24 protein-coding genes and 1 tRNA gene (2 of these 25 only partly in view) are annotated in these 57671 nt (G+C 45.9%); 16 read left to right on the forward strand and 9 right to left on the reverse strand.

Going from position 1 to position 57671, the window contains the following annotated elements:
* The 3 genes from V144x_RS13725 to metH form a co-directional block, all read left to right on the forward strand.
* On the forward strand, positions 1-186 hold the 3' portion of the coding sequence (locus V144x_RS13725; RefSeq protein WP_144985721.1) for a DUF1501 domain-containing protein. 1197 nt of this gene lie to the left of the window's left edge; only the last 186 of its 1383 coding nucleotides appear in the window; the start codon falls outside the window, past its left edge; it ends in the stop codon at positions 184-186.
* Positions 187-442: 256 nt separating this feature from the next.
* Positions 443-3994, forward strand: a complete 3552-nt coding sequence (locus V144x_RS13730; RefSeq protein ID WP_144985722.1) for a hypothetical protein — start codon at positions 443-445, stop codon at positions 3992-3994.
* Between the two features lie 214 nt (positions 3995-4208).
* Complete coding sequence (metH, locus tag V144x_RS13735) at positions 4209-7922, forward strand: methionine synthase (protein WP_144985723.1); 3714 nt, start codon at positions 4209-4211, stop codon at positions 7920-7922.
* An 11-nt stretch (positions 7923-7933) separates the two neighbouring features.
* Here the strand turns inward: metH and V144x_RS13740 are convergent, their stop codons facing one another.
* The gene (locus V144x_RS13740) at positions 7934-8590 is read right to left on the reverse strand and encodes an ATP:cob(I)alamin adenosyltransferase (RefSeq protein ID WP_144985724.1); all 657 of its coding nucleotides are present in this window, start codon (positions 8588-8590) and stop codon (positions 7934-7936) included.
* A gap of 304 nt (positions 8591-8894) precedes the next feature.
* Here V144x_RS13740 and V144x_RS13745 point away from each other — a divergent pair.
* Positions 8895-8979: transfer RNA gene (locus V144x_RS13745), tRNA-Ser, on the forward strand.
* Between the two features lie 226 nt (positions 8980-9205).
* On the opposite strand, the gene V144x_RS13750 is transcribed toward V144x_RS13745, so the two are convergent.
* Positions 9206-9688: a tyrosine-type recombinase/integrase gene (locus tag V144x_RS13750; protein WP_144985725.1), complete on the reverse strand. Its 483-nt coding sequence runs from the start codon at positions 9686-9688 to the stop codon at positions 9206-9208.
* 1097 nt (positions 9689-10785) lie between these two features.
* On the opposite strand from V144x_RS13750, the gene V144x_RS13760 reads away from it, so the two are divergent.
* The 6 genes from V144x_RS13760 (at position 10786) to V144x_RS13785 (ending at position 20137) form a co-directional block, all read left to right on the forward strand.
* Positions 10786-11820: a DUF1559 domain-containing protein gene (locus V144x_RS13760; RefSeq protein ID WP_144990884.1), complete on the forward strand. Its 1035-nt coding sequence runs from the start codon at positions 10786-10788 to the stop codon at positions 11818-11820.
* 2 nt (positions 11821-11822) lie between these two features.
* Positions 11823-12317: a hypothetical protein gene (locus tag V144x_RS13765; protein WP_144985727.1), complete on the forward strand. Its 495-nt coding sequence runs from the start codon at positions 11823-11825 to the stop codon at positions 12315-12317.
* A gap of 226 nt (positions 12318-12543) precedes the next feature.
* The gene (locus tag V144x_RS13770) at positions 12544-15471 is read left to right on the forward strand and encodes an FG-GAP-like repeat-containing protein (protein ID WP_144985728.1); all 2928 of its coding nucleotides are present in this window, start codon (positions 12544-12546) and stop codon (positions 15469-15471) included.
* A gap of 523 nt (positions 15472-15994) precedes the next feature.
* On the forward strand, positions 15995-16732 hold the full coding sequence (locus tag V144x_RS13775; RefSeq protein ID WP_144985729.1) for a DUF4198 domain-containing protein: 738 nt from the start codon (positions 15995-15997) through the stop codon (positions 16730-16732).
* A 1602-nt stretch (positions 16733-18334) separates the two neighbouring features.
* Entirely contained in the window at positions 18335-18580 is a 246-nt protein-coding gene (locus V144x_RS13780) for a hypothetical protein (protein WP_144985730.1), read from the forward strand.
* Between the two features lie 771 nt (positions 18581-19351).
* The gene (locus V144x_RS13785; protein WP_197998923.1) at positions 19352-20137 is read left to right on the forward strand and encodes a class I SAM-dependent methyltransferase; all 786 of its coding nucleotides are present in this window, start codon (positions 19352-19354) and stop codon (positions 20135-20137) included.
* 142 nt (positions 20138-20279) lie between these two features.
* On the opposite strand, the gene V144x_RS13790 is transcribed toward V144x_RS13785, so the two are convergent.
* Positions 20280-21350 carry a type II and III secretion system protein gene (locus tag V144x_RS13790; protein WP_144985732.1) on the reverse strand — a complete coding sequence of 357 codons (1071 nt, stop codon included), beginning with the start codon at positions 21348-21350 and terminating at the stop codon, positions 20280-20282.
* A gap of 438 nt (positions 21351-21788) precedes the next feature.
* Positions 21789-22367 (reverse strand): antibiotic biosynthesis monooxygenase, encoded by a 579-nt coding sequence (locus V144x_RS13795; protein WP_144985733.1) that lies wholly within the window; start codon positions 22365-22367, stop codon positions 21789-21791.
* Positions 22368-22734: 367 nt separating this feature from the next.
* Here V144x_RS13795 and V144x_RS13800 point away from each other — a divergent pair, with 367 nt between their 5' ends.
* Positions 22735-23337, forward strand: coding sequence for a glycine zipper domain-containing protein (locus tag V144x_RS13800; RefSeq protein WP_197998924.1), 603 nt, complete (start codon positions 22735-22737; stop codon positions 23335-23337).
* Here V144x_RS13800 and V144x_RS13805 read toward each other — a convergent pair.
* Together V144x_RS13805 and V144x_RS13810 are read right to left on the reverse strand one after the other, a co-directional pair.
* Positions 23334-28475, reverse strand: coding sequence for a protein kinase domain-containing protein (locus tag V144x_RS13805; RefSeq protein WP_144985734.1), 5142 nt, complete (start codon positions 28473-28475; stop codon positions 23334-23336). The two genes, V144x_RS13800 and V144x_RS13805, sit on opposite strands and share 4 nt — an antisense overlap.
* A 136-nt stretch (positions 28476-28611) precedes the next feature.
* Entirely contained in the window at positions 28612-46983 is an 18372-nt protein-coding gene (locus tag V144x_RS13810) for a cadherin domain-containing protein (protein ID WP_144985735.1), read from the reverse strand.
* Between the two features lie 654 nt (positions 46984-47637).
* On the opposite strand from V144x_RS13810, the gene V144x_RS13815 reads away from it, so the two are divergent.
* Positions 47638-48618, forward strand: coding sequence for a hypothetical protein (locus V144x_RS13815; RefSeq protein WP_144985736.1), 981 nt, complete (start codon positions 47638-47640; stop codon positions 48616-48618).
* Between the two features lie 8 nt (positions 48619-48626).
* Here the strand turns inward: V144x_RS13815 and V144x_RS13820 are convergent, their stop codons facing one another.
* Positions 48627-49823 (reverse strand): mandelate racemase/muconate lactonizing enzyme family protein, encoded by a 1197-nt coding sequence (locus V144x_RS13820; protein WP_144985737.1) that lies wholly within the window; start codon positions 49821-49823, stop codon positions 48627-48629.
* 138 nt (positions 49824-49961) lie between these two features.
* Here V144x_RS13820 and hpnH point away from each other — a divergent pair, with 138 nt between their 5' ends.
* From hpnH to V144x_RS13840, 4 genes are all read left to right on the forward strand, one after another.
* Positions 49962-51122, forward strand: coding sequence for an adenosyl-hopene transferase HpnH (gene hpnH, locus V144x_RS13825; RefSeq protein ID WP_390620813.1), 1161 nt, complete (start codon positions 49962-49964; stop codon positions 51120-51122).
* A 328-nt stretch (positions 51123-51450) separates the two neighbouring features.
* Positions 51451-52185: a hypothetical protein gene (locus tag V144x_RS13830; RefSeq protein ID WP_144985738.1), complete on the forward strand. Its 735-nt coding sequence runs from the start codon at positions 51451-51453 to the stop codon at positions 52183-52185.
* Between the two features lie 364 nt (positions 52186-52549).
* Positions 52550-52948 carry a BlaI/MecI/CopY family transcriptional regulator gene (locus V144x_RS13835; protein WP_144985739.1) on the forward strand — a complete coding sequence of 133 codons (399 nt, stop codon included), beginning with the start codon at positions 52550-52552 and terminating at the stop codon, positions 52946-52948.
* Positions 52948-55875, forward strand: coding sequence for a M56 family metallopeptidase (locus tag V144x_RS13840; RefSeq protein ID WP_144985740.1), 2928 nt, complete (start codon positions 52948-52950; stop codon positions 55873-55875). Before V144x_RS13835 ends, V144x_RS13840 begins: the two co-directional genes overlap by 1 nt.
* A gap of 141 nt (positions 55876-56016) precedes the next feature.
* Here V144x_RS13840 and V144x_RS13845 read toward each other — a convergent pair whose 3' ends face one another.
* A complete protein-coding gene (locus tag V144x_RS13845; protein WP_144985741.1) occupies positions 56017-57177 on the reverse strand; it encodes a hypothetical protein in 1161 nt (386 codons plus the stop codon).
* A 30-nt stretch (positions 57178-57207) separates the two neighbouring features.
* On the reverse strand, positions 57208-57671 hold the 3' portion of the coding sequence (locus V144x_RS13850) for a hypothetical protein (RefSeq protein ID WP_144985742.1). The gene runs 25 nt beyond the window's last position; the window shows 464 of its 489 coding nt (coding positions 26-489); its start codon lies off the right edge, out of view — the gene reads right to left on this strand; its stop codon occupies positions 57208-57210.

Below are 57671 nucleotides of genomic sequence, written 5' to 3' on the forward strand. Positions count from 1 at the left end.
ATTGTTGGCCAAACAGATCAATCAGGTGGTGTTCCCATTAATCGTCCAGTTCATGTGCAGGAAATCTTTGCCACGCTATTCAATAATCTTGGCATTAATACACAAACAACTCAGATTACCGACTTGTCAGGCCGACCCCGCTATTTGCTTGACGATAATCGACAGCCTGTACGTGAGCTATATTAACAGGACGTCTCTTCTATAGACTTCTAATTCCTTAAAGTTGTTTATAAGTTAATTCTTGTCATGGCTTACTAACGGAACAGTGCGTGAAGCGTTGACGCCTCAGTATTTTCGAATATACTGCAGACATTACTGAAACAGTTTGTCCCGCGCCAGGGCATCAGTCAAAAAACCACTCTTTGTGCGCTCGAGACGCAATCATGTGTTTCCACATATCTTGCGCAGTGCCTCATTTCATTTTTTCAAAAGACAAGTAATTATGCTCAATCGAGAAGCACCTCGGCTTTCGCCTCCCAGGTCCCTGAAAGCAAATTCCGCACATTATAGTGAACAATTCCGACAGGCTTTGGGGCTTGATGAAAATGGGAATGCAACATGTAATGAAGATCGGGATGAAATTTTACGATATCTGAATCTTCAACTGATTGCCAACGGATACCCGGCCGCCTTAACAGACGCTGATCGAACATTTATCGATATCGCAAAGGGTTTTTTGGATAACCACCGTCAAAAAAATCGATTGTTAGCGAATCATCGCTGCCCCATTGATCAACGGATTGAAAACTTTTTGCAGTCACACTTTAGTGATGTTGCAGGTTCAGAAAATCTGAAGCTACCGAATCGGTCATTGGTATTAGATCGATTCGGACTGGCGCGCGAGCTTTCTCTTCCGATGGATTGTGATGAATTCACGAGTGATTTGGTGAAATCTTATCGCGTCAAAAATGGAGTGTTGCACAATCCGAAGCATGATCGGCGTACAACCAGTGGTACGTTTCATATTGCCGAAGGCGGATTGCCTGTTCCTGGCGATAAGCGCGCAGTTCCGCGTGAGACATTCGTAAAATTATTTCTCAACGCCATGAACCCTCCTGAGAAAATGATGTTATTTCCATTTACATCGAAGCTGCCAGAGCCAGCATTAGGCTGGGCTTCATTGATGCTAAGACCGATTGTCTGTCCTGAGGTGATGGGGGTGACACCGGAAAAGCGGATGGAGATACGGTTCTTCGCTCCGGGAACTTTGGTGAGCAATTTGGATTTTGTTGAGTCAATTTTTGGAAATGCAGGGGATCCTTTTGTTCCGGAAAATGATGCAGGTCTGGATGTCATGCATTGGACAGGGCATACCGGTGCTGTCATTTTAGCACCTCATCTGATTTCCCTTAAAAAACACGAAGTAGGGTTACCGCATTGGGACGATGCCACCGAACGTCAACGTCATGATGGCATGTGCTGGAAGGAAAAAGACGAACTCTACAACGATGGTCAGGCTTTCAAATTGGCTTGTCGTACGGAGGCGGGGGTGGTTGTGACTCTGATCGCCGATAACTATTTTGGTTATTGTAAAAAAGAAGTGAAGACTCAAATCAGTTATTCTGCCAACTTATTTGGAAATGCTGAAGAAGAGCATGCTGGTGGAACACTTGCGTATCCCAGTTACAACCTGGGAGAAGGATTTCAAGTCAATAGTGTTCGCTATAATGGTCGAACATTTGATGATGTGATGCGCGATTATGGAGAGCATATCGAAGGACAAGAGGCAGGCTATGGAGTAGACCGGCGCTACCCTGATTTAATTTATATTCCTGAGGACGCTTATGCTAGCCTTCCTGAGCAATGCATCCGCTGGGAACGAGAAGGGGAGAAACATTCGATCCCACTTCTACCGGGTCGTGTTTACATGGCACCTTCTGGTTATCATTTGCGCATGGAGAAGCATCCCGCCGCACCTTCCTGGAGGATTGTCGGGACTACGGGTGAAGGAATCTTCTGTCACAAACCTTGTACGGTTTCAGGTGGTGGTAAGAGTGAAATCAGCAAGTCGCTTTTAGATTACATGCTTTATGGACCCGTGTTTGTATCTGATTATGAAACAGACATGGAATATGTGCGACAAATTATTGAGAAGGATTATTCCGATCGTTGGTTGGAACCATTACCAGAAGGTCATCCTGACCTACGTCCCAGTCGCCGGGTGCTGGATCAGGATCGCTCACTTGGTAGTGTGATTAAGTTGCTAACTCCCTCTGCTGCCTACACATCAGAATTTAACGACTGGTTAAATGCAATTCCTGATCATATTCGGGCATTGGTCTTTATTATTAAACGAATCTATTGGTCCAATTGGGGTGACGACTGGGCCGGTCACTTTGGTGTTGATATCGTGAATGGAACGCATGGGCATGAATTAAAGTACCGCGAGAGAAAACTTGTGGGAACCTATTTACGAGTTGGTTTGTTTTCTCTACTGGGGTGGCGCACTTTCAAAGTACGACAAGATTTTATTGCTTCCATGAAGATTCAAACAGAAGACGATATCAGTGCCTCCGTTACCGTACCATCACGTGCACTCAATCATTTGGCAGAAGGCGAAAGTGGATTTAGTTGTAAATTTGTAATCAATAGTGAGTATCGTTTATTTCAACGGCCAGATGATGCCATCGTGAGGGGGCTTGATAAACAGACTGAAGCCGATCTCTCCCGGCCTGGAAATTTTATCTCCAATTTCGAGCCGCTGACTAATCAACAAGTACGTGAAATGAGTAAATATGTCGTTGACTTCGACGCATTCAGTCCTCCCATGCAGGAGATGTTACGGGCGGCTGAAGAGTCAAACAGCAGTTATGTCGTTTGTTCAGCTAATCCACGTCAAATTGATGGGAAACCTACCAAAAATCCGCGTTATCTTCAGACACGTTCTGACTTGGTCAAACCATTTCACACGTATGTGGCCAAGATGGCTACGCGCCTGTTCCGGGCTGTTCCTACAGACGAGCCAGTACACAATCCTGTGAATGCGATAATGGTGGGACGTCGTAACAACCCACCTGATCGAGAAAAAGGTATTCGCAGTCTTGCAGTGTACTCACCGATTCATTATCAGGAACTACCTGAGTTATTTATGGATTTTATCTGTTCGTTGACTGGGAAAAGTCCTTCGACAACCGGGGCAGGCAGTGAAGGTGCTTTGACAAAAGGACCATTCAATGCGCTACGTCCCGCTGCTGATCTGAATAGTGCCCTGGTTGGATTCATATTAACAGGGTATGCAGGTTTTTCGACAGCCGCCGGTCATATTGGTCCCAATGTGCGTGTAGATCATGATATCAGCCTTTTGATTCCTGAAATCTGGTGTCGAATGCAGCCAGAGGAACGTGATCCAAAGTATCTGATCAGTGAAGGCTTACTGGAACCAATTTTAGACTTTGAACATCATGGCGAATCCATTCCTGCGAGCCGATTAGGGTACCGAATTACTGAGAAATTCCTGACTCGATTCTTTGGTCGCGTATTTGATAATCCGGCTTCAGTTTTTGATGAGACAATTTTAAAGCCAGAAAAGCAAGATCTCGATTCCTTCGTGGATGGTATACAGTATATTGCCGAGGCTCATCAACGTGTTGCATTACAATACATTGAGGATCATGCTTATGAAGAGGCTTGTCCTCCACTACAGGCCATTCTCTCAATTATGGCCCACGGTGCATGGCAGGGTTATACGATCCATGACTCCGAAGTGCGTACGTTGTTCACACGCAAATCGTTGCTCAAGAGTGAATGGTATCAAGCACGGCTTGTGGCACGACAGAAATGTGAAGTTTCACTGTTAAAACGTCACATGGAATACCTCGATGAGTTTTCCAGGCATCCTGGCTATGAGAGAGAAGTGGAGCGTTTACACATTTCTGAAAGACGAAAGTGGGTCGAACAACGGCTTTTGCATACTTCAAATTCAGAATATTTGAACGAGCTGGTTGGCATGATTGGAGCCCAACCAGTGGAAGATTTGAATCGCTCTGCCGAATAAAAAGCATGTCGTATGCTGTTTCTCTATTCAGATGATTTGCTAGAATGCCCTTGATATTATTACAAGCATGTATAGTACATCGTTGTGATTGATATCGTGCCACTGTTAGCTTGTCTGATCATGTACGGGTCTCCTTATTCATAAAGACGACATGAGTCCCACGGCTTTAAATGTGACAAAACAGATACCATTTTTAAAAGAGTACAGGTTTTATATGTCTAATCGCTCTGCTCGAATTGAAGCTCTCTACAATGCGATCCAGGAACGGATTCTGATTCTGGATGGAGCGATGGGGACGATGATCCAGAATTATAAACTCAAAGAAGCAGATTATAGGGGAGAACGCTTTGCAGATTATCATATGGATATTGCAGGCAACAACGACTTGCTCTCGTTGACACAGCCACAGATTATCCAGGACATCCACCGTGAATACCTGGAAGCGGGAGCTGATATTCTGGAAACCAATACGTTTAACGGGACTCGATTATCGCAAAGCGATTATGAAATGGAGTCGCTGGTTCATGAACTAAATTTAGCATCAGCACAACTGGCGCGCACCGCTGCAGATGAAATGACCGCGAAAACACCAGACAAACCACGCTGGGTTGCTGGTGTTCTGGGTCCCACCAGTCGTACCTGTTCAATTTCACCTGATGTCAATGATCCGGGAGCTCGCAACGTTACCTATGACGAACTTGTCGAAAACTATTTAGAATCCATTGATGGACTTGTCAAAGGGGGAGCAGATTTACTTCTGATCGAGACGATATTCGATACTCTGAACGCTAAGGCTGCAGTCTATGCGGTGCGCACTTATTTTCAGCGCGAACAAGTCGAGTTACCAATAATGATCTCCGGTACGATTACGGATGCATCCGGTCGCACGTTGTCGGGACAGACCACGGAAGCTTTCTGGAATTCTCTGGCACATGCCAAGCCGTTTTCTATTGGACTCAACTGTGCTCTGGGGGCCCAAGAGCTAAGACAATATGTTAAAGAACTATCTCGTGTCGCTGATACCTATGTCTCCGCTCATCCTAATGCTGGCTTACCCAATGAATTTGGTGAATATGATCAAACGGCTTCCGAAATGGCAACCATCGTAGATGAATTCGCCAGCAGCGGGTTTGTTAATATTTTGGGAGGATGTTGTGGGACGACTCCGGCACACATCAAAGCGATTACAGAATCGATGGCAAATCATCCTCCTCGTAAAGTGCCAGAGATTGAACCTGCTTTACGTCTTTCGGGACTGGAACCGTTTAATGTGACAAAAGACAGTTTGTTTGTAAATGTGGGTGAGCGTTGTAATGTAACCGGTTCAGCCCGTTTCAAACGTTTGATAAAAGAAGAGGATTACGACACGGCATTGGAAGTGGCTTTACAGCAAGTACAAAACGGTGCAGATGTTATGGATGTCAACATGGATGAGGGCATGCTGGATGCAGTTGCTGCCATGACATCTTTTCTGAATCTGGTTGCAACGGAACCGGAAATTGCCCGTGTCCCTGTAATGGTAGACTCGTCTAAATGGGACGTCATTGAAGCTGGATTAAAATGCATTCAAGGCAAGCCAATTGTAAACTCCATTAGTCTTAAAGAAGGAGAAGCGGAATTCTTTGAGAGGGCACGGCAGTGTCAACTTTATGGAGCGGCTGTGGTGGTCATGGCATTTGACGAGGAAGGACAGGCTGATACCAGACAAAGAAAAATTGAAATTTGTGAACGATCTTATCGCTTGCTAGTTGAAGAAATTGGATTTGCTCCACAGGACATTATTTTTGATCCTAACATTTTTGCTGTTGCGACGGGTATTGAAGAACATAATAACTATGCCGTTGATTTTATTGAGGCTACAGACTGGATCCGAAAAAATTTACCTCATGCAAGTGTGTCAGGCGGAGTGTCGAATGTGTCGTTCTCATTCCGGGGTAATAACCCGGTCCGCGAAGCCATTCATTCAGTTTTCCTCTATCACGCAATTCGTGTTGGCATGAATATGGGTATTGTGAATGCCAGCCAATTGGCTGTTTATGATAACCTGCCTACAGAACTCAAAGACAAAGTGGAAGACGTTATTCTGAATCGCACACCCGAGGGGACAGAAGCGCTGCTGGATATTGCAGAACGTTTTCGTGGAGATGGTTCGACTGGTTCTGCTAAAACAGAAGATTTGTCATGGCGCGAGTTGCCTGTCCAAAAACGGATTGAACACGCACTAGTAAGGGGAATATCAACATATATTGTAGAAGATGCTGAGGAAGCGCGCCAGGAGTTGAATCGACCGCTCGATGTCATTGAAGGTCCATTGATGGATGGAATGAATGTGGTGGGCGATTTGTTTGGGGCTGGTAAAATGTTTCTGCCTCAAGTTGTGAAATCGGCACGTGTAATGAAACAGGCTGTTGCTTATTTACAACCTTTTATTGAGGAAGAAAAAGAAGAAGGAGACAGCCAATCAAACGGGCGGATTTTAATGGCAACGGTCAAAGGGGATGTTCACGATATTGGTAAAAATATCGTGGGTGTTGTTCTGCAATGTAATAACTTTGAAGTCATCGATCTGGGCGTTATGGTTCCTTGTGAGACGATTTTACAAACCGCACGTGAAAAGGAATGCGATATTATTGGACTTTCAGGGCTGATTACTCCCTCGCTGGATGAAATGGTGACGGTGGCCAGTGAGCTCGAGAGGCAAGAGATGAATTTGCCTTTATTAATTGGGGGAGCAACAACATCCAAGGCACATACAGCGGTTAAGATTGACCCTCAGTATAATAGGAATCAGGTTGTGTACGTCCCCGATGCGTCTCGTGCTGTTGGTGTTGCGGCTTCGTTGATGTCAGATGAATTATACGATAATTATGTGAAGCAGATTCAAGACGAGTACGTGACAGTTCGAGAACGGGTTGCCAACCGCAAGCCACAGGGAGCACCTGTTTCTTATGACGAAGCCATGAAACAAGGCTTTCAAATTGATTGGGAGAATTACACACCTCCGGCTCCCACGTTTACAGGGACGAAAGTGCTTTACAATTATCCGTTAGAAAAATTGGTGGATTATATTGACTGGACGCCATTTTTTATCAGTTGGGATCTTGTTGGGAAATATCCGAAGATTTTTGATGATGAAGTTGTAGGTGAAGCGGCACGCGAACTCTATGCAAACGCACAGACAATGTTGAAGAAAATCATTGATGAGAAACTACTGACGGCACGTGCGGTGATTGGTTTCTGGCCCGCTAACCAGGTCAATGGAGAAGATATTGAACTCTATGAGAATCAGAATCACAGTCAAGTGATTGCCCGATTGCATCATATTCGTCAGCAAGTTCGAAAAAGGGGGCAGGAAGAGAAACCCCTTATGTCACTGGCCGATTTTATTGCTCCTCAAGAGAGTAAAAAGACAGACTATATTGGTGGTTTTGTAGTTACTGCTGGCATCGGTGCTGAGGAGGTGGCAAAATCGTACGAACAGGAACATGATGATTATAGTAGTATTATGGTCAAAGCCTTGGCTGATCGGTTGGCAGAAGCGTTTGCCGAGCATTTGCACGAACGAGTTCGAAAAGAGTTCTGGGGTTATCATCCGGATGAGTCCCTGGAAAATCAGGATTTGATCAGAGAGGAGTATCGGGGAATCCGTCCTGCACCAGGTTATCCAGCCTGTCCGGACCATACTGAGAAGGATACGTTGTTTAAGTTGTTGAATGCAGAAGAGGAAATCGGAGTTAAACTAACAGAACACTTTGCTATGTACCCGGCAGCAGCAGTCTCTGGCTGGTATTTTTCTCATCCCGATTCGCGTTATTTCCATACGGGTAAAATTGACAAAGATCAATTGACGTCATTGGCAGAACGCAAAGGCATGAACATCGAAGAGATGACTCGCTGGTTACGTCCTGTGCTCATGGATGATAAATAATTATAAGTTTGTTATTTTGTTTCCTGTATTTGAATGCCTCTTTCATGTTCCTGATTGGGTTCCCATTTTTTTGTGATTTCATCAGTTGTTAGCTGGTCTTCAGACTGAAGTATTCTGCCCAGAACAAACCAGAAATCGGAAAGTCGATTCAGGTAGAGCGTCACCGCGGGATTGATCGCCTCTTCAATGTCCCATACCAAAGTCTCAGCTTGTCTGATCGTCGTTCGAATATCGTGAGCCAGTAAAACGCGCAAGCTGCCTTGAGGTAAAATGAACGAATCCAGCGGTTCCAGAGTCGGAGTGAGTTTTGAGATCAGTTTCGTGATTTCTTCTGCTTTTTCGACAGGGAAGCGTACGATGGTCTCTTCTGATTTGATAGGAGTGCTCAAGTCCGAACCGAGGTCATACATCTCCTGTTGAAATGAATTTGCAAGTTGTTCCAGATTGAGCACACAGACTCCTTCTTCTGGAAGAGAGAGTTTTAATTGGTCTTGTCTACATTCATGAATGAAAAAACCTAGCTTTACAGATATAGTCTCAATCAGTGCCAGAGCTTTGATTCGAGTAGAAGCCTTAGATACGCGAGAACTATCGTTTAAATAGGTTTCCCCCTGATCACCAGTTTTTGTTACGATCATATTCAAATGAACTTTGCCTCGTTCTGACATTGTCTACATCCTCATTTTTTCTGAGTTTATTGGCTAAGTGAATCGTAATAAGAATACTGCTTGAACTCGAATCAGCACCCCATATTTCAAATGATAGTAGAGATCATCTAAAAAAAGAGGGAATTATTTTTTCGATATTTGAGCAATTGTCAAAAAATTTCTTCTGGTTTGAATTTTCAACGAAACTATAGGTAAAGACAGCGTTTTTCAGTCAAAGTCTAGATCAATATGAGACTTTACAAGCTTGGAAAGAGTCTATATACTTTCGTCCGAAGCCCTGATTCTTATGGAGTTTCTGGCTTTTGGAGAGGTGGCAGAGTGGCCGAATGCACCGGTCTTGAAAACCGGCGTGCCGCAAGGTACCGGGGGTTCGAATCCCCCCCTCTCCGTTTACTTTTACACATTCTTTTTATTTTAAATGAGTGTTGTAAAATAAGTTGCGTCCGCGAACCTGATTGGCACCGTTGAACTATGCCAATCAAATTTTTAGCGAGAAGAACTTTAGTTACTTTTCTTAGCACTGCTGGGGTTGATGTCTCCAGTTTTAGTAAAAAATTCCCACACTCAACATGAGTTGAAACTGCTGCTTCCTGGTTGACTAATGCGGGCCATTTGTCATTGTGATTCTCCGTCAGCCAGATGGTAATAACGATGCACTAGCTTCTCTCCGGTATCCAAGCCACTTCTAAGGATACGTTCTGCGATCCCAGCGTTGGCACAGACAGAGCAAAAGTAATGTCGAAGTGAGTGCCGCCGACCATCGGTCGTGTGTGTTAATGTTTCAAGCACATTCCTCAGATCGGCATGACTCAGAAATAATCGGCTATAACCAGACTTGGTAGAACGCCACTCACGCGAACTTTGTGGACGACTTGTACTTTCATCACTCAAAGTGATCATGCCTCTGTTGAGATCAATGTCAGACCAGTGGAGGTCAGCCAACTCGCTGATGCCGAGCCCTGTTGTCGATAGCGCGAGTACCGCTGATCGTAACCAAATCAATGTAGTTGCTTCACTGTCTTTCAAGATTACCTCAACCTCTTTAGGACGCCAGCAGTGAGTGAAAACTGTTTTTCTCGATACTGAATTTCTCTGCACCTGCGAATCTGAGTACTATAAAACCCACTGGTTTCAGCAAGATTTCTATTGGAAGCGCAAAAACAACTTCCCGATCTTCACTACTTTTTGTACCCAAAATGACCCGATTAGCGACAAAATCAGACCACAATTGGCCACGAATTAACCAACTCTCAGACAAAACTGCGCAAATCATATGCTTGCCTACCTCGCCTCGTTTGTAAGGGTTGCCGAAACTCAACCAACAAACCCTCCACCAACGAGAACACAAATGCAACAAGATGAACACCAAACACCACATCCCCGAACTCCTTTCCCGGACAATCAAAAAAAATCAATGTTCGAACGGATCGAACCATCTTCATACAGACAAAATAAATCCCGAGCGAAAAAGATTCTACCCGATATCACCCAGCAACGCGGAGATGAAAATCGGTCAGTGGTGATGTAAGAGCAGTGAGCGGAATTTCATGGGAGGATGACGTGAAAAAAGAGGTCGAAGAGTTCTTTGGCTTTCAAAAGACCAGGCCAGAATGACATTCCCTCCATACCAGAATAAAAAAAGGAATTTTAGCGTAGTCTATAAAGCAACATTAAATGGACCTGACACTGACACTTTTTTCTTTCTAGTTTGTTGATGCAGATGAGCTGAAATAACGTCGACGGCAAAAAATAAACACAGTGTTTGGAGTAGGTAGCTGAATTCTTTAGTTATTTTCTGCCTTCGACGACTGTGTGTGATCACAATTCTATTTTCTTTCACATAAGCCAGGCCTCGATTCAAGTGATCTTTCCAACGCAGCTACTTCAAAGTGGAATAAAAGTTTGTTGGCTTTGTTCATATCAATCCCGCAGACCGAGTAAGGTACACTGTGTTCAAAAGAATAATAGGTAAACTGATTGGATTAGGATGTTTTGAAGAGCAAAACAGATAGCTTTCTTAATGAAATTAAGATTTGTTTAATCCTCAATTACTAGCGAGAAAATCAGTTTTAATAAAATTCTTCTATACGATTATAATTAAATTGTATTTTATTTTAATCAATTGTATATTAATAAACTCTTGTATTAAGTAATTTTAGAACACTTGGACTAATTTATTTTTAGAAGGGTGAATTATGAGAAACAAGCTATATTTGAGGGAAAAACCACATCTTTGTGGCTTCACTTTGATTGAATTGTTGGTCGTAATAGCGATCATTGCGATTTTGATTGCTTTGTTGTTGCCAGCAGTCCAGCAGGCCCGCGAGGCAGCAAGGCGGACTCAATGCAAAAACAACCTGAAACAAATTGGTTTGGCGCTGCACAACTACCACGATGCGCACAATGCGTTTCCCCAGGTTGCGACCTGGGGACGGTGGAACGGTTCGGCTTATGCAGCGTATCACCACACAGGGATCGCCGCGATTCTACCGTATCTCGACCAGGCTCCATTATACAATCAGATCGACTTTAATCTTCCTGCTTGGGGACAACCTCACCTGGAGAGACAACTTCCTGCCTTGCGCTGTCCTACTGATACACCGGGCTTTGATACACCAGGTTCGACGCATGGAGTGGCCGTGACCAATTATGCATTTGCACACGGCTACGATTGGTGGTCGCGGGGCCGGCTTCACCGACAGGGCGGTACGGAGATTTGGTCCGGAGGTATTTTTACACCGCAAGCCTCCAGCCGAATCAAGGATATCATTGACGGGACTTCCAATACAGTGGCGGTCGGTGAGACCAGCACGTTGGGCTTTAAGGCCAATATCGTCAACGGTGTCAATCAAACACCACAACACACATGCGGGACGGGCGTGATACGACAAGGGGCGGGAGAATCAGTCTTTCGTGCTGCTTTTGTGGCTGGTTCATTCACGGATGCGATGCATGCCGGAGGGCAGGACCTGAATGGTCAGGTCTACGTTAATCCGGATGGTAGTGCGATTAGCGGGTGGTTCCGTGCAGGCCCACACTTACTGGCGCCTCACTTTCAAAGTTCGTGGGGAATTAATACAGATTGGCCCGGCGCCAGTAGTCAGCATGTAGGGGGCATACAAGTAACAATGGCAGACGGTGCAGTGCGGTTCGTGAGTGAAAATATAGACTGGTTGGTTTGGAACGGTCTAAATACCTCCCATAACTCTGAAATTATTGGAGAATTTTAACAATGCGATTCACCTATATGTTAATGGCTATGTTTGTGGCAGGTTGTGGCGGCGGCGATGACAGACTTGAGGTTTACCCGACCACAGGACAGTTACTACTGGATGAGAAACCATTCGGTCCAACACAGGTTTTATTGGTTCCGTTAGGTACATCAGGAAAATCTGATGAGAAGACAGGGAAGTCTGTAGCTGGGACAGTTGACGAATCAGGCAAGATGTCCTTCACAACCTATGAGGGGGGAGATGGCATTCCAGCTGGAGAGTATCGTGTGGCCGTTGGACTTTCGATGACTAAGCCCCCACGCCCTTTCCCGGCCGTTTATCGAAATATGAAAGACAGTCCGCTCAAGGTAACAATTACCGAGCAGGAATTAAATGAACTGACCGTACAGATGGATTCGTCGGCTGGTCCGATGGTGAAACCACCTTCCTTCGGAGGAGCGGCGATGAGTAAATCGCTCCAGGATCCGGCCTTTTCGGCGGGAGCGCAACAGTAGTCGGGTTTGAAATAACTATTTCGCTTTGTATGTTCCCAAAATTCATTTTCTCAATTGACGGTCAGTCAGTGTATGCTGACTGACCGCTTTGTATGACCATAATTGAGATAGGACGTTGCCGCTGCCTGGGGAGCATAAAAATTCGTAAAGCAATGATTTCACAAAGAGAAGATTTTCAATCCATCTCATAAAGGCTTTTGTTACAAGCACTGAGAGAAGATTTGCAATGAAATATTCCTCGTTTTCTGATAAACGCTTGCTTCTTCTGCCAGTAGCAGCATTAGCGTTTTTTATTGCTTGGTGGAAGGCCGGATCGGAGAATGTAAACGTTGAACAACAATTTCGTGAAGTTCAGATAGCAATCGAGCGAAATGACATTGAAGAAGCGCTGGATCTGTTAGACAACATTCTTGAGCGTAGTCCGAACCACAGTCAGGCCTTATTATATCGCGGTCAGTTACGGAGAGACGCGGGAAACCTGGCAGGAGCAAGTAGTGATTGGAAAAGTGTGCCGGATCATCCACCAATGACTGGTGGCGTTGCTCGTTATTTGGAGGCTACCATATTATTGGAGAAGGGAAAGGCACGTCTTGCTGAACAGAAACTTCTGCGTGCTGTTGAGTTACATCCAAGTTATCCTCAACCGAATCGAAGGCTGCTCGAATTGTATATCGTCCAGGGACGAAGAGATGATGTGCATCAGCAGCTCACTCGGATTGCACAATCCCGAGCGTTGGCAATTGACGAACTGGTCTTCCGATTCGTCGCTCCGGAACGAGCGACGGTACCTGCCGCTGGCTCGGAACTAATGCGTTCCTATATTGCCGCAGATCCTGAAGATCAAGACAGCAAGCTGGCGCTGGTCCGATATCTTCTTGAGGAAGAAAAGTATTCTGAAGCCGATGACATCCTGCAACCACTGATAGTCGCGGATCCACAGGACGAACGAGCCGTCGGCCTACTGGTTGAGATCCTGCTAAAACAAGGTAAGACACAGCACGCCGGGGAGATCCTTTCAAAATACTATCGAAGAAAGCCTTCACCGGAATTTTCGAAAAGCGTGGGTTACAATGCTGCGGAAGTGGAGGATTGGGCCACAGCCGCAAAGCATTATTTGTATGTGGCCCAAGAGCGACCGGAGGATACGGGTTCATTATATCGTTTGGGTCAAGTATTGCAGCGTCTGGAATGCGATGTGGAAGCTCAGCAATGTCTGAGGCAGGCCAAACTAATGGACCGTCTACAGCGCCAGGCTTTGCGGCTCGTCTGGGGAAGTCGGGATAAAGTAGACCTGATGGTTCCAATTGCTCTCGAAGTAGGAGACCTGTTAGCACAGTTGGGACGTCGTACTGAAGCACTACTCTGGTATGAACAGATTCTCGCTGTTCGTCCAGGTTATGAACCTGCACTGGCTGGATTACGTAAGATTACAGAGAATCCCGAACATCCTGAGACTCAACCGTATCGGTCCGAGCGATTGTTATCGAAAATCTCCAAGCTTGAACTAACAAACTTTCTATCCGATGAAGCCTCTTTAACAGTTTCGCCGTTGACTGACAGATCGACTTCGATTCGTCTAAGTGATGTGCATGCTGAGGCTGGAGTGGATTATCAATTTATTGGTCGGTCCAAGTTCAAATATCCGCCAGAGAGCACCAGTGGCGGGGTGGGGGTGCTTGACTATGATCAGGATGGATGGCCTGATCTCTACTTTCCTCAGGGTTGTCGACTACCGTACAATCCCGATGATTTTACCTATCTCGACCGTCTCTATCGAAATAGAGGAGATGGGACGTTCGAAGATGTCACGGAAAGAGTCGGATTGCGTGAAAATCGATACGGGCAGGGCATCACGGCAGGCGACTATAACAGCGACGGTTTTCCGGATTTAGTTGTTGTGAACTTTGGGCGGAACACCTTTCTCCTCAACAACGGCGATGGATCGTTTACTGACATCACCAATCAAGTCGGACTGACCGATGAGGTGATGAGTTCCAGCGCGGCTTTTGCAGATCTCGACAGAGACGGGTTACTTGATTTGTACGTGGTGAACTATCTCGATTCGATAAAAATTTGTCATAGCCCCGACGGAACGTACAGTTCCTGCAACCCTTCCAATTTTGAGGGTGAACAGGACCGGCTGTACCACAATCGGGGTGACGGAACGTTTGAAGACATTACCAGTGAGTCTGGAATCGTCGTCCCGGACGGCAAAGGTCTGGGGATCATCATTGCGGACCTGAACGAGGATGGTTTACCCGACGTTTACGTTGCCAATGATACAACACCTAATTTTCTATTTCGAAATCTGGGAGCTGAGGACGGAATTCGGTTTGTGGAAGAAGGGTTGCTTTCCGGTGTGGCGCTTAGCGGAGACGGACGCTCAGAGGCGGGCATGGGTGTTGCCTGCGCGGATCTGGATGGAAACGGTGCGCTCGATTTGTATGTAACCAACTTTTATCAGGAGACGAACACCCTGTATCTCAACCAGGGAAGCGGCGACTTTCTCGATTCGACCCGATTAGCAGGATTAGCAAAGCCAACGCATTCGCAACTTGGCTTCGGGACCCAGGCAGTCGATTTGAACCTTGATGGTTTACCTGAGTTGTTCGTTGCCAACGGCCATATTGACGATTTCGGATTTCGTGGGGAGCCCTGGAAAATGCATCCGCAATTATTTGAGAACGTCGGTGAGGGAAAGTTTACCGATGTTTCAAGTCAATCTGGAAATTACTTTCAGCAAAAATATCTTGGACGTGGTGTGGCACGTCTCGATTGGAATCGCGATGGTCGCCCGGATTTATTTGTAGTTCATCAGGATAGTCCTGTCGCTCTCTTGAAGAATGAGACTTCAAACGTCGGCAATGGTGTCGTGATCGAGTTGCATGGAGTGAAGTCAAACCGTGATGCAGTGGGAGCGCGATTACGTGTGACCGCAGACGGACTGACACAAGTGCTCGAAGTCTGTGGTGGCGATGGTTTTTTTTGTGTGAACGAACGTCGTCAGTTTGTAGGTGTTGGGAATGCTTCCCACATCGATGAGTTGGAAATTATCTGGCCTAATGGAAACCGGGAAACACACACTCAATTACCTACCCATGCGAAGTTGGTATTTATCGAAGGGAAAAGCCCACTCGTGATGAGGGATCAGTAAGTTCTCGCACTGGAAACACTTTTACAATAAGCTGCTAAAACAAACCGAGGTACAAATCCAAAAACATGTGTAAAAACGCGAAACCCAAACACCACATCAAAGAATTCCCTTTCCAGACAATCAAATAAAAATTACCGCGCAGAAAGAACAAACACTCGCACAACGAAAAACAAACCCCGCCCGAAAAAGATTCTATCTGATATCACTGGCCCGTGCAGAGATAAAAATCCAGCAGTGGTGTTGAAAGTGCAGTGAGCGAAATGGTCAACAACAAGGGTAGCCTATAGAGAAAGTCTGCGTAGGGCATCATTTCGTCGAGGGAAAACGACTCGTCTAGCGTCCGTCGCCGGTTTTTAGCACAAGACGGACAAGAAAATGGAAAAAATCACTGCGCGATTGACACGGGGGGGCGCGATATTATGATGGAAAGCAATTCCGGCGTGGAGCGGTTCCAGGCTCAATCCACTTCAACCCAAATAGGAAATATCTGGTTGAATAATTTTTCAATTATGGAGACCCTACCATGCTTAGAAAAATCTCATTAGCCTGTGCGATCAATCTCGCCATATTATTCTCATCGGCGTCGGCCCATTATCTTTGGATCAATGTCGATACAAAATCTGGCGATCGAGGAACAACCAACTTATATTTCGAAGAGGGGCCCAGGCCCGGCGATGGTAAATATTTAGATCCTTTCATCGAACGAGGTACCACCTGGATTCACACGGTTAAAAATAATAAACCCATGCCGTTGAATATGTCGGTCGTCAAAAAACCTGGCAAGCGCTGGTTAGCAAACGAGTTGCAAGTTTCTGCCCCGCGAAGCATCGAAAGTTTCTGCAAATGGGGCGTTTACAGCTATGGCAAAACCGAAGTGCTGTTGCACTATTACGGCAAGCACATTGAAGCGGATTCGTTAAAAGATAAAAACTCACTGGCGCGGGCCAAGCAATTGGATTTGGATATCGTACCGACATTTTCAGATGACGGCGTAGAAATTCAAGTTCTCTGGAAAGGCAAACCAGCTGCCGGACGTCCGTTTAAATTACGGGGCGTCGGCGGGTTGAATAAGAATCTCACAACCGACGAAGAAGGCCGCGTGCGGTTCAAGCCGTTAGCCAGTGGTTTTCATTCGATGAGAACCAGCGTCGATGAACCAGAGCGCAGCGGTACTTTTGAAGGAAAAGAGCATGACATCGCACGGCATCATAGTTCATTGACAGTGAACTTAACCGTAAAGAATACAGAAAAAGGTTCCTGACCCGAATGGCACTGCCGTTTGTAGCGTAAGGATTTACATTCATATGACAGCCTTTCATTTTCTATGGTAATGATAACTGGGCAGAAAAAGGTGTCAGGAACAAATGGCACTGTCATCTTTCAGTTTATGCGTACGTTGGTCTATGACAGCTATGAATATTTTGTAAGCAACAATAAATGGACCTGACACCTTTATTCTTCCTGAAACTGCTCGAGGTAAGTTCATTATGGATGAAAAGAAAGAGTCAAGGTTCCTTCGATTTGCGTATTACGCAATTCCAATATTGCTAGCAGTTTATGTGTTGAGTATGGGCCCTCTCGCTGTATTTATGTGCTATTCAGATGGAACTGCTAGACATCCTGAGTACATAGACATGCAGGAATCATTTTATGCTCCTTTGGCTTTTTTCGTAATTCGCTATGATCCATTGAAATGCCTGTGCAGAGAATACACGAAATTTTGGTACATAAATTTCTCTCCCACGCGCAAAAGCTGCATAAGGTAGTTCGTATGTCTGAGAAAAAGAGATGGATAACTCTTCGATTTCTCGGCTATGCCATTCCGATGTTTTTAGTGGTTTATATTTTGAGTTCTGGACCTGTCCTTGCTTTCATTCTCAATGAAAATACATTTTATAACGACGTTGATTTTGCATTGTCAGTAATAAACTTCTACGCACCTATGATTCTAGTGGCTAGAAGCAACACGATGTTAAGCGATTGCTTTGACGTATACATGGACTTCTGGAATAAACTTATTTAACACTCTCCCGTACAAGCTGATACTGCTCGAGGCAGTTCATTATGTCTGAACGAAAACGCCATATCATTTTCCGGCTTGTTGGTTATGCAATACCATTCATGCTCGTTGCTTATGTCTTGAGTATTGGGCCTTTTAGCTTATTGATGACGATCCCTTTAGATAATGGGCAGGAAACTATATTCGGTGATGAGTATGAGACTTTAGACTTTTCCAAAACTTTTTATGCACCGATAATGTATGTAAGCCAGAGAAACAAATTTGTTGAGTACATAATCATTGAATACATAGATTTCTGTTGCAGTTTTGTTTAAACACTCTCCCGCACACGTTGAGAGTCTAAGGCTTCTTATGAATCATAATTTACTGCTTCGAATTGTCGTATATTTCCAACTCTTGGCTACTCTTTATATCTTTTACATGGTTCGTGTAGGACCTGATGATTTAAGTACAATTCATCGTGAACTTATTTTTGGGTTGATTCCTGGTGCAAGCTCTCTTTCCCTCGTTATTTTTTACTGTCTATTCAATGACTATCAATATTCATGGAAACAGTTGCTTTTTGTCTCTATTAGTTGGGTCGCAAATTCCATTTCAACGGGAATGTGTATAGGGATGTTCCGAATCTAGCAACCATTTCTGCATCACTCCTCCTTCAGTTTCTTAATCACTTCTGCCTGATTTTTTTATCAAATTTTCCAATCCACGCGTGATATTCGATTACTTCCTACGCCTTTAATATGTAGCGACAACTAGATAGTTCTGTTCAACTAGATCAAAACCAGAGGTATTAGTGTGTCTGAGGATGATGAAATACAAGATGGAATAGATGACGAAATTTTGATGTTGACTAAATCAATCTTAGCCATATTTACAACAATTATTGGTATCGCACTCGGTGCAGTCATTGGATTTTATGGTCTTTACTATCATTGTTTGATGATGGACACAATTCACGGAGGAACGGGCCCGGGTGGTGCTGTCGGAGCTGGTTGGGCACTTCTATTTATTACCATCCCATTAGGAATGTTACTGGGTGGTGGACTTGGTTGTTTCCTTCCGCTTTATATTTTAAGGAAGAAGAAGTAACTATTTTTATATCATTCCCCGTTCAGCTTCTTAATCACTAAACATCTGCAAATAGAGTTTTTTTGCTAACTCTGGTAACCGATCCAGCTCAACCACAACCAACCAAGGTTTCTTGTTTCGCCGGTGACACACAATAGGTACCTCATAATCCTATGCGTCGTTCTTAGCCTTTTCGATTGCTGGATAGATACTTAAACGCCTCAGCTCGTTTGCACTCGATATGGACGCCTGGAAGTGAGAATACCATGAACCAGAGATTCGGTAGCATCAATTGTGGAAATGCCCATTTGAAGCCAGCAACGATTGCGGCGGACACGACTAAAGCTACAACAGAAATTCATATGAGAGATGTGGGATTCAGTAATATGAGATATAAAACTACCCACATACGCCGAGTATATGCTCATCGTGGAATAAACCAAGCAAGCTCGGGTTTTGCTGTAAAGAATTTCCTCATAATTCACTACACGGAACTCATTGAGATTAGCTTTGGAAATATTATTTTGAGTATTTAGCAATCCATATATCAACAGAAAAATATTACAAACAACAGTAGTATTTCATTTAACGTATCGATTAATGAAAGGTTCAAAAAAATTATGAATCAGGAAAGGATGTAAGTTCTCCTTAAATCAAACTATTTCCCAGACTCACCTTGGTAGAGGAATGTATTCCTCTATTTCGTTGTAACAGTTGTACCTAGTCGCTATATTTGTACGTTGTGAGTGAATTCTGCAGATAGAAATGCATATCCGAAAGCGGGAGTTTGCCATGTCACACGCGGAAGACCTCTGGGATGGATCGGAATATGCACACAATTCATCGATGCAGTATCGACAGGCCTTAGAAGCTCTAGAGCGTATTGACGTTAGTTTGTACAAACGGGTACTCGATATCGGATGTGGAAACGGTGCCGTCACCAAATATCTGAGTCAGCAAATACCCTCTAGCCAAGTCGTCGGTGTGGATGTCTCTCCTTCCATGGTCGAATTTGCCCGCCGCACGTACGCCGAACCGGGACGACTCGATTTTCGGCAGATGAATGCCGATCAGCTCGACTTTGACGAATCATTCGATTTGGTTTGCTCGTTCAGCATCCTCCATTGGGTGAAACGGCAATGGGCCGTCTGGAGTGGTATCCATCGCGTGTTGTGTAGCAGTGGTCGTGTGCTGATCGGATTCCAAGCCGACCACGAAGAATTTTGGGACGCCGTATCCATTGTATCAGAGCGCAGCCATTGGAAGCCGTTGTTATCGGACTTTGAAGATCCGTATCATCATTGGACGCGCGAGTTCATGATGCGATGTATACGTGGCAATGGATTCTATGTCGATCGCTTCGACGAAATTATTGGCGATGAATACTTCGGCACACGGCAGGCTTTGGCCGATTTTTTTTGCTCCTGGGTACCAGTGGCCCGTCACGTATCGGCTGAGATTCGACAGGATCTCATGAACGAAATCCTAGACCTCTACTACCAGCGAATCGACTCTGAATTGGTTGAGAAAGCAGGAGTGCGAATCCGTCGCTATATTATCCAAGCCTGGAAACGATGAAGAACTGCCGCTACGGTTGTTCGCCATTATTCTACCGTATTCTTTTGCGCAGCAGGCTCGATCATTCCCCGACGTGGGCAGCCAAAACTGAGCAACGTCGGGCCACTCAGCACAATTCATCTTGGATTATCGGGGGTTCCCTCTAAGGGTTCTCGCCTGGCTCAGTTGTAGACCCGTCTGGTTTCACCGTCGGGACGCTCAGTAGGGTTGGCGTCACGGCGATGGTCAGACACTTTTTTAATATCTGCCCCTCTTTGGACTTCTCCTGAGATTGTATTGAGCTTTGGCCGCCGATCAAAATCGTTTCGCCCGGCTCGGCAAACACTTGCGTATTGACGCGGCGGCAGGTCAATCCCGGAACGACGTTTCCGCTGATATTGACAGCGTTATTGAAGTCGCAATTAGAGGCTTCAACCTGTAGTTCCAGACGAACCTTTCCATCAGGCATTATCGCTGTGACAGTGTCGACGCGAGTACCGAACTCGCGCCACTCGACGCTGGTTTTGCCGGATTGCTGAGGAATGAGAATCGGAAACTCTCCCCCGCTTAGCAGATTTGCGGCCTGTCCGGGAGTGGTCATGAGTGATGGTTCGGCAATCACTTTAAGTACTCCCGCTTTGCGAAGCCGCTGCCCGGTCGTCGTGAATTGACCGTGCTCGTCGAATAGTTTTTCTGGCGCCTCTTGTTTGCACTTCTCGCAGTCTGTTTTGCGCGCCAATGCGGCTTGATCGATGTCTGTTTCCTTTGAGCAGAGGCCCGACTTGCAGGTGTTACACTTTGGCGCTTCTATGCTGAATTCGCACAGCTCGACCCCGTCTGTTTTAAGCTTCTCCAAATCGAATTCAATGAGCTTCACGTCTACCTGGATTTGCTGGACAACTCCGGTCAGCCGATACAGTTCGCGAATTTCATCTTGCAGTTCGTGTAGAGCTTTGAGTTTTTCTTCCAGTTGCCGCTGATTGCGCAACGACGAAGCCTGACTGCGCAGACGCTGCGCTTTGTCGTTGAGCCCGGCAGCTTCGAGGTGCTTGGCGGCTTGTTCCAAATGGAAGGCTTTATCGCTCGACCCGTCCACCAACTTCGGAACCGTCTGCTTGATCTGCGCCACCGAATTCGCCGGAGTCGGTGCGTTGGGCAGAAGATCGGTCTGCGCGTACGAAGTGCTGGCAAAAACTAAGACGAAGATATTGCAGAGATACGTGCCTGTGTGCATGATGGGACTCCATTCCACAAACCGGGAGAAATTCGCTCTCTTCCACAGGGAGCTTCGCGCGGAAGTGTACCATTATGCAGACAGGCGGTCAATTGGTCTTGACGCCCACTGAGAACTGAGTTCGCCCGAGCTTGATCACTTTTCAGGCTCCAAGAAGTGTCCCACTAAACCACAAGTTTTACCTGTTGTTTGGTTTAACAACCATTTTGCGGGCACTTCATTTTGGCTGGATGAGACTGCGTTCGATTAGCGAAAAACAATCTGCTTGAGATACCTGTAAAAAATTGTTCGCGTAATTCATCAAATGTGGGACAGTCAAATCAAACAAACGATACACAGATTAAACTCGAAACCATCCGGATACGCTTCCGAGCGATTGCTTTTCGTAATGATGAGATTTCAAAGATAGCTCGTCTTTGATTGGGATAACTGATTCATTCAGGCCTCAATGGGTTTCGTCGGATAGAGCCAACTTTTCAATAACCAGCTTAAAACGGGAATCATTACCCAGGTCATGAGGGGAACGGTAATGGTTGTCGTGATTGCACTACCAATGAGAAAATGTAATTCACTAGTGACAGGACGTATTAAATTGACAATAGGAATCACAGTCATATATACGGCAATCCAGACGATAATTGCCATTTTGTATTTGGGGGGATGCTGAGAAGGATGTTGCTCATCATGATGAGTGAATTCAAACCATGTTTCCAAACCGACATTATGTTCAATCGCTGGCGGGACATGTTCGAGTGCATGTAAGCGTGAGACCCAATGTTCTCGTTCGGGTGAGCTTTTCCATGCCTCCAAATTTTCTAATTGATCAAATCGAATCACAATTTGATATGTTGGTTTCAGACGAGATTCCTGTTTGAGAACAGTCGTTCCCATGTGGCCTGGAAATTTTAACGATTCCTGGATTGTGCTGGTTAAAGTCTGTTCCCATTCTTTTTCATTTCCTGCAGCAGGATGGGCTGTCACAACCATGGTGATTGGATCTGTATTGATTGAATTCATACAGTGAATGCTTTCTGATGTAGTTCAAGTGCTTCGAAATATTGTAATCAGCACAAAAATTTAAGAGTGGAGATTTTAAATATAAATGTACTCATATTACCGGCGTATTATATTACAAATAACAGATTTCAAAAGAGTGTCGTTGTAAAATAAAACGCTTACTAATCTTACGAGCGTTACTTATTTTGTTTTCAGATCATTGAGATAATTCGGTTTGAAATTTCATCTATACAACAAAGAAATTATCTGATAATGAATCGCCACTTTCCCGATACTTTTACAGGCGGTGCTTGTTTAATCACTGCTTCTCTGATCTAACAACCGGGATTGTAAAAAGTGCAAAGATTGGGTGAAAGGATTCACACAAATGGACTACTTGTCATATAAGAAAATGTTTTTGCTTTTGTTGCTCTGTTTAGTGCAAGTGGGCTGCAGTTCCATGAATCATACTCAGGCAGGTGCAGCAAACGGAGCAGGGATCGGTGCGGTGACTGGAGCGATTATTGGCAGTCATTCTGGTAATGGAGGCGCTGGTGCCTTAATTGGCGCAGCTACTGGTGGACTCGCGGGTAGTTTGATTGGAAATGCAGAGGATGCAAGAGAAGAACGTGATGTTGCCATTGCGCAGGCAAACCATGAGCGTATGGCGCGGTCGGCTATAAAAAATAGCGATGTGATTCACATGTCTCATAACGGTGTGAGCGATTCGGTCATTATTGGAGCCATTCGGAGTCGGGGAGGTGCCTTCGATCTAAGTCCTCAAACAATCATCTCACTGAAACAACAGGGAATTAGTGATCAGCTGATTGAATTTATGCAGAAGCATAATTATGTTGCCGGAACTGAACCGGTCATTGTGAAACAGAGACCAGCGACCGTCGTAACATCACCGTCTGTCGTCTATGTGACTCCACGCCCAAGGCCTCGATTCAGGCCTCGAACAGGAATTCATGGTCACTTTCACTTTTAAGGACTCAATGTTTTTGTTGCTACCTGATTTGAGTCTGAATCCTTCTTTTTCCAGTCAACGGTAAGCCATAATATTGCCTGACCATCTTGACTGCCGGTTGCGACATAGCGTCCATTGGGAGAGAAGTCTACGGAGGTCACTCCCTGGGAGTGATTGCTGAGAGTTAGAATCTCTTTTCCCGATTCTGCATCCCAGAGCTTTGCTGTACCATCATCGCTGGCGGTAAAAGCACGGCTGTCATCCGGAGAGAAGACGACTGAGGCAACGGGAGCTGTATGTCCTGCAAGGATCGTTTTTTTCTGTGTCACGATGTCCCAGATAATAGCGGTGTTGTCTTCAGAGCCCGAGATCAGTCGTTTGCCATCATGTGAATAGGCCACTTTTCGAATTGGCCATGCATGACCTTTAAAAGTCGACAGTTTTTTGCCAGATTTTGAATCCCACATCACTAATGTTTTGTCGTCTGAAGCCGTAACGATTTGTGAACCATCGGGAGAGAATATGGCGCTTTTGACATGAGAACCATGGTGATCCAGAGTAAGAACGATCTTTCCAGTCACAGCGTCCCAGACTTTTGCAGTTCCGTCATCGCTCGATGTCAAAATCAGTTTACCATTCGGAGAATATCGGGCAGTATTCACGAAACCCTGATGTTTCTGTTCCAGTTTCTTTTCCGCATGTCCCGTTTGAGTATTCCAGATTTTGGCAGAGTTATCCCAACTACCGGTCACGAGCCACTTGCCATCCGGTGAAAACGAGGCTGATGCAACGACGCCATGAGGATGAAAGGCCATTTCCTGTTTTGCCGTCATTCCATTCCAGAGTCGTGCGTCACGACCTCCTACAGTCAAAATTGAATCATGATAGGGAGAGAAGATGGCAGTCCACAACATACCGCCTTTTGTTCTAAAATCCAGAAACGCATTCAGTTGACCATTACTACCGGGACTGAGTAACTCTTTTCCTGTATCCAACGCCCAGACCTGAATCACTCTCTGTTGCACATTTGCAGTAAGCAGACGTTTGTTATCATGCGAAACGCTTACCGAGTTGATCAAACCGTTTGCAGGTTGAATGGTTCGAATGATTTTAGGAGTGACAATATCCCAGACTCTCACCAATCCATCGGCACAACTCGTGACAGCTTGTGTACCATCATTAAAGACTGACATCGAAAGAACAGAATCTGGGTGTTTGAGAATTAAACTTTGATTTTCTTTACCTGTTGAAATGTCCCAATGTCCTACTGTGTTGTCACCACTTGCACTAAGCAGTGATTTGCCGTTGCTTAAGAACTTGAGGGCGGCAATTTTACGTGTGTGGCCATCTAGCTTGTGTATTAATTCTCCTGTCTTAACATTCCAGAGCATGCAACGGCCTCGGACATCTCCACTGGCACAAAAACGCATATCAGGGGAAAATGCGACGGCACACACCTCAGACTTGTGGCCCTTTAATTCTTTAACCATTTCACCGCTATCGATATTCCAAATACGAACGGTTTTCTTGTCACTACCAGTGATCAAAAAATGCGAATCAGCAGAAACATCAATGGCAGCACTGCGCCCCGTGTGCTCGAAGCGTTTGTGTTCCGTTCCTGATTGAATGTTCCAAATCCGTACCGAATTATCAACGGCTGCCGTTGCCAGACGTTTTCGGTCAGGGAGGAAGATCGCATTTGATGCCAGGAAGGAGTGGCCTTCGGTAAATTCTTTTCGGACCTTTCCTGTAGAGACATTCCAGGAAATGGCAGTTTTATCGCGACTGGCTGTAACCAGTTGTTTTCCATCTTTGGAAAAGGAAACATCTAGAATCGCATCGACGTGATGGGCAAGGACGCGTCCCTTTAAAGTTCGGATTTCTTCATAGCCCGCAATATTCCAGAGTTTAAGATGGGCATCGTGACTTGCAGAGAGAATCCACTTGCCATCGCTCAATAGTGTAGCCGCCTGGACCCAACTGTCATGGCCACGTAATGTCTTCAAAGCTTTTGTGGTGGCAATGTCCCAGAGTTTGACAGTATTATCATGGCTGGCACTGATGATCATTGTGCCATCATTTGTGAATTCGGCGGATTGAACACTTTCCTGATGACCCTCAAATGCGATAAATGGAGGGGGTTCATTTTTCTTACCTGCTACGATTTTTGAATAGTCGTAAGGAACGAGGTCCTCCGGTTTCCATAACAAGACACGCCGATCATAGCCACTGCTGGTGACATGCCTGCTTTCAGGATCAGGTGAGAAGTGGGCAGAATAGACGGGGCCCTGATGGCCGGTGAAGGGAGCCCCCTGTTTTCCTGTTTCTACAGACCAGATAATAGCAGTTCCATCCTGACTCGCTGTGACAATCCGGCGTTCATCTGTTGAAAAATTAGCATCCCAAACCCACCAGTTATGTCCCCAGAAGCGTTGTAGCTGTTTACCGGATTCAACTTCCCAGAGTCGTGCCGTTTTATCATACGAACTGGAAAGCAGTCGCGTTCCATCATTGGAAAATGAGAGACTTAACACGCCTTCGGTGTGGCTTTTATCGAACGGATTCTTCCCCTCTGAGTTTTGAAATGTTCTAGGGATTTGTGTTTGTGAATTCAGATCCCATATTTTGATAAAACCTTTTGGATCTTCACTCCCTGTTGCTAATAACTTTCCATCTGGGCTGAGCGCGACTGCCAGTACAGGGTGTTTATTATGGTCGAATTCACCAATGACTTTCCCGCTCACCCGATCCCAGAGACGAGCGAAGCCGTCTTTTCCACCGGTTACAAATTGTGAACCGTCTTTAGAAATTGCTAACGCATCGATTGGAGCTTTGGCGTCAAAGTCACGGCTACTTTGAGAGCAGAGGTGCATTAAGCGTCCCCATTCCCAGTTTCTTAATTTTTCGGGGCATTCATTTAATAGTTCAATGGCACTTTCAAACGCATTTTCTTCAATCTTCGCAGCTGCCAGACCAATACGAGCAATATAGGCTTCGTACTCTTCCCTTTGCCTTGCTTGTTCTTCATCGGCTCTTGCTTTATTTGCTACATCTTTTGCTTTGATAGCTTTGTCACGATCAATTATTGACTGTTGTAAAGCAATCTCTTCTTGTTCTTTTGCATCTTCTGCTTTTTTACGTGCAATTTCTTCCAGAGCACGTGCATCATCCGCTTTTTTCCGTTCTAGTATTGCAGTATCCCGTTCACTCTCAGCAACTTTTTCTGCTTCAAGGGCACGATTTGCTTCTGCTCGAATCCAGAAGAAGGCACCGATGACGACAAACAGGAAGGTCGCCAGTATACCGGCAGAAACCCGCTTTGCTGCACGGAGACGTTGCTGGCGCGCATCACGTTCTGTTTGAGCCGAACGAATCTTTGTGATCAACTCTACATGTGATGTGTCCTCTTCACTTAAGAGTGAGAGTCCGAGATCGTAATCTCCTTTTTCATAAGCGGTACCGGCATAGCTTAATGTGGAATTCTGAATTCCTTCTCTCGCTGATGAATTTTCAGGCCAGAGTGAGAGTGCTTCCTGGAATCCAAATAATGCTCTTGAAAACGATTCATAATTTTCTGTTTTGATTGCGGAATTTAAATCTTCTTCAGCTCTTGTTGTTAGAGAAATACTTTCGGAGTGTGATTGATACTCCATGATGGCTTGTTGAAAAGCCTGCACGCTGGGATAGCGGTCCTGGGGTTGTGTTGCCATCGCTTTCATGGCAATGTCAACCAGTTCTCCTTTTTTCTCAGTTGGTACAATACTATTCTTTGCGGCTGCCATCAGGCATTTCATCGCGGTTTTGCCTGTATGTGGCGGGCGTCCTGTGAGGATTTCGTAGAGAATGGCTCCTAACAAGTAAATATCAGATAGTGGCGAAATTCTGTCTACGGGTCCTGTTGCCATTTCAGGAGCCATATAAGCGGGAGTTCCACCCATACTGGACGTTGTAATAATACTATTGGACTTCCGAAATCCGGTCGTAGATTGTGCCAGCCCCCAATCCATGACCAGTACTTCACCAAATTCACCAAGCATCACATTTTCGGGCTTTAAATCACGATGCACAACACTTCTTGAATGAGCAAAAGCAACCGCATCAGCGACTTTCATCAGGATATTCAGATTTTCAGCAAGCGAGTTTTTACGAATACTCTTTAACCAGGGGCGACCTTCGACTTTTTTCATTGAGTAGAACAGGGCACCACTGTTGTTGCTTCCAACGTCATAAATCGGAACGATATTTGGATGGTCCAGTTCACCGGTAACCACGGCTTCCGCAAGAAATTTATGTCGTTGATCCTGATTTTTTGCTGTTTTGCTTTTCAGCATTTTGACAGCGACCTGACGGTCGATTGATGTTTGTCGTGCCGTATAGACTACTCCCATCCCACCCTGGCCAAGGACTTCAATCAGTTCATATTCAGCATCCGCTGTAAATTCAGCCGCTGTGGTATCACTGAAATTTCGTTTTTTGATGACCAGAGAAGTTTGATTGGTAAGGTCTTCATCAATGAATTCTTGAGCTTTGATGGTCATTTCAGGACCTTCAGCCATTGTCGCCATTTCTGGTCCCCAGGCAGAGTTCATGGTTGCCATGAGTTCTGGAGGAACATCATCAGAGACAAGAGTGGCATCGATGTCGAGCGGTTGATTCCCATCTTCGATTAATGTGGCATTGATGTCCGAATTTTCTACTGGTTCGTCGAGCACCAGTGTTTGGTCGTTCTCAGCATTTGTATTCTTTGTTGGAAATTCACTGACTGTTTCTGTTTCCGATCCTTTAGATTGATTTCCTGCTATTTGCGATTCATCGGCATCGGTAAGCTCAGGATCAATGACCGTTGCGTAAATATCATCTGATGGATTGATTTCGGCAACCGTTTGCTGATTCGCTGAGAGATCATCCACAGTGTCTGAGTCTGGAATCGATTCATCATGCGTCTGATATTGATCTCCTGAAGCGACTTCTTCGACCGTTTCCTGTCCTGCGCTGGAGAACTCCTCTGAAGCCCATTGATCCGAGATGATGGTCTGGTCGTTTTCATTACCAGAATTCTCTGAATCAGATTGTGATTCGCTTTCAGACTGCGCATCGTGTGTGTTCAGTTCGTCCGGCGATTCCTCATTTTGTTCTTTTTTGTCCGGAGTGTCGTTCATAAGGTTACCCGCATGTTGCCGTTTCGTTTGAGTAAGAAAAAACGACAGTCTCTTTGAAATATAATGTAAGTTGTTTTGACCCGATTCTCAATTATTAAGTTATACAAAAGATGATATCATTTAAGGTCTTGGATTGTTAATTTCTTCTGAAAATGTTGTAGTGACGACTCATTAAACGTTGGCCATATTTTTCCATCGCCGACTCATATTCTTCCGGTTTCGTCGGTTTTTTGAAAACCGAACGCCCGTGGAAATAGCCTGAGAGCAGAGCAGAGCTACTCCATGCTTTTTCTACGGCATTCGTCTGTGTGTTGTTTGAGTGAGAGTTAGGTTCTGGAATATCTGCAGGAGCGTAAGTCTCTTGCAGAGCTTCGGTTGTATAGGCATCTGTGGACTCAAATGTATTTGGGAACTCGGTTCGTTCCGAGATTGTGTTAATGACAGTTGTAACTCCCTCAAAAGTGTCTAATTGAACATTTTCTGAAGAAGAAGCAACGGGTGACTTCATGGTCTCATTTTGCGTTGTACTGTCAGATTCTGCTGAATTTTGATTATCAGTTGAGGATGGCTGATTGGGTTGATCTTCCGTCACATCCGTCGCTTTTCCACCACGAATGTCTACGTCCATCAGAAGACGAATGCGTTCTTCACCAGCTTCTTTTAAGTAGATCTGATATCGTCCATCGGGAAGTGATTTAAACAGCTTTGGCAGATTGTCAAGATCTGTTTCCTGTAATGGCACGTCTTCAATCAGATTGCCATTTGGTGCCAGAATTCTTAAGAAAACAAGACGCTCGGCGTTTTTATTGGCTTCCTGAAGTGCGCCTTCAATCGTCAATGTGTCCTGGACAACAAATAAACTTTGCTGATTGGAAGTCGAATCAAGAATTACTTCAGCTTGAGGAAATAGCAGTTGAGGAACTTGAGGGGTCGTGTCGATGGCGATGTTTGCCAGTCCTTCACCAGGTGTTTCCAGAAGACCTGCTTCACTGGTAAAGTCGAGGCTTCCATTACCATCTGTGAACGTAAACTGCATGTCTCCCTGCATGGTTACCAAAATGGGGATATCGGCTGCTGGGTTTTGAACATTGGGGTTTAATGTGTAAGTATGATTAAATACAAACGAACCTGGGTCAGAAAAATTGAAGGTTTCGACTGTGCCATCACCCCAGTCAATAGTAATGAAAAAGTTTTGTTCTGTGAAACGACCAAAGTCTCCTGTAACAGTTGCATCTCCTGTTGCCAGTATTTGAGGAGTTCCCAGGTTTGTTAACACAGGAGGGACTCCTGCAATGGCGCCTGTTTCCGAATTCAGAGTGGTGTTATTATCAATGATCACTCCACTTGTACCATGGCCAGAGAAGACTCCGGTTCCCGCAACACTATGATCCGAAGCAGCTCCCGTATCATTGATGGCTAAAAATCCGTCATCGGCATTGACATTAATATTCCCGTTACCGCCAAAGGCTCGCACAGAGGCATTTAATGTTAAGTCTCCGGGGCCCGTTGATTCCAAGCCAATATTTCCACCGGAGCTATTTGTCACTGGAGCATTCACAGTGAGTGGGCTTGCGTTTGAAATGAAAATGTCACCAGGTGTATTCGCCGAATTTGTGACACCTGCCAACCCGTCAACTGTGCCGATAGTTAATAAGGCGCCGCCCAGGTCATTGTGGATTTGAATATGGCCTGAATCAGTATTCAAAGCAGCTAGAGTCGAAACGGCTGTTTCCAGTGGATCTGCTGAGCCAGCGCCAGTAGCGGTTCGGAGGACGACTTCCTCTGCAATGATGTCTCTGCCGCCAGAGTCACCCGCATCCACAACGCCTCCTGCCGTACTGGTGAGGCGAGTCAAGGTTGTGGTAATCAATTGGCCGATTGCGATATCATCGCCTGCCTGCAGGTCAACAGTCCCGGTTCCCGCATTGAAGATGGTGCCATCGGACATGGAAATGCCACCTCCCCCGGCTCCCAGTGATGCTGAATCTGCGAGTAATGTGATAGTTCCATTGGAAGAGTTAATATCTCCTTCGCTACCGAAGGTCAGGCTATTTTGCGCGGTCAGGTAGATGGTGCCACCAGCCGTACGGAATCCATCATTGATCTCGATGGAAGAATTCACACCCGTCGCAATGACTTGAACTGTGCCTGCTCCATCCGTTGAAACGACATCTGTCAACACGCCCGGATTCTCAAAGAGAATCGAACCGTCAGTTTCGATTGTTATATCAGAACCAGTAGTGGTAATTTCCTCGAATGTCGTGTCTTGTCCACCCGTTTGCAGATAGTCAATCGTTCCATTGCCGGTGGTTAAACGAGAGACGCCAACAGGGCCTGTTGAAAGAGAGGATACGTTGGATGCATCAATATTCCCTGTTGTTGTATTGATGGAAAGCGTTCTGCCTGAGAGTTCAATCCGTTCGTTATTCCCAATGCCATTGATTGCCTGTAATGTAATGGAGCCGGATGCAGCATTCAGGTCGATTTCAGGTGCAGCTTGATCATTGACGGCATCATTGATTTCTCCCGCGGAAATGACTGAAATTATACCATCCAGACCGGTGACACTGCCCAGCAGGATATTTCCAAAACCAATGGTGGAAACATTGATTTCAGGTGTCGTTCCACCAGCAGTGGTTGAAGTTAAAGTCAGAATGTCAGTCTGAGCATCACCCTCATTCGAGATTGTAATATTTCCATCGAGGGTAGAAGCAAAATCAATCGTAAGTGATTCATTCCCGATTTGTTCCAGCGCAATATTTCCCTTGCCTGTAGAAATACTGGAAGCGGTAGCAGAATTTGTCGCCGTGTTGTGAAGCAGGATGTCACCGTTGGTTGTATCAGCCGAGAATGTATCCACGCTGAGTTCCAGTGTGTCGCCCACGCCAATTCCCGTGATCGCGTTCAGGTCCAGATTGACGGCATGGATATTTAAGGGGTCTGGTAAACCATCGTTTTGGTCGATAATTGTACCCTGCGTATCAAGCAGCACATCGCCTGTCGTCGTTTCTATCAAACCGGAAAGCAGAATGTTTCCACCGGCAACAACGCTGATGTTACCAGCAGTAGTCTGCAGGATGTCATGTATGATAACGGCATCCGTTTCAATAAGCTGAATTTCACCAGACGTCTGGTTGGTAATATTGACCTGATCGATTTGTGTTTCAATTTCCCCATTGATGTCTGCTAATTTACCAGCACCCAAAGCGGCGATGATCGTAACGCGAGCCCCCACTTCGTTCGCGACCAGGTCTTCTCCCGTACTGTCACCAGCGTCAATCAGGCTTCCATCTGTCTCAAGATGAATCGCGAAGTCCGTCGCATTGGTTGTTACTATATGACCAATCGTAATGTCATCAGTGGCAGTGAGATTGACGATTCCATCGCCGGCATTGATGAACGAACCATCTGCCATCGTGATGCCACCGAATAAGCCACCAGCACCACTATCTGCATCAGCGGTCAACAGCACACTGCCCGATGTACTCGTCAGATTTGTGACACCATTGAAGATGATATTATTGGCAGTCGAAATCGTCACACCGCCTGTACCACTTTGAATGTTCTGATTGAGGACCAAATCGGCGTCTGTGTTTGTGGTTTCCAGGTTCAAAGTACCTGCCCCGAGTACCTGAATCAGATTTGTAACTGTGATGCCGCCTGCTGACGTCAGTGCAATATTCGTGTCAGCACCACCTGTGAGGGCAGTCACATCGGAGTTCAGGTCAATGAGCTCAAGGGCAGGGGAGTCGTTGATGATAATGAAATCACTGCCTGTGGCCGTACCATCAAATTGTTGAGCGGTAATTTCGACCGTTTCTGCCGAACTAGAGTGAAACAAAATGGCATTGACCGCATTGATGTCAATATTTCCGCCACCAGTATCGATAATATCAGGAGCGTCCAAACGTAGATTCGAGGTCTGTAATCCGGTTGGTACTGTGATGGAAGTGTCAGACACAAAGCCGATATTATCCTGTGTATTGCTGATGCCTGTTGTTAAAGAAGCGTCCAAGGCGCCGCCGGTTGCTCTGATAAAAGTCGTTCCGGCAGTGCCTGTGCCAGCATCCAGATTGATTAATTCAGGTGTTGTACCTGTATTGTGAATGGCAATAATATTGCCACTGGTCAAATCGAGATGATCTACTGAGGTTTGCAGCGGATCAAAATCCGTTTCTGTAAAGATACTTGTGATTCCACCAATATTGCGACCGGCAACAGCTGTCAATTGATCGCCTGATGTAATGTTGAGGTCAGAACTGTCAGAGTCAAGAATGTCACGGTCTGAATTGAGTGTGATGTCTGCCGTATTCTGAGCAGTCAATGTTGTGATGATGATATCACTTGTTGCTCCCGTTGCAGTGAGCATGATACCGTTGTTCGTATCGGAAGCGGAATTGTTTTCAGAGACCACGTTTAATACTTGGATCGTGCCTCCCGCATTGACGGTGATGGGGCCATCGGCTGTTGTAAGCTGAGTCAAGATAATGTCATCAACTTCATCGATGCGGATACCACCGGCATTGGTATTAACAACAGCGGTGACACTATTCACAGACGTGTCGACGTCAATCCCGTCTTGTGTACCACCAGCACTGGTGGAGGTCATCATCAAATTATCGGCTGTAATCCGGTTTGCATCGGCACCGTTGGTGTCGAGAATACCGTCATCGGCTGTCAGGGTAACATCTGCGTTACCAGTGGCAGTAATCGTTGTCACCAGGATATCACTGTTGGTACCTGTTGCCGTGAGTGAGATATCGTGACTGTCACTGCCCGAATTGTTATTGGAAACCACAGATGTAGCAGTAATTGTGTCTGTTGCATTGATTACGATTTCTCCATCGAAAGTCGAAACGTCCAGCAGTTCGACGGCAATGCTGTTGTCGATAAAGAGACCACCAATGTCCGACACTGTTGCAGAGAGTGTACCGATTGACGTTTCCAGTGGATTGCCATCACCAATACCAGTGACTGCGTTCAACACGGCCGTGGATGCGATGATGTCTGTGTGGGTGTCACCGTTATCAATGATGGCTGCCGACAGAGAATCCGCGTTCACCGTACCGGTAGTCAGCAGACCTCCCAAAAGAATGTTGCCATCTGTGGTGAGGTTAATGTCTCCCGAGCCGGCATCGATCAGGGCACCATTGGCCATGGAAATGGGGTTGCCATTATTACCAGCGGCATTGTCGGCGGTGATAGTCACAGTACCGGATGTCGAATCAATCAGCGCCACACTGCCTAGTATCACATCATCTTCAGAAGTAAAGGTAACCGTTCCAGAATTACTGTTCACAGCTGCGTTAAATTCAATACCGCTGCCGGTCCCCGTTGATTCACCCAGTAACTGAAGGTTCCCCGTGCCAGTAATCGAAATACCGGAACTGTTTGAGATTTCAATTCCATCATCGCCATTCGAGGTTCCGTCGATGGTAATATTGCCATTAGTGGCATTGACCTGGCCCGCAACCGTTTGGATTAATACACCTTCCGAGGCAGTTCCTCCACCAGTTGAACTACCAGTAATCGCGATATCCCCATCCAAAGATTGCACATTACTGGTAAGCGTCACACCAGCATTATCAGAGGTTGTGGTACCATTAATGGTAATGGTCGCTGCATTAGCACCAGTACCGGTGGAAACAACTGCTGCCTGATCGGCTAGTAGAACCCCATCGCCATTGCTACTATTGGCAACGATTTGAACATTTCCGTCGACGCTGGTTATGTTGGTCGATGCACCTTCAATGAACACACCTCTGTTGTTGTCAATTCCTGTACCGCCCGTCCCGTTGATGGTAATCGTTCCGGCTGAGGCACCTGTATCGGTTGACGTTACAGAAGTTCCTGAATGTAGATGAACGCCATAATGGTCACTTGTCAGAGCATCAGCTCCACCAAATCCGGTGAGTAAGATATTTCCCTCGCCGGTCGTTTCAATCGTGGCGTTTTCTGCTTCTATACCACTGAAATCACCGGCAGTGACTCCCCCATCATTGGCCAGTAATGTGATCCCGCCGTTGACAGTTCTCAGGTTACTACCATTATTGAGTTTGATATTGCGTGTGGAGGTGAGTAACAATGCCCCGGTTCCAAACGTGGCTATGGTTGTTGCGACGTCAACTGTAAGTGTATCTGTGGCGTTCAATTCAACGGAGCCTGTGGTGGATTGAACATTTTCGGTAATGTCGAGTGTGCCCATGACATTGACCAGAATATCTGAATCGGCATCTAATCCAACCTGTGCCGAAATGTTACCGATAGTCAAGTTGCCCATGTTATCCAGGAAAAGGCCGCCTGTACCAGCATCTGCTTCCAGAAACGAAATAGCCGTGTCAATCGCATCTGCTAATTGGCCAATGCCCGTATTGGAGTTCAGGACCAGTTGATTGGCGGTAACATTTTTGGCTGTTGTGCCATCATTGTCTGTGATATTCCCATTGGTTGAGGTGATATCAACGCGACCGCCTGTGGTGGTAATCGCAGAGACAGCGATATTATCGTAGGCCGAGAGCTGAACCAGGCCTCCCTGGGATTCCACGGTACTACCGGAATCCATAGTAATGCTACCCGCATTAGAGCCGTCATTGTCGGCCGTCAAGGTAATCGAGCCACTCGCCTGACTGACAATTCTTGCGTTAGAGCTGAGAGTGATATCATTATCTGCCAGAACAGAGATGCCTCCGTCCACGCTGGATAGTTCTGATGCGATGAGAATATCGGCTGTTGCTCCCTGAGCACCCAGCAAAATGGTACCAGAACCATTAACGGTGATCCCACCATTGGTAATCGAAATATTACCAGCAGAAACATTGACGTCAACGCTACCACCACCTGTCCCAGATGTAGTAGTAAAGCTGCTATTTAGCGCTGTGAAACCGGTGCTGGCATCAATGTCAATGATGCCACCATTCCCCGTCAGAACTGTGCTGTTTGAGAAATCGACCATTCCCGCATTGGAAGTAACTGCAATAGAGCCTCCTGAAGACGTGCCGACGGTTGTATCGATACCTGCACCAGTAGAGGTGATATCTCCTTGTGCCTGGATTGTTACACTACCTCCCTCACCAGTATTCACTCCATCGTCTTCGAGGGTGACCATGCCGGTGGCATTGATTGAGATGTCACCAAGAGAATTGACACCAGTATCTCTGGTCGTGACGTTTCCGTTGTTGGCATCTATTGTGATCGAAGTGGCGGAAGCGTTGGTCGTAGTCAATGAGCGTGTGACGACGTTGGCACCATCAATATCAATCATTCCCGAACCAGCATCCAGGCTTGAGCCGACCTGCATGGTAAAGTCACCAGTCCCTGATGTGTCTGAATCAGCAGTTGCTGTAACATTGCCATCAGTTGTGAAAGAATCGTTCAGGATGATATCGCCGGTCGAACTGATATCGACGGAAATCCCGACTCCCCCAGTCACCGAGGAATTAAATGTGATGTCACCGGTGGTAGTCGAAGTAAAGCTCGTAGACATTCCCAGTAAGACGGCATCATGATAGGTTTGCGCGCCAGTTGTAGTAATACTGCCACCATTGATGTTCGTTGTTCCATTAGCGTTGGTGGTGAGACTAGTTAACGCAACACTGTTGCCAACCGTGTCGTTGAAGGTGGTGTTGCCGTCGGTATTGATGTCGAGTGTGAAGGCTCCATTCAGCGTCGAATTAAATGTGATATCGCCGATTGCCGTACTGGTGAGAATCGTATTGGCTCCCAGCACAACCGCATCATTAAAGACTTGGTTGCCGGTCGTATTAACACTGCCGCCATTGATATTCGTCGTTCCATTCACGTCGGTGGTGAGGCTGGTTAACGCAGCACTGTTGCCAACCGTGTCGTTGAAGGTGGTGTTGCCGTCGGTATTGACGTCGAGAGTGAAGGCCCCAATCAGCGTCGAATTGAATGTGATATCTCCGGCCGCGGTACTGGTGAGAATCGTGTTAGCACCCAGGACAACGGCATCGTTAAAGATTTGACTGCCGGTCGTATTCACGCTGCCGCCGTTGATGTTAGTGGTGCCATTGGCATCGGTGGTGAGACTGGCCAACGCAGCATTGTTCCCAACCGCGTCGTTGAAGGTGGTGTTGCCGTCGGTATTGATGTCGAGTGTGAACGCGCCATTCAGCGTCGAATTAAATATGATATCTCCGATAGCGGTACTGGTGAGGACCGTGTTGGCTCCCAGCACAACCGCATCATTGAAAGTTTGATTACCGGTTGTGGTGACACTGCCCCCGTTGATATTGGTCGTTCCGTTCACATTGGTTGTGAGACTGGTTAACGCAGCATTGTTCCCGACACTGCCGTTGAACGTGGTGTTGCCGTCGGTATTGATGTTGAGCGTGAAGGCCCCATTCAGCGTCGAGTTAAATGTGATATCGCCGATTGTCGTGCTGGTGAGAATCGTGTTGGCTCCCAGGACAACCGCATCATTAAAGATTTGATTGCCGGTCGTGTTGACGCTGCCCCCGTTGATGTTCGTGGTACCATTGGCATCGGTTGTAAGACTGGTAAGTGCATTGCTATTCCCAACGGTGTCATTGAAGGTGGTGTTACCATCGGTGTTGATATTGAGTGTGAAGGCACCATTCAGTGTGGACTCGAATGTGATGTCTCCGGCCGCCGTACTGGTGAGAACCGTGTTCGCACCCAGCAGAACTGCATCATTAAAGATTTGATTGCCTGTGGTGTTCACACTCCCGCCATTGATGTTCGTCGTTCCATTGGCATCAGTCGTGAGACTGGTCAATGCAACACTGTTGCCAACGGTGTCGTTGAAGGTGGTGTTACCATCAGTATTGATGTCGAGTGTGAAGGCCCCATTCAGCGTCGAATTAAATGTGATGTCTCCCGTAGACGTACTGGTGAGAACGGTGTTGGCTCCCAGGACAACGGCATCGTTAAAGATTTGACTGCCGGTCGTATTGATACTGCCGCCATTGATATTGGTCGTTCCGTTTACGTCAGTCGTGAGACTGGTTAACGCAGCATTGTTGCCAACCGCGTCATTGAAGGTGGTGTTACCGTCGGTATTGATGTCGAGTGTGAAGGCCCCATTCAACGTCGAATTGAATGTGATATCTCCGGCCGCCGTACTGGTGAGAATCGTGTTAGCACCCAGGACAACCGCATCATTAAAGATTTGATTGCCGGTGGTGTTCACACTCCCTCCATTGATATTCGTCGTGCCATTGGCATCAGTCGTGAGGCTGGTTAACGCAGCACTGTTCCCGACAGTGTCATTGAAGGTCGTGTTGCCGTCGGTATTAATGTCGAGTGTGAAAGTACCATTGAGCGTAGAATCAAAAAGGATGTCACCTGTCGTGGTACTGGTCAGAATCGTGTTGGCTCCCAGGACAACTGCATCGTTAAACGTCTGGTTGCCAGTCGTATTAATACTGCCACCATTGATGTTGGTGGTTCCATTGGCATCGGTGGTGAGACTGGTTAACGCGGCACTGTTCCCGACCGAGTCGTTGAAGGTGGTGTTACCACCGGTATTGATGTCGAGTGTGAAGGCCCCATTCAATGTGGATCCAAATATGATATCTCCGATAGCAGTGCTGGTGAGAACCGTGTTGGCACCCAGGACAACCGCATCATTAAAGACTTGGTTGCCAGTCGTATTGACACTACCTCCATTGATGTTGGTGGTTCCATTGGCGTCGGTCGTGAGGCTGGTCAACGCGGCACTGTTCCCGACCGTGCCGTTGAAGGTGGTGTTGCCGTCGGTATTGATGTCGAGTGTGAAGACCCCATTCAATGTGGATCCAAATATGATATCTCCGATAGTAGTGCTGGTGAGAACCGTGTTGGCTCCCAAGACAACCGCATCATTAAAGACTTGGTTGCCAGTCGTATTAATACTGCCGCCATTGATATTGGTCGTTCCATTAGCGTCAGTGGTGAGACTGGTTAACGCGGCACTGTTCCCGACCGAGTCGTTGAAGGTGGTGTTACCACCGGTATTGATGTCGAGTGTGAAGGCCCCATTCAATGTCGAATTGAATATGATGTCTCCGGCCGCGGTACTGGTGAGGACCGTGTTAGCTCCCAGCAGAACCGCATCATTGAAAGTTTGATTACCGGTGGTAGTAACACTGCCCCCGTTGATGTTGGTGGTTCCATTGGCGTCGGTGGTGAGACTGGTTAACGCAGCACTGTTCCCAACCGTGTCGTTGAACGTGGTGTTGCCGTCGGTATTGATGTTGAGTGTGAAGGCCCCATTCAACGTCGAATTGAATGTAATGTCTCCGGTGTTGGTACTGGTGAGAACAGTGTTATCTCCCAGGATAACTGCATCATTGAAAGTTTGATTTCCGGTAGTATTGACCGTACTTCCATTGATGTTTGTGGCACCGCCAGCATTGGTAGTCAAACTGGTTAAGGCAGTGTTACTTCCAATGGCTCCATTGAAAATCGTATTGCCTGTCGTGTCGATATTTAAATCGATACTTCCATCGACGGTTGAACTGAATTCAATAGTGCTTCCACCGGTACTGGTGAGCGTGGAATTAGTGACGAAATTGACAGCGTTGTTGTAAAGCTGAGAACCCGTTGTCGTGACAGTCCCGCCATTGAAAGTTGTACTGGTGACACCTGAAGAGCTGATGTCGGTTGAGGCTGCGTTGATGTCTGCTAGAATGTCAACGCTTTCTGCAGTGACGAATAAATCGCCCGTGCCCAGATCGACTGCTGTCTGGAAAGTGACCGGGTCATCACTGCCGGCGAGAATCGTCAAGCTGGCATCAAAGAGGCTATCGAGACTGTCAATCTGAACGGTGTCGACTCCGACTGGTGTGCCCACGCTGTCAGTTCTAACAGTGAGGGAGTTAGTCGGATTCAGAAAGAGAACTGATTCACTGAGTGTGGAATCGATGAAAGAATAATCATCCCCGGCAACACCGTCATCAGAGAGTGAAATCGTTTCAGTGGCATCGGTGAAGTCGAAATCACGGTCAGCGACAAGCAGGTTGTCAATGATCGGCTCAAGTCCCGTGAAGGTGATCGTTGTGGAACCATCGCTTAGGCTGGCATCGGTGATTGTGATGATTCCATCTTCTCCCTCGGCTGGCACAGCATCCGGTGTGAAGATATAAGAAACGGAGTCGGCTTCAACGGGCGTATTGTGATTGATGACAAGTGTATCACCATCTAATCCGACCGTTCCCAGAGCATTACCATTATTATTCTGAGATCCTCCATTGAAGAGTATCCCACCTGTTGGATTAGCAAACTGATTATCGGGTTGATTGATGATCATGACATCATCGCCACCCAGTCCGTTAAAGGTGATGGATGTAATGTCAGTCAGGATGACGGTTTCCAGTACTTCGTTCACACCTCCCACATCTCTAGTCAATACGAATGTCGCTGTGTTTTCGCTTGTAAATGTCAACTCCAGCAAGTCATCTTCGTCTGTACCGAAAATGACAATATCACCAGAGCCAAATACTCCGGGATAGAGTGTGGGAGGATTCTGAAACGCGCCAATGTGAGGTGTTGTCGTGTTCGTGTCACTAGCAAATTCTGAAGAGGTGTAGGCGGCTGAAGAGCCAAAGCCAATCGTAAATTGCTCTTCCAAAGAAGGAGTGTTGACAAACAGCGGGTTGCTTTCATAGGCAAACAACGGGTCACCAAATACATTGGTGTTATCTAACGTTACATTGGAATCAAGGTCGTTGTCATTAAATGCATTGAAAGTGACGTTGGAGTTGAGAGGCGCGATAACTCCAAAACCTTCAATCGGTGGTAAAGGTGGTTCAGCCTGAATATAAAGGTCAATGTTTGTTCCGCTGTTTCCGGAAACAATCGTCGTGCCGGGGGCATCGTCCAGGTTCCAGTGAGCGACCAGACGTGAATCTCCCGCGAGGTCTGCGACGCCGTTTACTCTGATTGCATCCCGGTCTGTTTGGTCTAAAACGTCATTGAACCATCCGATGTCATCCATGAGTCCTTCGAAGAAACGTCCACCGTCACCCGGATCACGACCGACATTCATTAGACCGTTGATCGTGTCGGTGAAATGTGTGCTGTCAAATCCAGCCAGATTTTGATCAAAAGAGGAGAGATACGGCTCTTCAGAACCATCCAGGTAAATATGCATTTCACCGGTGTCGGCATCCCAAGTATATTGAATGTTGGTCCAGACGCCTTGAACGCCTGACTGACCACCTTGCTGAATTGTGAAGTCAGCTCCGTCTTGTGTTCGGCCAAAGAACTGTCCGCCACCGTTAGAGCGATACTGAAACTCCAAGCCGCCATTATCAGGACCTTCAAAGAACTGGTTGCGGCGCCCGGTATCGTCCATATTGATCCAGAAGTTTAATGTGCCTTGTCTGCCAACATCAAAACTGGCATCCTGGAACGTGGCAAAATCGTCGATTCCGTCGAATTGTAACGCGCCACCAAACTGACCGGCAGCAGTCTGGAATTCGGGACCAAAGGGAACGATGCCATTGGTGGCAATCAGCATCTGAATGCCGTTTTTGTTATCGAGGGCGATCTCCCCTGATGCCTGGTCAAAATCCCAATGAGCGACGAGTCTGGCATCCGCAGCGAGAGCGGCAACACCATTGTTCCGGATGTTATCGCGATCAGTTTGATCCAGGGCTTCGTCAAACCAGCCGACATCATCCATCAGTCCATCGAAGTATCTGTCACCGCTGGCATCACGGCCGACAGTAATTAATTCATTCACCGTATTAACGGTTGCGACCCACTGAGTGAGATCTGAATCGAAAGTTGTATTGAGGTACCCGACTTCGACACCATCAATATAGATGTGCATTTGGGGATTCACGCCGCCATTGAAGTCCCACGTGTATTGGAGATTCTGCCAGACACCTTCTGTACCACCAGCGCTACCGTCTTGAATGACAAAATTATTCGAGTTGCCAGCACGGCCCGGACTACCAAAGAATTGACCACCACTATTGCTACGAAACTGGAATTCAAAACCAGCACTATTTAAGCCTTCAAAGAACTGATTGCGGCGCCCCTGGTCATCCATATTCACCCAGAAACTGAGTGTTCCTGATTCTCCAACATCGAAGGTAGCATCTTGAAAAAGACCAAAATCATCCACGCCATCAAATTCCAGTGCACCGCCGAAGACACCACCGGTGGGATTCCACAAAGGCTCGGTAGTAGGTTGTGGTCCCAGATAAGTGAACCCGTTGAAAATATTGTCCGTAATATTGACCGTTCCCACGGGGACGGAGAGGGAAGGATCAAAGAAAATTCCACCCGGTTGTGCAAAAATGCCGTTCGCGTTTGTCGTCGCGGAGTCCTGCCAGTCAAAGGTGTTGTGGATGATGTCAATCCCATCAGCGGTCATACCACCGTTGGTGATGGTGACAGTATAGTTTTGATCGCCCGCTTCCTGGAAAGCACCAGCTTCGAGGCCGTTGCCGAAGTAATTAAATGAGATCACACCACTAAAAGCAAAGTTATTAGGATTACCAAACGTTCCCTGAGGCCCAATAGCGATCGGTCCCCAACGGAAATGGTCTGCCCGAAATTCATTGCGCGTGATCAGGAAGTTCTCGCCGCTGCCACCGCTTCCATCACGAATTGCCGCACGTCCGAATTTTCCTTCGAAAATGGAGTCGGAGACTTCCAGATTATCAGCGCCGACAAATACGACGGCACTTCGGTAGTTGTCGCCAAATAACAGGCTGTTGAGTGTGGTATTATCGGCCGTTGTGAGAACAACATAGCCTTGGTAGTCAGTCGCTGAAGTATGCGTTTCCCAACCAAGCTGAGCCCCTGAGATCGTGACATTATCTGCTGTGATGTTGACGGCAACGTCAAAATTACTTGTAGGGTCACCCGTTTTTCGAATTTCAACGACATCACCGCCTGCGCCCAATATCGAGACTGATTCGTCAATGTCGAGCGTGTCAGCTGTGATATAAACGCCTGCAGCGACATTAATGATTCCGCCATTGCCTGCTACATCGACAGCGTCCTGGATGTCGGCACCGCCGGTTGATCCCAGTACATTGACGGTTATAGCATCGCCGGAAACATTCGTGGAAACGAGATCGCCATCCAAGTTGACTTCCGCTGCATTTAAGGCGATGCCTGTCGCCGTCAGTGCGATACCATTGGCCACGTTAATTGTTTCAACATTGAATTCAATATTATTGCCGGCATCGAGTGACACGCTGGCATTCGCATTGAGCGTGTCTGCGCCATCATTGCCGTTGATGATGAGTGACGCCGTGAAACTAGCGGTTAACGAGTTGATGTCAATAATGTCATCGCCATCACCAGTGTTGATTGTCAGTGAATTCGTGGGGTCAGAAAAGGTCAGCATTTCTCCGGCTGTGGAAGTCACAGTAGTTTGACTACCGCCTGCATCGGAAATGGTAATCGTTTCAGTGACACCACTGTAATTCAGTGTGACGTTCGTGGCATTAATGGTTGATGTGATTGGCTCCAGGCCAGTGTAAGTAATGAAGTCCGTCAATGCGCCATCAATGCGGATACTGCCAGATGTGATATCGGTGAAGAAGTATTCCACCGAGGTCGCCGTTCCCAGCAAATTCAGGACATCTCCCGGATTTGTAGAGGTTTGGCCTTCACCATCGTAGTCAACGGTAATGCCTTGTGCTGCCAGGGCACTATCTACAGTCAGACTGTCATCTCCGTCGCCGGCATTGACTGTGATGCTGTTTGTTTGAGTTAAAGAACTGGTGCCAATCAGTATTCCACCAAGGCGGTATTCAATGTCTGCTCCGACGACCAGGATTTCAATTGTATCGTTGTTTGTTGTTCCATCAATTTGAACGTCTACGATTCCCGAAATCGCGAAGTCTTCAATCTCACTATAAGTAATTGTGGGAAACGTGCCAGATACGGAACCAGAACCATCACTATTGGAGGTAACCAGAGCAGTACCAGCAGCAGAAGTATCTACATTGAGTTGATCGCCGAGCGGATTGCTGGTGGGATCGCCGCCGACAATGTTAAATGCTTCGGTGTCAGGGGTGACATTGAAACTGTCGGAATCACTACCCCCTATGAGATTGATAAAGTTGCTGAATTCGAGTGTGTTGGTGCTTTGATAGGAGTTGGTTCCGTTGATCGTCCAGTTGGCAGCACTGTCGATTCCAGTCAGAGAGTTGGTGCCGGTGCTGCCGGTGATTTGATCGATATTCTGGAACGTGGTGGATGTTGCCGACTCGTTGCCATCAAAACCATCTGTACTTCCCAGGCTTGTTAAGATAACTGAAAGATCTGTTGTTTCGTTCGACAGGTCGATGTGATCTATGCCAGCTCCACCATTGATGGTTCCATCAATTTGGCCTCCCGCCTGTATCACGAAAGTATCTGCATCGTCATTGCCAGTTAAATTTTCCACGCTTGTGAAGGTGACTGAGTCAGACAACAGGCTACCGGCATTGACTCCATCAATATCCCAGTCATTCACCTGATCCGAAGCCACTAGTGTGTCGGATCCGATACCACCGTCAAAATTGATTCCCCCTGCAGGAATGATGTTACCTCCGCTTGCATAAAGTCGAACTGTGTTGTCAAGTCCATTCCCGGTAATGACCACGCTGGAGACATTGGTAAAATTGTGCGAAGGGACGATTTCGTTGAGTGTACCCGTTTTCAGAACACGCAGTTGACTGCCATCCCTTACAAGAGTGATATCGTTAACAGACCAGTCAGCAGAATCAACGACCAGTGTTTCAACGAGGTCGTTCAGATTGATCGTAATCGTGGCAGGGGTAGTTAGACCAGCGTTGTCATCGACCAGGATATCGAGAGTGAACGTGGGGTTGGTCTCGAAATCGAGTAAGCTCTGGTCGGCAACGACGATCTGTCCATCTGAGGTAATGTCAAATGCTGCAGAGCCCGTGCCTCCAGTTTCACTAAACGTCAATGTGTCGCCTGGGAGATCGTCGTCCGTGGCAACGATGACAGCTCCCACATTGGTGCCATTGATGGCATTTTCATCGACACTGCGTATCTGATTGGCGACAACAGGGGCATTATCGTTCAATGGATTGAGGTCGATCGTAATTGTAGCAGGGGTTGTTAGACCGGCATTGTCGTCGACCAGGATATCGAGAGTGAACGTGGGATTGGTCTCAAAATCGAGTAAGCTCTGGTCAGCGACGACGATCTGCCCATCTGAGGTGATGTCAAATGCCGCAGCACCCGTGCCTCCAGTTTCACTAAACGTCAATGTGTCGCCCGGGAGATCATCGTCCGTGGCAACGATGACAGCTCCCACGTTGGTGCCATTGATGGCATTTTCATCGACACTGCGTATCTGATTGGCAGCAACAGGGGCATTATCATTCAGTGGATTGAGATCAATCGTAATCGTTGCAGTGTCGGTTGCTCCAGCACTGTCGGTGACCAGGATTTCAAGATCAAAGGATGTTGTGGTTTCGAAGTCCAGTTGACTCTCGTCAGCAACAGTGATTTCACCAGACGTACTCACGGCAAATGCTGTCTGACCTGTGCCTCCGGTAACGCTAAATGCCAGACTGTCGGGAGGTACATCCGGATCTGTAGAAACGATGGTTCCCAGAGATGTTGAGTTGCTCGTGTTTTCATCAATGTCAAACAATTGATTGTTGACAACAGGCGGAGTATTCACGGTCAGGGCAACATCATTGCCATCACCTCCCTGATAGGTGATATAGACCTGATTTCCATTGAAGGTCAACAAAGTTCCTTCTGGGAGACCGGCAAAGGTTCCTGTGATGGCATCAGCGCCGTCATTCTCAATCAAGAGGAATTCATTCCCCGCTGCGGCGGTAAACGCACTGATGAGGTTAAGTGTTGCTCCTGTGAGATCGACGGTGCCGGTCACCTGAATTTGATCATAGTCTGTTCCCGCCGTTGTGCCATCGATTTCGATGTCTAAAGTGGATCCAGCACTGAGTGTTAAATCTCCAGTACTGATGATTCCGGGGCTGGAACCGGGAGTCAATACACCACCGTTGTTGACGGTGACGGGCGCGTCTACCGTGCCATTTCCTCCCAGCACTGCACCCGTTGAAACAATGACTTCGGAAGTAGTTAACGATCCTTCGATTCTGAGTAAACCACCTTGTACGCTTGTGGAACCTATAGCAGAACTTGTTCCAGAGAGAACGACAGTACCCATACTATTTTTGATGAGATTCGTTCCATTCAATTGTGCCTGGACTGTTCCAGACCGAAGATCCAGATCTGATTGGGTAGACAGGATGCCGCTGGTGGCGATGACGGTTCCTTCTTCCAGCACAAAACCATCAACAGTTTCGTCGAACGCGCCCAGGTCGAGAGTTGCTCCACCTGAAAGTGTCAGCGTTACTGTATCAGCCAGCAGGTCGCTACCAGTCAATTGGTAGGTATCACCTGACTGTCCCGATATGATCAAATCATTGGGAGCAAAGGTGGTATCAAACGAATTTAAGGTTACGACGGAGCTACCACCGGATGTATTGATTGTGAGCGAATCTGTGGGCGAAGCAAAGGTGGTGAGTTCGAAAGCCGCACTCAGGCTGCGGATTTGCATTTCACCCGGAACTAAGGAATTTTCCAGAACGGCATCCAGTGTGGCATTGGGTAGGTTGATTACAACATCGTTGGCGGTGCTGGATCCACCAAATACCGGTTCTAAGCCAGTATACGTGATTTCCGTGATTCCATTCCCACTGAAATCAACCGATCCTGTACCTGGTCCTGTCAGATTATGGGTGATTGTATCGAACACACCATTAGAAAACTCGAGCGCATCGTTTCCGCCTGTTCCACCATCAAAAGAGATAGTGATATCAGTTAAACCTGATGAGCTATAATCAAGAGTTAGAAAATCAGTTTCTCCGTCAGTTCCAAAGACATTGATAGAACTCAAAGAGCCCGCAGGAGTGGAAAAGAGCAGGGGATTAGCAAGGTCAGGATCAAGAATTTCCAGGTTGGGACCATTGATCTGAATAACAAACGCGTCATCGGCATTTAATACATTCGGCAGAATGACATTGAGTTGGTCTCCCGAGAGTTCAAACTGTCCCAAATAGGTTACCGTGGAGGCTGAGTTGAACTGTGGGGACTCACCAGGACCGACCAGAAGTTCGATACCGATATTCACATCACCAGTAAAACTGGTAGTATCAACTGTTCCAGAGAGAACCAAATCTTCCTGACCAAGGAAATTGACGATTTGTGATGAATCTGTTCCAGTCACGAGGATTGAAGAAATCTGACTCGCATCAAATTGCAAAATACTGTCAGGGAGTCCAAGTCCATCATCAACTTGAATTGTTGCCCCACTGTCGACTACCGAAACCGTTGCTTCATCATTGGCTGTATCTAGATTCAATTCGAGTACGTCGCCAGTGACACCTGCACTCACGCTTAGCACGATTCGATCTTCCAGGCGAATCAATTCCAAGTTCGCATTGCTGTCTTCTCGAAAGCTATCAAATTGTAAATTGGGTGTTACCTCGGTTTTGCCAAGATATCGGTTCAGCCACTTTAATAATCCCACTCTGAGACTCTCCTTCGAGTTCTTTGAAAGCTTTATCTTTTGACAGCACAAAACTTGTAACTACTTTTTGTAGTAAAGCTTTGGAGGAGATTGAGAAAAGGAGAAATCTAAGTTCAAGCTGGCCTGAAGGTCTTCTGCGCGGGCTTCTCGTTACCCAGAAGTGTACTAAAGGATATGCTTAAGGTTTTGATATCTTTCTCGCCCCCCATTATCTTTACTCACTAAAAGGTATGTCAATCATTATTAACGCAGCTTAACCATCTACAAAAAATGTAAAGCCCATGGTTACACAAACGTCACACTCGGTCTAATCAATTAGATTGATATTCTTTATCACGAACTCCTATTTCTTAACTGGTATACGCTCTATTAACGATAAATTGAGAGCTTTGACCATTGCCTATTCAATTTTAAAGTGAGAATAACTCGTAAACACAATGATTTTTATTAAAAAGTGACTTTATGTATACTTTCGGTTCTGTGTTGTATCCATCAGGTTTGTCGAGGGTAGATGGGAATGATACAAAGACCTTACTGCTTAGAGTGTCATAAATATCCCACAGAGTAGAACTGTGCCGATAAAGGACAGTGAGTACTCATATACATTCGATTCCAGCTAAAAAGCTAAAATCACTTACCGGAGCACCTGAATTGATGAGGTGGCTGACAATTCATTTATGGGTCGTTACATACCTGAGCTGCCTTTTCATAAGTGGTTGTTCTGTAAAACAAGGTGCGCATTTTTCTATCGCTCCCGAACTAGATCAAAGCAAAATCGAAGCCATTTCCAAGTCTGCCAGTCTGAGAAATCACTCCCATAAAAATAAGACGTCTGATGTCGCAAAAGCTGACCATTTCAGGGTTACCGGCTTCAATAAACGAGCAGAAAATCATCAAAGGCATCAGAACGCTTCAGAAAAAACAGAGCCCATTCTTGAATTTGACGAGTTTGAAGATTTTCATTCCATCGAATTAGCGGAAAGGGAATTCAATCCGCAAACAGAATCTCAAATGGAACTGGAAATTCCTCTTGTAGCGCAGAAGCCTGTGCTATCTGATCTCACGCCGACTGAGACGCCCGAAATCCTCAGTGAAAGCGAAGTGATTTTTAATACAAACATCAATTATGAGACCGAAGAAAAAAAGACAGAGTTACCGAAATCAAAATCGCCTCAACTGGTTGAACTTGGTCTGACACCGCTTTCTCAGTTAACGATCAATATCAAGCAACCGGCAGGAGAGTTACCCCAAAATACCGCTGCAGAACATTTAGATAAGATTCCAGCCCGTCAAGTTGTGATGGGAGAATCACGAAATTGGGCGGTCACAACAAAAGAGTGGGAAGCACCGGGGCTTGTTTATAATCCGCTTTATTTTGAAGAGCCTTATCTAGAAAGATATGGATATAATTACGGTGCACTTCAGCCATTTATTTCAGCAGGTCGCTTCTTTGGTCGAATTCCTGCTCTGCCTTATATGATCGGTGCCTATCCCATACACGAATGCAGATATCCTCTGGGTTATGCTCGTCCAGGAGACTGTCCCCCATATCAGGTTGAAAAACTTCCTTTCAGTCCGCGTGGAGCATTATTTGAGAGTCTGACTGTCACAGGTCTGGTGTTCCTGATTCCTTAGTTGAATCGTTAACTGAACTTCCAATGCTGTTCTCTACAAGTGAGTTTTTTGAGCCGATCTTCGTTGACTGTGATGCCCAGTCCTGGGCCTGCTAATGGTGGAGCAAACCCTCCCCATTTAAATGATATGTCTTCATTAATCACGTTTTCGGTTAATAGATAACGATCATAGCTTCCCTCCAAAAACGTGATTCCCTTGACGGCTGATGCGAGATGTCGACCAACTGCCGAAAGGATCCCCGTTTCACCAACCTGACATCCGAGTTGATATTGTCGTCCTGACTGCTGAGCCAGATGTGCTATATCCAGAGTTGGAATGATCCCTCCCAACTTTGAGATACGGAGATTAAAAGAATCACAATAGCCGTTCGAAATAGCCGTTTCTGCATCAGACATGCTACATAATGACTCATCGAGCATAACTGGGATTGAGATCTCATTTACGATATTTTTCAGAGATGAGATTTCACAATGTGGTACAGGTTGTTCTAGAGAGCTAATCTGAAATGATGCGAAGTCGGCGGCTTTTTGTTCGAGTATTGCTCTGGTCCATGCTTCATTTGCATCGACTCGCAAATCCATCTTGCTGCCAAGAAATGATCGACAATGTTTCAATAACGTTCGATCATCAATCTCTGGAATTCCTACTTTCACTTTGCAATGTTTGAATCCAGTGAAACGATACATGATTGATAGTAAATATTGTTTCGCAGGCCGCATGGAAGTGAGCACAGCACTATAACGAACGGGCTGATGTGGTTGAAACAGGCTTTGATGCTGTTGCAGATGTTTGAAAATTGACGAAAAGGATTCGCCGCTTGCTCGAGTCGCTGCATCAATCAGACTGACTTCCAGAGCACAACGAGCAGCGTTTCCAAAGCAGCCTCTTCGTGTGTATTCAGGTTCGGCACCTGCTAACTTCGGTAAAGCGATCTGCTGGCAGATCTTGACCAATTCATCCAATGAATTCCAATCAGCACCCAATAATGAATGAAAATCTGTATTTTCATAGTGAGAAAAAACAGAATCGACAGTCTCTCCTGTTACATACTCGCGTGGAACAGACTCACCCCAGCCGACCGTCCCATCTTCTAATTGACAGCGAATGATAATGGAATCCGATTCCGAGCGACTAAATGATGCGTGCTTGATTTTCCGACGTAATGGGATTCGTACCTGATATGCCGAAAGTTTGGCAATTCTCATAGTCTTTGTTTTAGGACCTTCATTAACTCTATATCTTATTGAGACATACGTGAAATATTGGGGGTGACAGGGTTTCGTAAAAGTGCTATGACTCCTATTCTGAATGGATTTGGATGTTTTCGCAAGATGGAGGCGATCGTGGGCGTTCCCCTTTCCCAAATGTGGACCGTAGCAAAGTATGTTTTGACACAACGCATAAAAGGTGTAAAGCGTTATCCGCTGGTATTGATGCTGGAGCCCCTGTTTCGCTGCAATCTCGCTTGTGCCGGTTGTGGTAAGATTCAATTTCCCTCGCATATTTTGAAGCAGCATTTGAGTCCTGAGCAATGTTTTCAAGCCGTTGATGAATGTGGTGCTCCGATTGTCTCAATTCCTGGTGGCGAGCCATTATTACATCCTCAAATGCCAGAAATTGTTGCTGGGCTCATTGAGAGAAAAAAATTCGTTTATCTTTGTACAAACGCAATCTTACTCGAAAAACATTTAGCGAACTATCCGCCTTCGAAATATCTCACATTTTCGATTCATCTGGATGGGATTCGAGAAGACCACGATGCAGCTGTCTGTCGAGATGGCATCTACGATAAAGCGATCAGTGCCATCAAAGCTGCCGTTAAAGCAGGGCACCGTGTGACGACGAACTCGACGCTCTTCGATAATGCAGATCCAGAGCGTGTACGACAAATGTTTGATGAGTTAGCAGAATTAGGGATTGAAAGCATGATGCTCTCTCCCGGGTACCAATATGAGAAAGCGCCTGACCAGGAGCATTTCTTAAAACGTAATCAGACGATTCAAAAATTCCGAGAGATTCTCGCAACTCCGAAAAAACAGTGGAAATTTAATCATTCGCCATTATTTTTGGAGTTTTTAAAAGGGAACTGGGAGTTAGAATGCACGCCGTGGGGTAATCCGACCTATAACATTTTTGGCTGGCAAAAACCCTGCTATCTTTTGGAAGAAGGCTATGCAGGTACCTTTGAAGAGTTGATGAGTTCAACTCGGTGGGAGCAGTATGGTCGCAAAAGTGGGAACTCGAAGTGCCGTGATTGTATGGTGCATTGTGGACATGAACCTACGGCAGTGGATCAAACCTTTTCCTCATGGAGTGGCTTTTTGAAAGTGGTTTCGCTTACGTTATTTGGAGCGAAAGATTCCAACAAACCAATTCGAGACTACTCGACTGATAATATTCCGGCCCCACATTATACTGTAGGGGATCGTGAACTAGTTCAACTGGAATTCACGCCTGCGGAAGATGAATCATGTGAAGAAGAGGCATTGAATCTTTCAAGCTAAGCGTCTGTACTTTTTTGTTTTTAAACTACGAAAAGCATTTCGGCTCACGTGCTTCTCAATTTGCAGATAAACAAATCAATGCATTTACGATTCTAAGTGCAAGACGAGCTATGTAACTCTTGCATGGAATGGCAAAACAATAATCTTTTCGTCAGGCTAGACGAATTCCATAAGTCAGTCGAATAACGGTTTATTCTAAATGATGTCACTACTCATCTAAGTGGGCTTGCTAGTTGTCAGAATCGTGCAGGATATATTAGTATTCTGAACATATTTTAGCAACCAGTAAAAAAGTACATCAGCTTACATTCTTAATTGAATAGATAAAATGAAAATTCATCAATTTGCTTTAGGTGGAAGTCAACTCACTGATGCATTGCGATATTTTGCATTAATTATGGTGACAGTCGGAGGGTTTACATATTACTCGCCAGACTTGATGGATCTGTTACCGAAACACTACGAAGTTGATGAAATAAATTATAAAGAAGAAATATTTGAGTACTTGGTTGAACAAATCGGAGAAAATACTGGGCAATCTGTTTCTGTAAAATTCAAACCTTATGAGTATTACTATAGCCTCGCACCAAATGAAACTTCGAGAGCGATTCAACCTGCTGAAGTAATTTCTCTATTCTCCAATCAAGAAAAAAATGAAAAGTTGGAAGTAAGATTTCAAACATTTTACTATGGCCCTGAAGATCATAAAGAACGTACAGGCGATGATGGAAAATATCTCGCACAACTAGACAAACATAAAATTCTTTTTAAGCGATTATGTTCCGAACATAGAGATATTAAAGTGAGAGGGTATGTAAGTAATGAGAGTGGAACAGTGCTTGTTAGAAAAAGGGATTCTCAAAAAAAATATACCGAACAAGAAATAGAGAAATTACTGGTTGAAAAAATATCCAGATTAGTACTTATTTGTCAGTATTTAACATACGAAGATGTTGATGGAGTTGAGCATCGTGTCGATATCACAACAGGTTCAGATGAGATAGAAAACGCGATACTACACTGTGATCGGTTTACAAATATATCTAAAATTAGAGTGAAGTAGTTTCAATAGCCTCTAAACGATCCCAAGAAAAAGTATTGTATATCCCAAACAAAGTGTTTGTAGTTTCTATTTTAACCATGAAAATTACGAATGATGACGACTTAAAATCATAAATGTTAACCTTAAAGGATGGGTTCTGAATTTAAGAGTTTTAAACTCATTTCCGTCGTTGAATTTAATCACGTTGCCGCAATTTGTAAGATTTTATCAGGCTGAGTTTCCGCGGTCTTGGGTTCAGTTTCTGTGATAATCCACACAATTCATAAAAATGTGTTTGACAAATTGCAAATCCACGATTACTATAAAACCAAATCTAAATAACCAAATATTATTGTGTAGATCAGAAATCAGTCAAGGATGCCCTATGGCCAGGCCAAAAGCGAAAGAAATAACTGAACGTGAGTTAGAGCTCATGCATGTTTTCTGGGATCGGAATCAGTCAGAAACCGAGACAGAATTAACCGTCTCTGATGTGCGTGACGCCCTGCAAAAGAAGGGACGCGATTTAGCTTATACCACTGTAGCAACTTTGGTCAGGATCCTGATGGAGAAGGATTTTCTGGAGCAGACGAATGAGGAGCGTCCTTTTCTGTACCGCGCAGTCCGTTCATTTGATGAAGTTTCCGGCAGTATGCTGGGCGATATGATTCAGAAAGTGTTTGGTGGCTCGCGTGAAAAATTACTGGTGCGGCTGATGGAGGAACGAAGGCTGACGAAAAAGGAACTCAAGGCTCTGGAAGACATTTTACGGGAGAAGCCCTAATGCATGACCTTGGTGTAAGCGTTGTCTGGTTGAGCCTGCAAGTAACCATTGTTGCTGTTGCCTCAGCTTTTTTGTATCTGATTTTGTGCAGTCGAGGCCCGTTGTTACGGTCGCTCGTGATTTCTTCATCGATGTTAATAACCCTGTTGTTAGCCTCGATGGCATTCAGTCCCTGGCCCAAATGGAGTATTGAAAGAACACAGCAGTCGATAGCTCAAGTCCCGCAAATGAATCAGAGGGTAATCGCCAAAGCAAACACAGTAGTGGCTGAATCTGATTCGATTAATTCAAATGTTGCGCCCGTCAAGTTAGAATCAGTGTGGAGTTCTGCCTGGAGTGGATTCGTAGCAGGTCTTGAAAATAAGCATCCTGTCGAAAACTTAGAGGAACCGTACTCGTGGCCTGCGATCATTGGGTTCTTGTTTCTTGGGGGGATCTCACTAGGGTTAACTCGTCTCTGTGTGGGCTATTTTCTTTTAAAACAAGAATTGAAGCATACGACTGATTTAAATGGCACCGACGTGCGGGAGCTCCTGGATGGTCTTTTAAGGGAGCACAATTACTCGTCAACAATTCGTTTGCGCGAGACTCAACGATTAGCAACAGCAGCGGTTGTTGGCTGGTGGCGTCCGGTGATCTTGTTGCCCCATGCTTGGCGCACATGGTCTGTTGATCAAATGACTGCAGTATTGACACACGAACTGTCACACATTCTTCAGAGAGATTTCTTGTCCAATCTTTGTGCAGAGATTAGCCGGTCGATCTATTTCTATCATCCATTAATGCATTGGCTGGCGGCACGGCTACGGCTGGAACAGGAACTTGTCGCTGATGCGGAGGCTGCACGTTCGTCAGGAGGCACGGATTCGTATTTAGTGATTCTCGCCGAGATGGCAATGGCACAATCCAATCGAAGTGTGCGGGGACCTGCCCGCGCATTTTTACCCACACAGTCCACTTTTTTAAGGCGAATTGACATGCTTAGAGATAAAGCTCCTTTTAGAGGAACCGTCACTCACACGACTCGTGTTGTTGCTGTCACATGTATTATGTTAATTGGCATTGTGGCTGTTGGAATTCGGGGGGATCGAATTATTCAGGCACAGGACACTGCTCCCAAAGTGGGGATCTCTTCGAAACAAAAGGTTGAACAGAGCAAATTGAGCATGGATTATGTTCCCAATCATGCTCTGGGAGTAATCGCAGTACGACCGGCAGAGATTCTTTCAGAAGAGGTGATGAAACCAATTCGAAATTTGCTTGATGCAGAAGAACGTAAGCAGCACGGCTTTAGTGTGTTAGGACTGAAGTTAGCTGAGATCAATGCTGCGACAATCATTTTTTTACCTCCAGAAGCTGATAAGAAATTACCTGAGTCAGTTGCTGTGATTCAAACGAAGCAAAAAATCGATCGCAAAAAATTGATGGAGAAATTCAGTCGGAGCCAACTGATTGAAACGACCTACCTGGATAAATCATATCACAAAACAAGGGCTGTCAATGGTGAATCATTGTTGTTTGTAAATGATCGAACGGCGATCGTTGCCAACAAAGAGAAATCGCTTCAACAAATTGTTCAAGCGATGCAGCATGGTGGTTCGAATCGCTGGTCAAAGCAATGGCAGACTGTTGAAAATAATTCTCTGGCAGCACTGTTTAATATTCGATTGGCTCGTGAGATTATCTGGAAAAATCAGTCAAATCTAGTGATCATCAATCCCATGATTCAGGGGCTTGTCTCTCCAATCTGGGAAAATACTGATGTTTTATTACTAGGCTTAACTATAAACAAAAAGATTGATCTGACATCTATGTTATATCAGGAAAAAAATGGTGAGAGCATCAAAAAAACTCTGGAAGCAATTCTCACGCTCTCATCAAATATGCTTGACCAAATGAAACAGAATATCGGTAGTAACAATGTACAAGAGCGATTGTCACTGATGTCTTTGATGGACATTGCCGAAAAGATGATCAAGTCAACGAAGGTGACTCAAAAAGGTGAAAACATCAGTTTCACGATATCGCTGCCAGATGATTCTGGTATTCAGATGGTTGCTGTCCTTTTACCCGCAGTTTTGCAGGCGCGTGAAGCAGCCCGCCGTACCCAGTCCATGAATAACCTGAAGCAAATTATGCTGGCATTGCATAATTATTATACAGTTCATAAACACTTTCCTCCAGCAGTTGTTATCGGACCGAATGGCAAAACTCCCCACAGTTGGCGAGTGGCAATCTTGCCGTATCTGGGACAAGAAGCATTGTACGATGAGTATCAAAAGAACCAACCATGGGACAGCGAGCAAAATCTCAAAGTACTTGCGAAAATGCCGGATGTGTATCGAAGTCCTGCTGAAGACGGCACTACAAATAATACATCCTATTTTGCTGTCGTAGGTAAGAATACAGCGTTTGGAAAGAGTTCCAAAGTTACTGGTTTCGGTGCAGGGGGAGGGGACGGCGCTGCCGGTGGTTTCGGAGGATTCGGTGGTAAAGGAGGAGCTGGTGGTAAAGCAGGAGGAGTTGGTGGTAAAGGGGGGGCCGGTGGCGGTGCAGGAGGAATTGGTGGTAAAGGAGGGGCTGGTGGCGGTGCTGGAGGAGCCGGTGGCGGCCTATTCGGTGGAGGAGGAAGGGGCCGTCGTCAGAGGGGAGTGAATGATAAAAGCGGTGTGAGTTTTATCGATATCACAGATGGTACATCGAACACCATTGCCATTGTTGAAGCAAAGCGAGATATTCCATGGACAAAACCGGAAGATATCAAATTCGATGGTAAGAAAATACCGAAATTTGGTGGCTTTTATCAAGGTGGTTTTATTGCCGGGTTCTGTGATGGTTCAGTCAGATTTCTCTCAGAGAATATTGATCAAAAGACATTGAAGAACTTGCTTACAATCAACGATGGTTACCCTGTAAAAATCCCATGAAATCATTATTGATGTGAATGGAATTTTATACTCATCCGAGAGAAATGGGTGAGTACGATTAGAGCAACTACTAGCTTGAGTCAACTCAAGATTCAGTCACCGGGAACTGAAAAGATTGATGTGGTCACCATATGATGACTGCTAAAGTCGAACGCGTCCCGGTGCTTCTTCTGGTTCACTGAATGAATCAGGAGAGCGAAATGGGTTTTCTAATGGTTCGTCTTGAATGTCATTGGCTGGAATGGTTTCTGGTTCTTCAAAGCCGATTTGTGTGGGCTTCCATTCTGGTTCAAAGCCTGGATTGCCTTGCGACCAGTCTGGTTCTTCGAGTTCAGCAACACGGGATTCTATGCGTGTGGGGCGTCTGAGGGAGGCTTCTCTTTGGGGGGGCTGATTGGGAAATCCCGATCCAAGATCTAAAACCGGGTATCCAGGAATTTGTGGAAGTCCCCAAACTTCATTGGGAATACCTACGGGATTCACATCAATGTTCGCCATGGTCATCGTTAAAACAATTCCAGCTTGGGGCCAGTCCAGTTTGATCACATGCGGTAGTGTTGCCCCTGAGTTATTACAAACGCGGTATTCACCCAACGTCGCAGTCGCGATGCGTTGTCCCCGACTGTCATACAACGATTGCTCAATAATATTTCCCGTGCAAAGGTTAACAACCAGGATTTTCTGAACCAGTTTGCCATTTGGTAGCAGACGGTCTGAGATCAGTTTGATGTTTGGAGAGTTCTGACCTTCTTTTTGAATGGAAAGTTCTTTTTCATTTAATGGCACCACCCGCAGGGCTTCAAGTAACCAGTTTGGTTCAAAGGGAATATTTAATTGTGAACCCATTGATTGATACTGGTCATGCCGAATTGTAAAGACTCGTTTTTGTTCATTCCGCTTAACCCAGAACCAGAATCGTTCATTGTTCGATCCAAAGTCCACTTCTGCTCCCAGGGGAGAGCTGGCACGTAAGCGGAACCGTTTTGGCTGTTCCACAGCCAGCATGGCATTTAAACTGATCGGAATGCCACCTTGCTGTCGTGCACGAATTTTGACATTCGACGCTTGCCAACCATAGACGCCATTCGTTTGCGAGTTCAGGTGGTTGATAATTTGTGTGTAGCTGGCATTTGGTGGCAGGACACACTCAGGGGCTTGTTGTGGAAGAAATGTTCTTACAGAGGAACAAGATGTAATCAATAGAATAAAGAGGATCATGATAGTGCTGTGCACGACACTGAAAACTCGAGCATATCGCTGCGGGTGCGTTGCTGTTTCTGTTCTTCCCTGAACATTAAACATAGTCGTGATCCGTTATCGGGGATGAACCCCTTATTCCCAGTCTTCAAATAATTGTGTATTTAGTTGTTGTTGCAGTTGTTCAATTTCAGATTCTTCCAGGCTCTGATCACGAATCTCGAAGTTTCCTTCTCCATGCGTTCCTGATAATTGGAGATAAGATGTCTGATCTTCATTTCGTGAGCCATCTAATTTCAATCGGCGTTTTTGCACCAGAAATAGAGCAAGAACGTAGAGGAATTTTTCCTGAATTTGGTTGGGGTTTTCGTATAGTTGTTCAAAGTATTGCATTAACGCGTCGGCATCGACTTTTTTAGGGCCTTGTGATGTTGGCTCCGGCACTTGTAATTTCCATTCACCTACTGCACCTTCCGGAGGTCCGTCCCACGCATCGTGTGAATAGTCAAGTCGTACTAGTTGTCCATTTTGCTCGACAATCACGGAATGGACTGTTTCACCTGGAGTAAATTCTTTTCCTGTAGCCGAGCACGATTTTC

It is taken from the genome of Gimesia aquarii (assembly GCF_007748195.1).
Taxonomy (GTDB): domain Bacteria; phylum Planctomycetota; class Planctomycetia; order Planctomycetales; family Planctomycetaceae; genus Gimesia; species Gimesia aquarii.

Excerpts from the sequence above, each read along its gene's own strand:
- V144x_RS13815 (WP_144985736.1), top strand. The coding sequence starts at position 47,638 with ATGAGGTGGCTGACAATTCATTTATGGGTCGTTACATACCTGAGCTGC.
- V144x_RS13790 (WP_144985732.1), bottom strand. The coding sequence starts at position 21,350 with ATGCACACAGGCACGTATCTCTGCAATATCTTCGTCTTAGTTTTTGCC.
- V144x_RS13780 (WP_144985730.1), top strand. The coding sequence starts at position 18,335 with ATGTTGACTAAATCAATCTTAGCCATATTTACAACAATTATTGGTATC.
- V144x_RS13775 (WP_144985729.1), top strand. The coding sequence starts at position 15,995 with ATGCTTAGAAAAATCTCATTAGCCTGTGCGATCAATCTCGCCATATTA.
- V144x_RS13840 (WP_144985740.1), top strand. The coding sequence starts at position 52,948 with ATGCATGACCTTGGTGTAAGCGTTGTCTGGTTGAGCCTGCAAGTAACC.
- V144x_RS13830 (WP_144985738.1), top strand. The coding sequence starts at position 51,451 with ATGAAAATTCATCAATTTGCTTTAGGTGGAAGTCAACTCACTGATGCA.
- V144x_RS13800 (WP_197998924.1), top strand. The coding sequence starts at position 22,735 with ATGGACTACTTGTCATATAAGAAAATGTTTTTGCTTTTGTTGCTCTGT.
- V144x_RS13765 (WP_144985727.1), top strand. The coding sequence starts at position 11,823 with ATGCGATTCACCTATATGTTAATGGCTATGTTTGTGGCAGGTTGTGGC.
- V144x_RS13740 (WP_144985724.1), bottom strand. The coding sequence starts at position 8,590 with ATGTCAGAACGAGGCAAAGTTCATTTGAATATGATCGTAACAAAAACT.
- V144x_RS13820 (WP_144985737.1), bottom strand. The coding sequence starts at position 49,823 with ATGAGAATTGCCAAACTTTCGGCATATCAGGTACGAATCCCATTACGT.
- V144x_RS13760 (WP_144990884.1), top strand. The coding sequence starts at position 10,786 with ATGAGAAACAAGCTATATTTGAGGGAAAAACCACATCTTTGTGGCTTC.
- V144x_RS13730 (WP_144985722.1), top strand. The coding sequence starts at position 443 with ATGCTCAATCGAGAAGCACCTCGGCTTTCGCCTCCCAGGTCCCTGAAA.
- V144x_RS13845 (WP_144985741.1), bottom strand. The coding sequence starts at position 57,177 with ATGTTTAATGTTCAGGGAAGAACAGAAACAGCAACGCACCCGCAGCGA.
- V144x_RS13770 (WP_144985728.1), top strand. The coding sequence starts at position 12,544 with ATGAAATATTCCTCGTTTTCTGATAAACGCTTGCTTCTTCTGCCAGTA.
- V144x_RS13835 (WP_144985739.1), top strand. The coding sequence starts at position 52,550 with ATGGCCAGGCCAAAAGCGAAAGAAATAACTGAACGTGAGTTAGAGCTC.
- metH (WP_144985723.1), top strand. The coding sequence starts at position 4,209 with ATGTCTAATCGCTCTGCTCGAATTGAAGCTCTCTACAATGCGATCCAG.
- V144x_RS13795 (WP_144985733.1), bottom strand. The coding sequence starts at position 22,367 with ATGAATTCAATCAATACAGATCCAATCACCATGGTTGTGACAGCCCAT.
- V144x_RS13785 (WP_197998923.1), top strand. The coding sequence starts at position 19,352 with ATGTCACACGCGGAAGACCTCTGGGATGGATCGGAATATGCACACAAT.
- V144x_RS13805 (WP_144985734.1), bottom strand. The coding sequence starts at position 28,475 with ATGAACGACACTCCGGACAAAAAAGAACAAAATGAGGAATCGCCGGAC.